Here is a 53,742-nt window from a genome sequence, read left to right on the forward strand (position 1 = left end):
CTGCTCGACGAAGGTCGTGCTGGCGAGAACTGCGGCGTTCTGCTGCGTGGTACCAAGCGTGACGACGTTGAGCGTGGTCAGGTTCTGGTTAAGCCGGGTTCGGTTAAGCCGCACACCAAGTTCACCGCAGAAGTTTACGTTCTGAGCAAGGAAGAAGGCGGTCGTCACACTCCGTTCTTCAAAGGCTACCGCCCACAGTTCTACTTCCGTACTACTGACGTGACTGGTAACTGCGAGCTGCCAGAAGGCGTTGAAATGGTAATGCCAGGTGACAACATTCAGATGACTGTTACCCTGATCAAAACCATCGCGATGGAAGATGGTCTGCGTTTCGCTATCCGTGAAGGCGGTCGTACCGTCGGCGCTGGCGTCGTAGCCAAAATCATCGAGTAATCTCTTTTATAGAGTTTGCTTGTTGACTTGAAAAAGCCCCCGCTCAGCGGGGGCTTTTTTATTGGGTTGACACCTATCTGGGGCGTCTATAGAATTGCGCCTCCTTTTAACGGGCGTATTGCGCTCGGTGGGAATAGCAGCCGGAGTCTGAAATCCAATGCAAAATCAGCAAATCCGTATCAGGTTGAAGGCTTTCGACCATCGCCTGATCGACCAATCAACCCAGGAAATCGTGGAAACCGCGAAACGTACTGGTGCTCAAGTGCGTGGTCCAATTCCACTGCCTACCCGTAAAGAGCGGTTCACCGTTCTGGTTTCCCCGCACGTCAACAAAGACGCGCGTGACCAGTACGAAATCCGCACTCATAAGCGCGTTCTGGATATCGTCCAGCCAACGGATAAAACCGTTGATGCTCTTATGAAGCTTGATCTTGCGGCCGGTGTGGAAGTGCAGATCAGCCTCGGCTAAGACTCGGTCTTAGTCGTGTAACGCTCTGAAATGGGCGGCCATAGCGGGTGAAAGCCCCGTACACTCATGAGGTTTACAACATGACTATTGGTGTAGTCGGTCGTAAATGCGGTATGACCCGTATTTTCACCGAAGAAGGTGTCTCCATTCCGGTCACGGTCATTGAGATCGAGCCGAATCGCGTCACCCAGTTCAAAACTGAAGAGACCGATGGCTATCGTGCAGTGCAAGTCACTGTCGGCGAGCGTCGCGCTTCGCGTGTAACAGCAGCTCAAGCTGGCCACTTCGCTAAAGCGAACGTTGCCGCTGGTCGCACCACCATGGAATTCCGTCTTGAAGAAGGCGAGTACCAGGCTGGCGATCTGATCAACGCTGAAATCTTCGCCGCTGGTCAACTGGTTGATGTAACCGGTCAGTCCAAAGGTAAAGGTTTCCAGGGTACGATCAAGCGTTGGAATTTCCGCGGGCAAGATAACACCCACGGTAACTCCGTATCCCACCGCGTCCCAGGCTCTATCGGCCAGTGCCAGACTCCTGGTCGTGTATTCAAGGGCAAAAAAATGTCCGGTCATATGGGCGCTGAGCGCGTGACCGTGCAGTCCCTGGAAGTAGTGCGCGTGGACGCTGAACGCAATCTGTTGTTGGTCAAGGGCGCTGTTCCTGGCGCTACTGGCGGCAACCTGGTTGTACGTCCAGCAGCCAAGGCTCGCGGTTAAGGGGAAGCTGACATGCAATTAAATGTAAATGACGCTCAAGCGATCGAAGTTTCCGAACTGACATTTGGCGGCGAATTCAACGAGACGCTGGTTCACCAAGCAGTCGTGGCCTACATGGCCGGCGGCCGTCAAGGTAGCAAGCAGCAGAAGACCCGTTCCGACGTTCGTGGTGGCGGCAAGCGCCCATGGCGTCAGAAAGGTACTGGCCGTGCTCGTGCCGGTACTATCCGTAGCCCAATCTGGCGTGGCGGCGGTACCACTTTCGCAGCTCGTCCTCAGGATCACTCCCAGAAGCTGAACAAGAAGATGTATCGCGCAGCAATGCGTTCCATCCTTGCTGAGCTGGTGCGTACTGATCGTTTGGTCGTGGTTCAGGATTTCGCTGTTGAAACTCCGAAAACCAAAGATTTGCTGGGCAAGCTGAACAACATGAGCCTGACCGATGTTCTCATCGTGTCGGACGCTGTTGATCAGAACCTGTACCTGGCTGCTCGTAACCTGCCGCACGTAGATGTACGTGACGTTCAAGGTTCCGATCCAGTTAGTCTGATCGCATACGACAAGGTGTTGATCACCGTGTCGGCCGTGAAGAAATTCGAGGAGCTGCTGGGATGAACCAGGAACGCGTATTTAAAGTTCTGCTTGGCCCGCACGTTTCCGAGAAGGCTACGGTTCTGGCAGACAAGAAAGGCCAGTTCGTTTTCAAGGTTGCTACTGACGCAACCAAGCTGGAAATCAAGAAGGCCGTCGAAAGCCTGTTCAGCGTGAAAGTAGAGCGCGTTACTACCCTGAATGTTCTGGGTAAGAGCAAGCGCACTGCTCGCGGTCTGGGCAAGCGTAATGACTGGAAGAAGGCAGTTATCTCCCTTCAGCCAGGCCAAGATCTCGATTTCAGCAGCAGTGCTGAGTAAGGAAGGGGTGCATCATGGCAATCGTTAAATGCAAACCGACTTCCCCTGGCCGCCGTTTTGTGGTCAAGGTGGTCAATCAGGAGCTGCATAAAGGCGCTCCTCACGCACCGCTGCTCGAGAAAAAATCGAAGTCTGGTGGTCGTAACAACAATGGCCGTATTACCACGCGTCACATCGGTGGTGGTCATAAGCAGCATTATCGTATGGTCGATTTCCGTCGCAACGACAAAGATGGCATCGTCGCCACTGTCGAGCGTATCGAATACGATCCGAACCGTACTGCTCACATCGCACTGCTCTGCTACGCAGACGGCGAGCGCCGCTACATCATCGCCCCTAAAGGCGTGAGTGCTGGCGACCAGTTGATCGCGGGCGCTCTGGCTCCAATCAAGCCGGGCAACGCTCTGCAACTGCGCAACATTCCAGTCGGTTCTACCGTACACGGCATCGAATTGAAGCCAGGTAAAGGTGCACAGATCGCTCGTTCTGCTGGTGCTTCGGCTCAGCTGATCGCTCGTGAAGGTGTCTACGTGACCCTGCGTCTGCGTTCCGGTGAAATGCGTAAAGTCCTGGCTGAATGCCGTGCGACCCTGGGTGAAGTCTCGAACTCCGAGCACAGCCTGCGTTCGCTGGGTAAAGCTGGTGCCAAACGCTGGCGTGGCGTTCGCCCAACCGTTCGTGGTGTTGCCATGAACCCGGTTGACCACCCACATGGTGGTGGTGAAGGTCGTACCTCTGGTGGTCGTCATCCGGTATCGCCATGGGGCTTCCCGACTAAGGGCGCGAAGACTCGTGGTAATAAGCGTACCGACAAAATGATCGTCCGTCGTCGCAAGTAAATAGAGGGATACGACAGTGCCACGTTCTCTGAAAAAAGGTCCTTTTATTGATCTTCACCTACTGAAGAAGATCGAAGTGGCGGCGGAAAAGAACGATCGCAAACCAATTAAAACCTGGTCGCGTCGTTCCATGATCCTGCCACAAATGGTCGGTCTGACCATTGCAGTACACAACGGTCGTCAGCACGTCCCGGTTCTCGTTAACGAAGACATGGTCGGCCACAAACTGGGCGAGTTCGCCGGTACCCGCAACTATCGCGGGCACGTGGCTGACAAGAAAGCCAAGCGTTAAGGGGTAAGGAAATGGAAGTAGCCGCTAAGTTGTCGGGCGCTCGAATCTCCGCCCAGAAAGCCCGCTTGGTCGCCGACCAGATCCGCGGGAAGAAGGTGGGCGAAGCGCTCAACCTGTTGGCTTTCAGCAGTAAGAAAGCCGCCGAGATCATGAAGAAAGTGCTGGAGTCGGCCGTAGCCAACGCCGAGCATAACGAAGGCGCAGACGTTGATGACCTGAAGGTCAGCACCGTTTTCGTCAACGAAGGGCGTTCGCTGAAGCGCATCATGCCACGTGCCAAAGGCCGTGCTGATCGCATCGTCAAGCGGTCTTGCCATATCACTGTCAAGGTTGCTGACAAGTAACGGAGTCGAAGAGATGGGTCAGAAAGTACATCCCATTGGCATTCGCCTGGGAATCGTCAAGGAGCACACCTCCGTCTGGTACGCAGACGGTCGGACTTATGCGGACTACTTGTTCGCAGATCTGAAAGTGCGTGAGTATCTCCAAGACAAACTAAAAAGCGCGTCCGTAAGCCGTATCGATATCCATCGTCCGGCCCAAACTGCACGCATCACCATTCACACCGCTCGTCCAGGTATCGTTATCGGGAAGAAAGGTGAAGATGTTGAGAAACTGCGTCAGGACCTGACCAAGCAAATGGGTGTGCCTGTGCACATCAATATCGAAGAGATCCGTAAGCCGGAGCTCGACGGTATGCTGGTTGCGCAGAGCGTAGCTCAGCAGCTGGAGCGTCGCGTAATGTTCCGTCGCGCTATGAAGCGCGCAGTACAGAACGCCATGCGCATTGGTGCCAAAGGCATCAAAATCCAAGTGAGCGGTCGTCTCGGCGGTGCTGAAATTGCACGTACTGAATGGTATCGCGAAGGTCGTGTGCCATTGCACACCCTGCGTGCCGACATCGACTATGCCAACTACGAAGCTCACACCACTTACGGTGTGATCGGTGTAAAGGTTTGGATCTTCAAAGGCGAAGTTATTGGTGGTCGCCAAGAAGAACTGAAACCACAAGCACCAGCGCCTCGTAAAAAAGCTGCTAAGTAAGGGGTACGCCAAATGTTGCAACCAAAGCGTACGAAGTTCCGCAAGCAGATGACCGGCCACAACCGTGGTCTGGCACTGCGCGGTAGCAAAGTCAGCTTCGGCGAGTTCGCGCTGAAGTCTGTAGCTCGTGGTCGTCTCACCGCTCGTCAGATCGAATCAGCGCGTCGTGCACTGACCCGTCACGTAAAGCGTGGCGGCAAGATCTGGATCCGTGTATTCCCGGACAAGCCGATCTCCAAGAAACCTCTCGAGGTTCGTATGGGTAAAGGTAAGGGTAACGTGGAGTACTGGGTTGCCCAGATTCAGCCAGGCAAAGTCCTGTATGAAATCGAGGGTGTTTCTGAAGAGCTGGCGCGTGAGGCTTTCGCCCTGGCTGCTGCAAAGCTGCCGCTCGCCACCTCCTTTGTTAAACGGACGGTGATGTGATGAAAGCGAATGAACTTCGTGAAAAATCCGCACAGCAGCTGAACGAGCAACTGCTCGGCTTGCTGCGCGACCAGTTCAATCTGCGCATGCAGAAAGCAACTGGCCAGTTGGGGCAGTCTCATCTGCTCTCGCAAGTTAAGCGTGACATCGCTCGCGTGAAGACTGTGCTCAACCAGCAGGCAGGTAAGTAATCATGGCTGAAGCCGAAAAAACTGTCCGTACGCTGACTGGCCGTGTTGTCAGCGACAAGATGGACAAAACCATCACCGTTCTGATCGAGCGTCGCGTAAAGCACCCGATCTACGGTAAATACGTTAAGCGTTCGACTAAGCTGCACGCGCACGACGAAACCAATCAGTGCCACATCGGCGACAAAGTCACTATTCGTGAAACTCGTCCGATGGCCAAGACCAAGTCTTGGGCACTGGTTGATGTTCTCGAACGCGCTGTGGAAGTCTAAGGGCTAGGGGTCGGAGAAATTATATGATTCAGACTCAATCCATGCTCGATGTGGCCGATAACAGCGGCGCTCGCCGCGTTATGTGCATCAAGGTGCTGGGTGGCTCCCATCGTCGTTACGCTGGTATCGGTGACATCATCAAAGTTACCGTGAAGGAAGCAATTCCTCGCGGTAAAGTGAAAAAGGGCCAAGTGATGACTGCTGTTGTAGTCCGCACTCGTCACGGCGTACGTCGTGCTGATGGCTCCATTATCCGCTTTGATGGCAACGCTGCTGTTCTTTTGAACAACAAGCAAGAGCCGATCGGCACCCGTATCTTTGGGCCAGTGACCCGTGAGCTTCGTACTGAGAAGTTCATGAAGATCGTCTCGCTCGCCCCAGAAGTGCTGTAAGGAGATCCGACATGCAAAAGATTCGTCGTGACGACGAGATCATCGTGATCGCCGGCAAAGACAAAGGTAAGCGCGGTAAGGTGCTGAAGGTTCTTGCTGACAACCGTCTGGTTGTTGGTGGTCTGAACCTGGTCAAGCGTCATACTAAGCCTAACCCGATGTCGGGCGTACAGGGCGGTATCGTCGAGAAAGAAGCGCCACTGCACGCTTCCAACGTCGCCATCTTCAACGGCGAAACCAACAAGGCTGACCGCGTTGGTTTCAAAGTAGAAGACGGTAAGAAAATTCGTGTCTTCAAGTCGACCCAAAAAGCGGTTGATGCTTGAACACTGCTAGGTAGAAGACCATGGCACGACTAAAAGAGATTTACCGGAAGGAAATCGCTCCGAAACTTAAGGAAGAACTTAAGCTTTCGAACGTGATGGAAGTTCCGCGCGTTACCAAAATCACCCTGAACATGGGTCTGGGCGAAGCGATCGGCGACAAAAAAGTCATCGAGCACGCTGTTGCTGACCTGGAAAAGATCACCGGCCAGAAAGTCGTTGTGACCTACGCTCGTAAATCCATCGCTGGCTTTAAAGTCCGCGAAGGATGGCCGATCGGCGTCAAGGTGACCCTGCGCCGTGAGCGTATGTACGAGTTCCTGGATCGTCTGCTGTCGATCTCCCTGCCTCGGGTTCGCGACTTCCGCGGCCTGAATGCCAAGTCCTTCGATGGTCGTGGTAACTACAGCATGGGTGTGAAAGAGCAGATCATTTTCCCGGAAATCGACTACGACAAGATCGATGCTCTCCGCGGTCTGGACATTACCCTGACCACCACTGCCAAGAACGATGATGAAGGCCGCGCTCTGCTGCGTGCTTTCAAATTCCCGTTCCGCAACTGATTGGAGTAGGAAAATGGCCAAGAAGAGCATGAAAAACCGTGAGCTGAAGCGTCAGCTCACCGTTGCCAAGTACGCCACCAAGCGTGCAGCGCTCAAAGCTATCATCGTTGATCTGAACGCAAGTCCAGAAGCGCGTTGGGAAGCTACCGTAGCTCTGCAGAAGCAACCACGTGACGCAAGTGCCTCGCGCATGCGTAACCGTTGCCGCCTGACTGGTCGTCCGCACGGCGTTTACCGCAAGTTCGGCCTTGGCCGTAACAAGCTGCGTGAGGCTGCAATGCGTGGTGACGTACCAGGTCTGGTCAAAGCCAGCTGGTAATTGCTGTCAAAGTCTCGATGTTCGGGTTCGAAAGAATCTGACCATCGGTGGCCTTGAATCTGAATCAAGCCCCTTTTGGGGCTTGATTCATTTCTGGGGTGTGTCTAGAATGACCGGCTCGCCTGAGCCCGTGTTTTTCATGCCCGGAAGTTCTCGGCGACAAGTAGTAGCCGCAAGGCTAATTTTTCTGTATTAGGAGCGTCTAGCCCATGAGTATGCAGGACCCGTTAGCGGACATGCTAACTCGAATCCGTAATGCCCAGATGGCTGAAAAGTCTGTCGTAAGCATGCCGTCTTCCACGTTGAAGGCTGCTGTAGCAAAAGTCCTGAAGGACGAAGGTTACATCGCGGATTTTCAGATCACCACCGACGCTAAGCCGTCGCTGTCCATCGAGCTGAAGTACTTCGAAGGCCGTCCGGTTATTGAAGAAGTGAAGCGCGTTAGTCGTCCAGGCCTGCGTCAGTACAAGTCCGTTGAAGATCTGCCGAAAGTTCGTGGCGGTCTTGGCGTGTCTATCGTCTCCACCAACAAAGGTGTGATGACGGATCGTGCTGCGCGCGCTGCCGGTGTCGGCGGCGAAGTTCTTTGCACTGTGTTCTAAGGGGGGATAAGCATGTCTCGCGTCGCTAAGAACCCCGTTAAGCTGCCAGCCGGTGTCGAAGTAAAATTCGCAGGTCAACAGCTTTCGGTGAAGGGTGCCAAGGGTACTCTTGAACTGAACATCCATTCGTCCGTTGAGATTGTTGAAGAAGCTGGTGAGCTGCGTTTCGCTGCTCGCAATGGCGATCAACAAACTCGCGCAATGGCCGGTACCACGCGTGCGTTGGTAAACAACATGGTCCAAGGCGTAAGCCAAGGCTTCGAGCGTAAGCTCCAGCTGGTCGGTGTTGGTTACAAGGCGCAAGCAAAAGGCACGGTTTTGAACCTGGCCCTTGGCTTCTCGCACCCAGTGGATTACGAACTGCCGGAAGGCATCACCGCTGAGACCCCTAGCCAGACCGATATCCTGATCAAGGGCATCGACAAGCAGCTGGTAGGTCAAGTGGCCGCTGAGATCCGCGACTTCCGTCCACCAGAGCCGTACAAAGGCAAAGGTGTGCGCTACGCGGACGAAGTCGTCCGTCGTAAAGAAGCCAAGAAGAAGTAGGGCATAGCAAATGACCGACAAAAAAGTTACTCGACTGCGTCGCGCTCGCAAAGCACGCCTGAAAATGCACGAACTCGAAGTCGTGCGTCTCTGCGTGTTCCGCTCGTCGCAGCACATCTACGCCCAGGTCATCTCGGCCGACGGCAACAAGGTCCTGGCAAGCGCCTCGACTTTGGATAAAGAACTGCGTGATGGCGCCACTGGCAACATCGACGCGGCCACAAAGGTTGGCCAGCTGGTCGCTACGCGTGCTAAGGCCGCTGGCGTCTCGCAAGTGGCTTTCGACCGCTCTGGCTTCAAGTACCATGGCCGCGTTAAAGCGCTGGCTGATGCTGCTCGTGAAGCTGGGCTGGAGTTCTAAGTTATGTCAAATAACGACCAAAAGCGCGACGAAGGCTACATTGAGAAGCTGGTTCAAGTTAACCGCGTAGCCAAAACCGTTAAAGGCGGCCGTATCTTCACTTTCACCGCGTTGACCGTGGTTGGTGATGGTAAAGGGCGTGTTGGCTTCGGCCGTGGCAAGTCGCGTGAAGTGCCTGCTGCGATCCAGAAGGCAATGGAAGCTGCTCGCCGCAACATGATTCAAGTTGACCTGAACGGCACCACTCTGCAGTACGCAATGAAGTCCGCTCACGGCGCTTCGAAGGTGTACATGCAGCCTGCTTCTGAAGGTACCGGTATCATCGCTGGTGGCGCTATGCGTGCTGTCCTCGAAGTTGCTGGCGTTCAGAACGTTCTGGCCAAGTGCTATGGCTCGACTAACCCGGTAAACGTGGTTCACGCCACTTTCAAGGGTCTGAAAGCCATGCAATCTCCTGAGTCCATCGCTGCCAAGCGCGGCCTGACTGTCAAGGAGATCTTCTGATCATGGCTACCGTTAAAGTAACGCTGATCAAAAGCATGACCGGCCGCATCCCTAACCACAAACTGTGCGTTAAGGGTCTGGGTCTGCGTCGCATCGGTCACACTGTAGAAGTCCAGGATACTCCCGAGAATCGCGGGATGATCAACAAGGCTTACTACATGCTGCGTGTCGAGGGTTAATCGATGAAACTCAATGATCTGAGTCCAGCGCCGGGTTCCCGTCGCGAAAAGCATCGTCCGGGCCGTGGTATCGGTAGCGGTTTGGGTAAGACTGGTGGTCGCGGCCACAAAGGTCAGACCTCCCGCTCCGGTGGCACTATTGCTCCAGGCTTTGAAGGCGGTCAACAGCCGCTGCATCGTCGCCTGCCGAAGTTCGGTTTCGTATCCCTGAAAGCCATGGACCGCGCAGAAGTGCGTCTGTCCGAGCTGGCTAAAGTGGAAGGCGACATCGTCACCGTGCAGTCCCTGAAAGATGCCAACGTGATCAACGTCAACGTACAGCGTGTGAAAATCATGCTGTCCGGTGAAGTGACTCGCGCTGTCACTATCGGCAAGGGAATCGGCGCCACCAAAGGTGCGCGTGCGGCTATCGAAGCAGCTGGCGGCAAGTTCGAGGAATAAATGGCTAAGCAAGGTGCTCTCTCTGCGCTCGGCAAAGGCGGTATGTCTGAACTCTGGGCTCGTCTGCGTTTTCTGTTCCTGGCGATTATCGTCTACCGAATAGGCGCACACATCCCGGTTCCAGGTATCAACCCGGACCGACTCGCAGACCTGTTTCGACAGAATGAGGGGACCATTCTTAGCTTGTTCAACATGTTCTCCGGCGGCGCGCTGGAACGGATGAGCATCTTTGCACTGGGGATCATGCCGTATATTTCGGCATCGATCATCATGCAATTGATGACCGCCGTCAGCCCGCAGCTGGAGCAGTTGAAGAAGGAAGGTGAAGCTGGCCGTCGCAAGATCAGCCAGTACACCCGCTACGGCACCGTCGTCCTTGCTCTAGTCCAGGCTATTGGCATGTCCATTGGTCTGGCTGGGCAGGGCGTTGCGTTCACTGGTGACTTTGGCTTCCATTTCGTCGCAGTATCCACGTTTGTGGCTGGTGCGATGTTCATGATGTGGCTGGGTGAGCAGATTACTGAGCGTGGTGTAGGTAACGGTATCTCGATGTTGATTTTTTCGGGTATCGTCGCCGGTCTTCCGAGAGCAATCGGGCAGTCTTTCGAGTCTGCTCGTCAAGGTGATATCAATATTTTTGCCTTGGTTGCCATCGGTTTGCTGGCAGTAGCGATTATCGGTTTCGTGGTGTTCATTGAGCGTGGTCAGCGTCGTATCGCTGTTCACTACGCCAAGCGTCAGCAGGGCCGTAAGGTTTTTGCTGCGCAGACAAGCCACTTGCCGCTGAAGGTGAACATGGCTGGTGTTATTCCGGCTATTTTCGCGAGCAGCATTTTGCTGTTCCCGGCTTCGCTGGGTGCCTGGTTTGGTCAGTCTGAAGGTATGGGCTGGTTGCAGGACATCTCGCAGTCGATCGCTCCTGGTCAGCCGTTGAATATTCTGCTGTTTAGTGCAGGGATTATTTTCTTCTGCTTCTTCTATACGGCGTTGATGTTCAATCCGAAAGACGTAGCGGAAAACCTGAAGAAGTCCGGTGCCTTTATTCCGGGCATCCGTCCAGGTGAGCAGTCTGCGCGCTACATTGATGGCGTTCTGACTCGTTTGACCATGTTCGGTGCTCTTTACATGACGGCCGTGTGCTTGCTGCCCCAGTTTCTGGTGGTTGCAGCAAACGTTCCGTTCTACCTTGGCGGGACCTCGTTGCTGATCGTGGTCGTGGTTGTGATGGACTTCATGTCCCAAGTACAATCGCACCTCGTTTCGCACCAGTACGAATCCCTGATGAAGAAAGCCAACCTGAAGGGTTACGGCAGCGGCATGTTGCGCTGAGTACCCATAAGGTTCGAGGAGTTGGTGATGAAAGTTCGTGCATCGGTGAAAAAGCTGTGCCGTAACTGCAAGATTATTCGCCGCGAAGGTGTTGTTCGAGTAATTTGCAGCGCGGAACCGCGTCACAAACAGCGCCAAGGCTGAGTGTGATTGTGCTTCAAGCCCGGTAGCTAGTGCGCTACCGGGTTGATTATTTGTTATTACAGCGATATTATCTCGCGCCCTATTTCTTGGCTTCCGGGGCGTAGGTAGCTGTCAATTGGAGTCCCACTGAATGGCCCGTATTGCAGGCGTTAACATTCCAGATAACAAGCATACTGTTATCTCGCTGACCTACATCTATGGTGTTGGTCGCACTACTGCACAGAAGATCTGTGCAGAGACTGGGGTAAACCCAGCCGCAAAGATCAAAGATCTGAGCGACGAGCAAATTGAACAGCTGCGTGGCGAAGTGGCGAAGTTCACCACTGAAGGTGACCTGCGTCGCGAAATCAACATGAAAATCAAGCGCTTGATGGACCTCGGTTGCTATCGCGGTCTGCGTCATCGTCGCGGTCTTCCAGTGCGCGGTCAGCGTACCAAGACCAACGCGCGTACCCGTAAAGGTCCGCGTAAGCCGATCCGCAAGTAATCGCCCCAGCGAATCGACAGGAATTTAATCATGGCAAAACCTGCTGCTCGTCCTCGTAAAAAAGTTAAAAAGACAGTGGTTGATGGCATCGCCCACATCCATGCATCTTTTAACAACACCATCGTGACCATTACCGACCGTCAAGGTAACGCTCTTTCCTGGGCTACCTCCGGTGGTTCGGGTTTCCGCGGTTCCCGCAAGTCCACCCCGTTCGCTGCTCAAGTAGCTGCTGAACGTGCTGGTCAAGCTGCGCTGGAATACGGCCTGAAAAACCTCGACGTTAACGTCAAGGGTCCAGGTCCAGGTCGTGAATCCGCAGTCCGCGCTTTGAACGGCTGTGGCTACAAGATCGCCAGCATCACCGACGTGACGCCAATCCCGCACAACGGGTGCCGTCCGCCGAAGAAGCGCCGCGTGTAATCCAGGAGATTGTAAAGAATGGCTCGTTACATTGGTCCAAAATGCAAACTCGCTCGTCGCGAAGGCACCGATCTCTTTCTGAAGAGCGGCGTGCGCGCGATCGAATCGAAGTGCAACATTGAAGCAGCACCTGGTATCCACGGCCAACGCCGCGGTCGCCAGTCCGACTACGGCACCCAACTGCGTGAAAAGCAGAAGGTTCGTCGTATCTACGGCGTTCTCGAGCGTCAATTCAGCGGCTACTACAAAGAAGCTGCTGGCAAGAAAGGTGCAACTGGTGAGAACCTGCTGCAACTGCTCGAATGCCGTCTGGACAACGTTGTATATCGTATGGGCTTTGGTTCGACTCGTGCCGAATCCCGTCAGCTGGTATCGCACAAGTCGATCAGCGTTAACGGTCAGACCGTAAACGTTCCGTCGTATCAGGTTCGTGCTGGTGACGTGGTTGCAGTTCGCGAGAAAGCAAAAAACCAACTTCGCATTGTCCAAGCTCTCGATCTGTGTGCCCAACGTGGCCGCGTAGAATGGGTAGAAGTAGACACTGAGAAGAAGTCGGGCGTTTTCAAGAACGTTCCTGCTCGCAGTGATCTGTCCGCCGACATCAACGAAAGCCTGATTGTCGAGCTCTACTCCAAGTAAGGGCTAGAAAATAGGTGCATCCATGCAGATTTCGGTAAATGAGTTCCTGACACCCCGCCACATTGATGTGCAGGTTGTCAGTCCAACCCGCGCCAAGATCACTCTCGAGCCTCTCGAGCGTGGTTTTGGCCACACCCTGGGCAACGCGCTGCGCCGCATCCTGTTGTCCTCAATGCCCGGCTGCGCAGTAGTCGAGGCCGAGATTGACGGTGTGCTCCACGAGTACAGCGCCATCGAAGGTGTACAGGAAGACGTAATTGAAATCCTGTTGAACCTTAAAGGTCTGGCCATCAAGCTGCACGGTCGTGACGAAGTTACGCTGACCTTGTCGAAGAAGGGTTCGGGGGTGGTTACCGCTGCCGATATTCAGCTGGATCATGATGTCGAGATCGTTAATCCCGATCACGTAATCGCTAACCTGGCGTCTAACGGCGCCCTGAACATGAAGCTCACCGTAGCTCGTGGTCGTGGTTATGAGCCAGCAGACTCGCGTCAGAGCGATGAAGACGAAAGCCGCAGCATCGGTCGCTTGCAGCTTGACTCTTCGTTCAGCCCGGTTCGCCGTATCGCATACGTGGTGGAAAACGCCCGTGTCGAGCAGCGTACCAACCTGGACAAGCTGGTTATTGATCTGGAAACCAACGGTACTCTGGACCCTGAAGAGGCTATCCGCCGCGCTGCAACCATTCTGCAACAGCAGTTGGCTGCGTTCGTCGACCTCAAAGGTGACAGTGAGCCAGTGGTTGTCGAGCAGGAAGACGAGATCGATCCGATCCTGCTTCGCCCGGTTGACGATCTGGAACTGACTGTACGTTCGGCTAACTGCCTTAAGGCGGAAAACATCTACTACATCGGCGACCTGATTCAGCGTACCGAAGTAGAGCTGTTGAAGACTCCGAACCTGGGCAAGAAATCCTTGACTGAAATCAAGGACGTTCTGGCCTCCCGCGGTCTGTCCCTCGGCATGCGCCTCGACAACTGGCCGCCTGCAAGTCTTAAGAAGGACGACAAGGCGACTGCCTGATCGTCGTAATCACCGAACGTAGTGTTTGGTAAGGAATGAACCATGCGTCATCGTAAAAGTGGTCGTCACCTGAGCCGCACCAGCTCGCACCGCAAGGCCATGTTCCAAAACATGGCGGTGTCGCTGTTCGAGCACGAGCTGATCAAAACTACTCTGCCAAAAGCCAAAGAACTGCGTCGCGTTGCTGAGCCGCTGATCACTCTGGCCAAGACAGACAGCCTGGCTAACCGCCGTCTGGCTTTCGACCGTACTCGTTCGAAAGCTATCGTTGGTAAGCTCTTCAACGACCTGGGCAAGCGTTACGCTACCCGTGAGGGTGGCTACCTGCGCATCCTCAAGTGCGGCTTCCGCGCTGGCGACAACGCGCCTATGGCGTATGTCGAGTTGGTTGATCGTGCTACTGCTGGCGAAGCTGTATCCGCCGAGTAAGACGTCAGTCTGAAACGAAGAACCGGGCCTAGTGCCCGGTTTTTTGTGTCTGCAAGAAAATGCGCTGTCCGTACAAGCGACTGACACCTTTCTGTTGTCATGATGTGCCGGGGAACATAATTAGTATTTATCTATCGTTGGTCACGAGTTAATGAATTTGTGAGTGATATATCGATGATCAATAATTCCCTCCAAGCCGTTTCGCCGGCAGCACCAAGACAGACAGAGGAAAAAGACCGTATGAGCCAGATCAAAACGCTTACGACCGCCAGTGGCGCGCCTGTCGCTGATAACCAGAATTCCCGTTCCGCTGGCCCACGCGGCCCGTTGCTGCTCGACGATTTTCACCTGATCGAGAAGCTTGCCCACTTCAACCGTGAAAACATTCCAGAGCGCCGCGTCCACGCGAAGGGCTCGGGTGCTTACGGTACCTTCACCGTGACCCGCGATATCAGCCAATACACCAGCGCCAAGCTGTTCTCTGAAGTTGGCAAGCAAACGCCGACTTTTCTGCGATTTTCCACCGTTGGCGGCGAACGTGGTTCGGCTGATACCGAGCGCGACCCGCGCGGTTTCGCCCTGAAGTTCTACACTGAAGAAGGTAACTGGGACATCGTTGGCAACAACACCCCGGTGTTCTTCATCCGTGATCCGCTGAAATTCCCGGATTTCATTCACACCCAAAAGCGCCTTCCGCAGAGCAACCTGAAAAGCGCACAAATGATGTGGGACTTCTGGTCGCACTCGCCCGAGGCGCTGCATCAGGTCACCATCCTGTTCTCTGATCGAGGTATCCCGGACGGTTACCGTCACATGCACGGCTTCGGCAGCCATACCTATAGCCTGATCAGCGCTCAAGGTGAGCGTCACTGGGTCAAGTGGCACTACAAGACCCAGCAAGGGATCAAGAACCTGGCCCCGGCCGATGCCGCACGCTTGGCGGGTACCGATCCGGATTACGCCCAGCGTGATCTGTTCGAAGCCATCGAGCGCGGTGACTTCCCAAAATGGCGTGTGTGCATGCAGATCATGACCGAAGCTCAGGCGGCGGCTCATTATGAGAATCCTTTTGACGTGACCAAAACCTGGTCGCAGAAAGAATTCCCGCTGATCGAAGTCGGAGAGCTGGAGTTGAATCGCAACCCGCTGAACTACTTCGCTGAAGTCGAGCAAGCGGCGTTCGGTCCAAGCAATATGGTGCCGGGTGTCGGTCTCTCGCCGGATCGCATGCTGCAAGGTCGAGTATTCGCTTACGCCGATGCTCATCGCTACCGTGTCGGTACCAATCATCAGCAACTGCCGGTTAACGCTCCTCGTACCCCGGTTAACACTTACCAGCGTGACGGCTCGATGGCGTTCGGCAGTAACGGTGGTGCAGCACCAAACTACGAGCCGAACAGCTACAGCGAGGCGCCGAAACAAGCTCCGCGTTACGCCGAGCCCGCGCTGGCGTTGAGCGGTGCTGCCGATCGCTACGATCACCGTGAAGACACCGATTACTACAGCCATGCCGGTGCATTGTTCCGCCTGATGAGTGACGATCAGAGGGCGTTGCTGGTCAGCAACATCGCCGGCGCAATGTCAGGTGTTTCGAGTGACGTGATTGATCGTCAGTTGCAGCATTTCTATAAGGCCGATCCGGCGTATGGAGAAGCAATCGCAACGTTGCTCAACGTACAGCTTAACGAAGTCTAAACGAGAAGCAGAACCGCCCTCATTTGGGCGGTTTTTGCGATATTTAGGCTCCTTTTCTCGGATTATCTTCGCTTTTATTGCGCTAAACGAGTGACCTTCCAGTCAGGTTGGTTCAAACTACAGCCTTTCAAGTAGGGAGATGTAGGGCGATGCAAGGCCACCCAGACGTTATCGATTACCTCAACACGTTGCTGACCGGCGAACTCGCTGCGCGTGACCAATATTTCGTTCATTCGCGGATGTATGAGGACTGGGGGTTCACCAAGCTCTACGAGCGGATCAACCACGAGATGGAAGAAGAGGCAGGTCACGCTGATGCGTTGATGCGCCGGATTCTGATGCTTGAAGGCACGCCGCGCATGCGTCCGGATGATCTCGACGTGGGCACCACGGTGCCGGAGATGCTTGAAGCGGACTTGCGCCTCGAGTACAAAGTCCGTGCCGCGCTGTGCAAAGGCATCGAACTCTGCGAGCAGCACAAAGACTACGTCAGCCGCGAAATTCTGCGCGTGCAGCTCAACGACACCGAAGAAGATCACACCTACTGGCTGGAAAAGCAGTTGGGCCTGATCAAGCTCATCGGTCTCCAGAACTACCTGCAATCCCACGCGTCCTGATTGCAGTTACAAAAAAGCCCCTGTCACTGATGAGGTGACAGGGGCTTTTTCATGTCTGGCGCTTAGGCACGATCCCGGATCAGTAGCGGCTTGAGGTAATGACCCGTGTGAGATTGTTTCATCTCGGCCACTTCCTCAGGCGTGCCTGTGGCAATGATCTGCCCGCCTTTGGAACCACCTTCCGGCCCGAGATCCACCAACCAGTCTGCGGTCTTGATCACGTCGAGGTTGTGCTCGATGACCACCACAGTATTGCCGTGGTCGCGCAGGCGATGCAGAACGTCGAGCAATTGCTGGATATCCGCGAAGTGCAGGCCGGTGGTCGGCTCGTCGAGGATGTACAGGGTCTTGCCGGTATCGCGCTTGGACAGCTCGCGAGACAGCTTGACCCGCTGCGCCTCGCCGCCAGACAACGTCGTCGCCGACTGTCCGAGCTTGATGTACGACAGGCCTACATCCATCAGCGTCTGCAGCTTGCGCGCCAGCGCCGGCACTGCGTCGAAGAACTCCCGGGCCTCCTCGATCGTCATCTCGAGGGTTTCATGGATGCTCTTGCCCTTGTATTTGATCTCAAGGGTTTCGCGGTTGTATCGCTTGCTCTTGCACACGTCGCACGGCACATAGATGTCCGGCAGGAAGTGCATTTCCACCTTGATCAGGCCATCGCCCTGACAGGCTTCGCAGCGACCACCCTTGACGTTGAACGAGAAACGCCCTGGGCCATAACCCCGTGAGCGCGACTCTGGTACGCCGGCAAACAGCTCGCGGATCGGCGTAAACAGCCCGGTATAGGTCGCCGGGTTGGAGCGTGGTGTACGACCAATCGGGCTCTGGTCGATATCGACGACCTTGTCGAGATGTTCCAGGCCTTTGATGCTGTCGTGCGCAGCAGCTTCCAGCGTGGTCGCACCATTGAGTGCCGTGGCGCTCAGCGGAAACAGCGTGTTGTTGATCAGCGTCGATTTGCCCGAGCCGGACACGCCCGTCACGCAGGTCAGGAGGCCAATAGGGATCTCCAGATCAACATTGCGCAGGTTGTTGCCGCGCGCGCCCTTCAGCGACAGGCTCAGCTTCTTGTTGCGCGGTGTGCGTTTGGCCGGTACTTGGATCTTCACCCGGCCCGACAGGTACTTGCCGGTCAGGGAATCCGGGTGTGCCATGACTTCGGCCGGAGTGCCTTCAGCAACGATCTTGCCGCCGTGCACGCCTGCGCCGGGGCCGATGTCCACGACATAGTCGGCCAAGCGAATCGCATCTTCGTCGTGCTCGACCACAATCACCGTATTGCCGATATCGCGCAGATGTTTCAGCGTACCGAGCAGGCGATCATTATCCCGTTGGTGCAGGCCGATGGACGGCTCATCGAGGATATAAAGGACGCCGACGAGACCGGCGCCGATCTGGCTGGCCAAACGAATCCGCTGCGCTTCGCCACCAGACAACGTGTCGGCACTGCGATCCAGCGACAGATAATCAAGACCGACGTTGACCAGAAATTGCAGGCGTTCGCGAATTTCCTTGAGGATCTTGTCGGCGATTTCGCCGCGACGGCCCGTCATCTTCAGCGCGGCGAAATACTCACAGGCGTCGCCGATTGGCAGGTTGGTCACCGCCGGCAACGTCTTCTCGCCAACCCACACGTGTCGCGCTTCGCGACGCAGACGCGTGCCACGGCAATCGGGGCAGGACTGGGTGCTGAGGAACTTGGCCAGCTCTTCGCGCACGCTGGCCGATTCGGTTTCGCGATAGCGACGTTCAAGATTCGGCACGATGCCTTCGAACGGGTGCGAGCGTTTGACGATGTCGCCCCGGTCATTAAGGTATTTGAAGTCGACGTTGTGCGAACCGCTGCCGTGCAGAATGGATTTCTGCTGATCGGCCGGCAGTTCGTTGAACGGTACTTCCAGGCTGAAGCCGTAGTGCGTGGCCAATGAGCCGAGCATCTGGAAGTAATACACGTTGCGCCGGTCCCAGCCGCGTATTGCGCCTTCGGCCAGGGTCAGGTCGCCGTTGACCAGTCGCTTGATGTCGAAGAACTGCTTCACGCCAAGACCATCGCAAGTGGGGCAGGCGCCGGCCGGGTTGTTGAAGGAGAACAGCTTGGGTTCCAGTTCGCTGATTGCGTGGCCGCAGATCGGGCAGGCGAAGCGCGCGGAGAAGATCATCTCTTCACCCGGCTCGTCATCCATCGGCGCGACCAGCGCGATACCGTCCGCCAGTTTCAGCGCGGTCTCGAACGACTCGGCCAGACGTTGCTGCAGATCGGCGCGAACCTTGAAGCGGTCGACGATGACGTCAATCGAGTGCTTCTTCTGTTTATCCAGTTTTGGCAGTTCATCGAGCTCGCAAATCCGCCCGTTGACTCGCGCGCGCACGAAACCCTGAGCGCGCAGCTCTTCGAAGACCGACAGGTGCTCGCCTTTGCGCTCGCGGATCACCGGCGCCAGCAGCATCAGTTTGCTGCCTTCGGGCTGCGCCAGCACCAGGTCAACCATCTGGCTGACGGTTTGCGCCTCCAGCGGAATATCGTGATCCGGACAGCGCGGTGTACCGACGCGCGCATACAGCAGCCGCAGGTAGTCATAGATTTCAGTGATGGTGCCGACCGTGGAGCGCGGGTTGTGCGAGGTCGATTTCTGTTCGATGGAAATGGCCGGCGATAAACCTTCAATGGTATCGACGTCGGGTTTTTCCATCATCGACAGGAACTGCCGGGCGTAGGCCGACAGGGATTCGACATAGCGGCGCTGACCTTCGGCGTACAGCGTATCGAAGGCCAGGGACGACTTGCCGGAGCCGGACAGGCCGGTGATGACGATCAGCTTGTCCCGTGGCAGGGTCAGGTCTATGTTCTTCAGGTTGTGGGTACGGGCCCCACGTATCAGGATCTTGTCCAAAGTGGCCTCGCTCGGCGGGCGTCGAAAACATAGGAGTATACGGGCAAATACTGGATGGATGCACACTATCAAGCGAAGGGTTTTGACCTTACATGAAGAGAGTTTCATCTATACGCGTCATAGCGTCGCGATATACCCCGTCTACCGATGGGACTGGTAGAATCGCCGCCGGTTCACACGAGGTTTTTCCATGCACGATCCCCACAGCGAACGCATGAGTGGCAGCGAGACCCGCGCGGCGAGCGGTCTGGCCCTGGTGTTCGCCTTCCGTATGCTTGGCATGTTCATGGTGTTGCCGGTACTGGCGACCTATGGCATGGATCTGGCGGGAGCGACCCCGGCCCTGATCGGGTTGGCAATTGGCGCCTACGGCTTGACCCAGGCAATGTTTCAGATTCCGTTCGGGATCATTTCCGACCGAATCGGCCGTCGCCCCGTCATTTATCTGGGGCTGATCGTGTTCGCCCTCGGCAGTGTGCTGGCCTCTCAGGCCGATTCGATCTGGGGCGTGATTGCCGGGCGAATCCTGCAGGGCGCCGGTGCGATTTCCGCTGCGGTGATGGCGCTGTTATCCGACCTCACCCGCGAACAGCACCGCACCAAGGCAATGGCGATGATCGGCATGACCATCGGTTTGTCGTTCGCCGTGGCCATGGTCGTCGGTCCGTTGCTGACCCGGGCCTTTGGTTTGTCCGGCCTGTTCCTCGCCACCGGCGCCATGGCACTGGTCGGTATCGCCATCATCATGTTCATGGTGCCGCACTCGACCGGGCCGTTGCAGCACCGGGAATCCGGCGTTGCGCGTCAGGCCTTGATGCCGACGCTCAAGCATCCAGACTTGCTGCGTCTCGATTTAGGTATCTTCGTGTTGCACGCGATGCTGATGTCGAGCTTCGTTGCGTTGCCCCTGGCGCTGGTGGAAAAGGCCGGTTTGCCCAAGGAACAGCACTGGTGGGTCTACCTCACCGCGCTGCTGATTTCGTTCTTCGCCATGATCCCGTTCATCATCTACGGCGAGAAGAAACGCAAAATGAAACGAGTTTTGCTCGGCGCGGTCATGACGTTGATGCTCACTGAGCTATTCTTCTGGCAGTTCGGCGACAGCCTGCGGGCTCTGGTGATCGGCACGGTGGTGTTCTTCACCGCGTTCAATCTGCTGGAGGCTTCATTGCCGTCGCTGATCAGCAAGGTTTCACCGGCAGGCGGGAAGGGCACGGCGATGGGCGTGTATTCCACCAGCCAGTTCCTCGGTTCGGCACTCGGCGGGATACTCGGCGGCTGGCTGTTTCAGCATGGCGGTCTGTCGGTTGTGTTCCTCGGATGCGCCGGTCTGGCTGCCATCTGGCTGGCCTTTGCTGTTACCATGCGCGAACCTCCCTACGTGACGAGCCTGCGCTTGCCGTTGTCGCCCGAGGCGATCCGCGAAGCGGGTCTGGTCGAGCGTCTCAAGGCCCTCGTAGGGGTAACCGATGCAGTGATAGTTGCTGATGAAGCGGCTGTTTACATCAAACTGGACAAAGAATTAGTGGATCGCGACACCCTCGAACGCCTGGTGAACAACCCGGCCGGGGCTGCGTGCGAAGCCTAGGAGAACGTTATGGCCCGTGGGGTTAACAAAGTCATATTGGTCGGCACTTGCGGCCAGGATCCCGAAGTTCGCTACCTGCCTAACGGTAACGCCGTGACCAACCTGAGTCTGGCAACCAGCGAACAGTGGACCGACAAGCAGACCGGTCAAAAGGTCGAGAAGACCGAGTGGCACCGTGTTTCGATGTTCGGCAAAGTGGCCGAAATCGCCGGCGAATACCTGCGCAAGGGTTCGCAGGTGTACATCGAAGGCAAGCTGCAGACCCGCGAGTGGGAAAAAGACGGTATCAAGCGTTACACCACCGAAATCGTGGTCGACATGCAAGGCACCATGCAACTGCTCGGCGGCCGTCCACAGCAGGGCGATCAGCAAGGCGGTGGTAACAACTACCAGCAGCAGGCGCCACGTCAGCAGGCGCCACGCCCGCAGCAATCGGCTCCGCAACAGCGCTCGGCTCCGGCTCCACAGCAGGCCGCACCGCAACCGGCTCCGGATTTCGACAGCTTTGATGACGATATCCCGTTCTGATTCGCTGTTGTAAACCGCTGCAAATAAAAAGGCCCGTCGCTTGAACGACGGGCCTTTTTTGTTGGTAAAACTTATGGTCATCCCCGATCAACTGTAGGAGGGAGCCTGCTCGCGAAGGCGTCAGATCAGATAAAGCAGTCGTTGAATGACAATCCGCTTTGGCGAGCAGGCTCCGCTCCCACAAGGTTCTGTGTTTCAGTCGAGGATCAGATGCGGCAAGAAACGGCTCGAATCCTTGGTGATCAGGCTGTTGTCTTCCCGTACACCAATCCCCGCCGCCTGATCGCCAATCACCCAGGAACCGATCAGCGTGTAGCTGTCGCCAAATTTCGGTAGAGGTGCAAATTCCTGCAGGATAAACGGCGCATCAGTGTAAGGCCCGTCCTCTTTGACGATCAGACCGTCAGCCGTTTGCAGTTCGATATTGGCGCCTTCCCGGGAAAAGTACGGCTTGCGCACCCAGCCCTTTGGCACGGCGTTGGCGGGATTGGGGTCGAGATGCGCCGCCAGCAGATTCGGATGCCCTTTGTGCAGTTCCCACAGCAACGGCAGTACACCCTTGTTCGACAGGATCGCCTTCCAGGCCGGTTCGAAAAACTGCGTGTCACACTCGGCAATCGCCGCACCGAAGGGCTCGTGGAAGATGAATTCCCAGGCGTGCAGCTTGAACAGGTGCGGTATCCAGCGATCTTCCAGATCGACGAAGCGCCCCGCAGCCGTCAGACCGATGTCTTCGATATCGATATGGCGCGATTCGATGCCGACTTTTTCTGCGATCAGGCGCAGGTAATCCGTAGTGCCCTTGTCCTCGACCGAGTCTTTCATCGAGGCAAAGTAGAATGGGCGCTTGAGTTGCAGCTCGGCAAATGCCTGGTGCAGCCTGGTATCGATGCTGTTGAACTGGTCTGCGCGGGGTGGCAGCGTGCCGCGTTCGATGCATTGCTCCAGCCAGCCCCACTGGAACGCCGCCGCTTCATAAAGACTGGTCGGCGTGTCGTAGTTGAGTTCCAGCAGTTTCGCCGGCCCGTTGCCGCTGTAGGAAAAATCCATGCGCCCGTAAAGATGCGGATGACCTTCCAGCCAGGACGTTCGGATCATGTCGTAGTACGCCGCCGGAATGCTGAGACGATCCAGCAACGCTTCGCTGCGCACGACGCGGTCGACCAGGTCCATGCACATCTCGTGCAGTTCAGTGGTCGGGTCTTCCAGGTCGTTTTCGATCTGCGCGAGAGTGAACTGGTAGTACGCGCTTTCGTCCCAGTAGGGTTCACCGTCGATGGTGTGAAACATGAAGCCGAGGCTTTCGGCCGTCTGTTTCCAGTCCGGTCGCTCGGCGCAGGCAATCTTTTTCATCGTCAGCTGCTCGAGCGCCCGGAACTGCTGCCCCAGCCACCCCAACCGCTGCGGGCGCTGGACTGGCTACCGAAGCCGCCACGGGAAGTCGATGAGGCGACGTTGACCGGTTTGCTCTTGCTGCTCTCGTAGTCCGGTTGGCTGCGCGGCGCCGATTCGATCTTGCGGTACTGTTTCGAAGTGTCGTAGGTCTGGCGTGTATCGCGGTCGCGGTAAACCGTGCGATTGGCGTTGTTGCTCATGGCGTTGCCGATCAGCCAGCCGCTTAACCAGCCGCTGCCGCCGCCACTGGATGTGTGCGAGGTGTTTTGCACATTCTGCGCCGCCGCTGCGTCACCGGCAGGCATCTGCGCGTCGGCGATGGCGTCGAGGTTCTGCGCGACTTCAGCCTTCTGTATCACCTTGAAACCGCCGAGTTTCGGCACGAAGCGGCCATCGGAATTTTTCTGGCACCAGCCGTCGGCGAAGTCGGCGTCGCAATTGGCTTTGTCGTCGTACACCGGGGCGATACGCCGGTGCTCGGTCAGCGCGGCGACGTAGGCGTTGGAGCAGGCATCGGCGGCTACTTCGGCATCGACGCATTGTTCCACGCTCTGGAAGTTGCGAGTCTGATCGGCCGCCGCCGCTTCGCCGGAAATGGCCATCGCCACCGAGGCGGCGAGGGACAACTGAACGTATTTGCTTCGTTTCATCTGGGCGTCCTGCCGATCAGTTGGACGGTGTCATGCATGCGGCATTGAGCATGCCGACGCTGATCGCGACCGCCGCAACATAAATGCCCGACGCCACTTCACCGTTGGCAATGCGCTCGGAAGTGCCTTTGAGTACCAGGCCGGTGGCTACAAACGCCAGCAGTTGCACAACAGCGGCAATCACCGCCCACAGTACGAAGTCGAGGACATTGACCGAAAAGGCGATCACGTTGCTGGCCGGAATCGCGAAACCGATGATCGCGCCAGACAGCGCAATGGCTGCAGCGCTATTGCCATTGCGGATCAGCTCGAACTCCTTGTGCGGGGTAATGCGGGTGTAGACGAATTGAAACAGCATGAACAGCAGCACGGCGCCGATCAGGTAGACGACGAATCCGACCAGCGCGGTCTTGTTCAGGGAAACGGCCAGCACTTCCAGCATGAAAAATTTCCTTGTTTAAATGGTGCCCACATCGGTCGTGTACAGCGAAATGCCCAGCGAAGTGCTGAGGCTGACGGTGCCTTCTTCGTCCTGTTCGACGGAAAACAGCAGGAGCTCACGGCGATCAGTCAGGCCGGTGTCGCGGGCGTAGAGCATCGAGTGGTGTTCGATGGTGTAGCTCTCGTCCGGATTGACCACTTGCTCGGTCATCGGTACGAGTTCGGTCTGGCCTTGTTCGGTGCCCCACTCGCGACTGTACTGGATGCCTTCGTGGGTGTAGGTCGGCAAACCGATGGGGCTGCTGGGGCCCGCCAGGCGCTGCAGCTCGGCGTCACTGTTGACGGTCACGTAGCTGACATAGTTGAACAGCGTGACGGATTCGACCTGATCGTCACCGGTGACGTGGATCTGTACCCAGAAATCCTCGTCATTCATGTAGTAGCGATGCAGTTTATTGGACTGGCCGAGGTCGACCCAGCCGGCGCTCCAGATCGCTTGATCGAAAGGCACGCGGACCGAGGTGGAACCGTCGAGCAGCAGTGCCAGGGTCGAATCAAACCTGATCGCTTTGCCCTGAGCCATCCCGAGCGGGCCAGTCACGATTGGCGTGGGTGCTGCGGCTTGCCAGTTACTGGTGCCCAGCAAATCTTTAAACCATCCCATGGGTACGTTCCTTGAAACGGGTGGAGGTGTCCGTCGGCGAAAAAGCGCGGTTAGTGTACCGGGCTGAGCGGTGAACGACACGCATGCAAACCATGTGGGAGCGAGCTTGCTCGCGAAGAGGGCGCGTCAGTCAATATTGATGTCGACTGATACGGCACTTTCGCGAGCAGGCTCGCTCCCACAGGTTTTTTTTCCGGTGATTACTGAGCGGACTTTTGCTTCAGGCGCTCAAGGATCGCATTGGCACTGCCTTCGTTCGGCGTGATGCCGGCGTCGCGCAGTTTGCGTTCCAGGTCGTTGCCGGTCGATGCATCAGCCAGTTCATCCGCTGCGCTCAGCTCGGCGGCGCGCTGCTGTTGTTTGGCTTGCAGGCGGTTCAGAGTACCGACAGCCGTTTCCAGTTTGCCGTTGGCGCCGCCGCTGGCAATCGATGCGCTGACCTGAGCCTTTTGCACGCTCTCACGAGCCTTGGCCATGTCCACTTGCTGGCGCAGGCTCTTGATACGCGACTCGGCTTTGCTGATGTCCTTGCGCATGTTGTCGGCGTAGGTGCCAAACTCGTCGCTCAGTTTTTTCTCGGCGCTCAGGTCATTGCTAAGGGTCGAGATTGCTTCGGCCACTTCCATGGCAAGGTCTTCGCGACCGGCATTCAGCGCGGAAACCGCCTTGGCTTCCAGATCCTTGATCTTGGCGTCGTACTCACTCACGCGGTCAGCGGACAGTTTGTGCTTGGCCATGATGGTGACCAGTTCGCGGCGCGCGTTGGACAGCGCGGTGTCGGCATCGCGGATTTCCTGGTCGAGGATGCGCAGGGCCTGTTGGTCGACGATGGCTTCGCCGACTTCATTGGCGCCGCCGCGCAATGCGGTGAACAACTTGCTCCAGATGGACTGAGTCATTGGATATTCCCTGTTGATTACTTGAAGAAGTGTTCGAAGGCTTCACTCGCGCGCTGCACGTTGTCGACCAGGGTTTTCACCTCGGTGACGACGTTGGTCAGGCTCGAGTCGGCGCTGAGGGCGCCAAACATGTTGTAAACGGTCTGCCCGTTCGGCATCGACTCGATACCGATTGACGACAGCGGGAACATCTCCCGGCTGCGCAGTACGGCATCGTTGAAGGCACGCACGTCAGTGATCGACTCGCTGTCCACCAGCACGGTGTCGACGATGATCTGCTGGCCGGCCAAGGCGATGTGAATCGGCAGACCACCGAATTCGTTCATTTCCAGCTTGATGCTGGGTTCGGAGCTCTGGATCAGGGACAGCGTGATCTCTTGCGAAGCCACCTCGTCCAGGGCCTTAAGGGCGTTGAAGAGGCTATCGATGGTCCAGTTGTTGCCTGCGCTCATGTAATTCTCCGACATGAATGAGCCAGCCAGAATCGGTTGGCGTAGCTGTTGCTCCATTTGCTTGAGCAAGCTTCGGTTTTCGGGAAGCACCCAAGTTTCGTGTTTGACATAACCGGCTGCTGCCAGGCCCGCTCGCATCTGCTTCATGTAGAAGCTCGACGGTTTTTTCGCGGACGGTTTTGCGCGCTCTCCCTTGGCGCTTTCTGACTTCGAGGTGGGGGAGCGGCTGTTCATGGCATTGACTCGGTTATGAATGTCTCACGCGTGAGCCACACTACAACCATTTCAAAGTGCCATCAATGGCTCACGCGTGAGATTTTCATGACAGGTACAAAAAGGCCCGCTGCAAGGCGGGCCTGGTGTTTTTGCCGAATATTTCTCAGCGGTTAGCGGCGAGGAACTCGTCAGTCGATACCACGCTGGCGTAGGCGAACCCCAGCGCCGACATGAAGGCGGCGTGGACCTGGGCGGCCGGTACAGTGAGGCCGTTGAACTCAAGGTCGCGACTGGCGCAGGCATCGTGAATCACCGTAACGGCGTAGCCCAGATCCGCTGCCGCGCGAGTGATGCCGTCGACGCACATGTGGCTCATGCTGCCGACCACCACCAGTTCCTTGATGTCTCGTTCATCGAGGATGGCTTGCAGTTCGGTTTCGCGGAACGAGTTGACGAAGTGTTTGAGCACTACTGGTTCATCGGCGCGGTTAAGCACTTTCGGGTGCAGCTTGGCACCGTCGGAGCCCGGGGTGAAAAACGGCGCATCCGGGGAGGTGAATTCGTGGCGGATATGGATCACCGAATCGCCGGCCTCGCGAAACGCCGCGATCAGTTTCGCAGCGTTGTCGGCGGCGGCGTCGGCACCGGTCAGCGGCCATTTGCCTTGGGGGAAGTAGTCGTTCTGGATATCGACTACGATGAGCGCTTGCTTGGCCATGGGGATGTCCTCGATGGATTGGCTGGAAGTGGCTTCAGTATTGACGCTGGCGAGCGCTTCGAGGATTGGCGGCACCGACAATAGGCAGGGGAAAACTGACAATGGGCGCAGAAAGGGCCGCCATCGCTGAACTGGGCGTTCTGATTTATCCCGGCGCGCAGATGGCTGCAGTGCATGGCTTGACCGACCTGTTCGCCGTGGCGAACCGGATTGCTGCCGAGCATCAAGCTGTGCAGTTGCCACTGCTGCGGGTCAGTCATTGGCAGGTCGAAGCTGATCAGGTGCCGACGCGGGTTTACACCAGTCATCCGGGCAGCGCAGGTGGCTTGCTGGCCGTACTGATTCCGCCCTCGATTGGCGGGTTCTGCGCTGCACAAATGCCAGTCAGTCTGGCGCCGTGGTTGCGCGAGCAGCATGCGCGCGGGGCGACGCTTGGCGGAGTTTGCGTAGGTTCGTGGCTCCTCGCCGAAAGCGGCCTGCTCGATGGCCGCAGTGCGACCACCCACTGGACGTCCACCCAGGCTTTCGCCGAGTGTTACCCGAAGATCAAACTCAAGGCCGATACACCGATCGTCGACGACGGTGACCTGATTACTACAGCCGGGCTGATGGCTTGGTCAGAGTTGGGATTGCGCATGGTCGACCGTTTGCTCGGGCCAAGTATCGCCAGCAGCACCGCACGCTTTCTGGTGGTGGAACACAGCGACAGCGCCAGCGAGTGCGGCAGCAACTTCGCACCGATTCTCGGACATGGCGACGCGGCGATTCTCAAGGTTCAACACTGGCTGCAAAGTACCGGCGCGACCGAGGTTTCACTGACGGCGATGGCGGAGCGCGCGGGGCTTGAGGAGCGCACCTTCCTGCGCCGCTTTCGCGCAGCGACCGGGTTGAAGCCGACCGAGTACTGTCAGCATCTGCGGGTGGGCAAGGCGCGTGAGATGCTTGAATTCAGCAATGGCACCATTGATCACATTGCGTGGACGGTGGGGTATCAGGACCCGGGCGCGTTTCGCGCGATATTCAGGAAGATAACCGGGCTGGCGCCGAGTGATTATCGGGCACGGTTTGGTGTGACCCCGGTCCCCAAAGCAACGAATCTCTGATGTGGGAGCGGGCTTGCTCGCGAAGGCGGCGTGTCAGCCAACACATCCGCCAACTGCCGCACCGCCTTCGCGAGCAAGCCCGCTCCCACAGGGGATTTCAATAGCTTTTGGATCGTGCAATTTGCCGGGGGTTTACGGGCAGTCGTGCAGATTGAAACGACCGTGGTGCCATTACGATTTCTACAAGTTTTTGATTTACCGAGGGTTTCACGAGGGAGGCCGTTGGCCTGATCTCTGCACCTGTCATCGTTACAATCTTCGAACCGATGAAAGGGGGACGCATGACCCCGACACCCCGCAGGAGAATCGTTGTCGCCCACTCGGTGCGCGCCGACGCGCCACAACATGAAGTGCAGACCAACATAGCCTTGGCGCGATGGCTGGCGCAGATTCTCGGGTGCAAGTTCGGCGGCAGCTACGACCCGGAAAAACACCGCGGCCGTGACCTGTATCTGCTGCCGACGCAAACCATTGTCGGCACTGCCAGCGCTCATCAACTCGGCATCAAAGGCCCAGACGATCTGTGGGGCGGCTTTGTCGAACATGACTTCATCTGCACCAAAGCCATCAGCCACGGTCTGCGCAGTCATCTGGCCACCGCGCCACAAGGCTGGTCGCCGTTGTTCAGCGAACGCACGCGCAACGTTGTGCTCGACGGTCTCAGCGTATTTTCGCTGGACGATGCACGGCCCGCTGCCGAGCATTTGTTGTACAGCGGTCCGATCCGCCTGAAGCCGATCCACGCCTGTGCCGGTCGCGGTCAGGAAGTGATCAAGAGCCTGGATGCCTTCGACGAAGTTCTCGCCCGCCCCGACATCGAAAAACAGTTCAGTGACGGCGTGGTACTGGAGCAGGATTTGAGCGATGTCGTCACGCACAGCGTCGGTCAGTCATTCATCGGTGACACAGTGTTGAGCTACTGCGGTGATCAATACCTGACCAAGGATGCTCACGGCGAAGAGGTCTACGGCGGCTCGAACCTGCTGGTGGTGCAGGGCGGTTACGAAGAGCTGCTGGCGCTGGAATTGCCGGACGACGTTCGACTGGCCGTCGAACAGGCGCAGGTCTTCGATGCCGCCGCAGATGAAGCCTATCCACGTTTCTATGCCTCGCGGCGCAACTACGACATCGCCCAGGGTCTGGACAGCAGCGCAAAGACCCGCAGCGGGGTACTCGAACAATCCTGGCGCATGGGTGGCGCCAGCAGCGCTGAAGTCGCCGCGCTGCAAAGCTTCGTCAACGATCCGGGGATGCGTGCGATCCGCGTCTCTTCGGTGGAAACCTACATCAATCAGCCTTTGCCGGCGGACGCCATCGAGGTTTACCGCGGGCCGGCCGAGAACAGCGAATTTCTCCTTAAATACGTAACGGTCAAATCTTATGACGGCTAGAAGCGAAAGCATTCAAATCGACATTGATGATGAACAGATGAGCGGGACTTTTCTCAGTCCCAAATCGAAAGTCCCGGGGGTGTTGTTTGTCCACGGTTGGGGCGGCAGCCAGGAACGCGACCTGGAACGGGCCAAAGGCATCGCCGGTCTCGGTTGCGTGTGCCTGACCTTCGACTTGCGCGGACACACCGGCGGCACCGGGATTCCACTGACCCGCGTGACCCGTGAGGACAACCTGCGCGATCTGCTCGCGGCCTATGATCGGCTGCTCGCGCATCCCGCGCTCGATACCTCGGCCATCGCCGTGGTGGGCACCAGCTACGGCGGTTATCTGGCCGCGATTCTCACCTCATTGCGCCCGGTGCGCTGGCTGGCGCTGCGCGTGCCGGCGCTGTACCGCGATGAGCAGTGGCACACACCCAAGCGAGAGCTGGACAAAGCCGATCTGCGCGATTATCGAAGCTCGCTGGTGCGCGCGGACACCAATCGTGCGCTGCATGCCTGCTCACAGTTCACCGGGGACGTGTTGCTGGTGGAATCGGAAACCGACGACTACGTGCCCCACGCGGCGATCATGAGTTACCGCGCGGCGTGCCAGCAGACGCATTCGCTGACGCACCGGATTATCGATGGTGCCGATCATGCCCTGAGCGAACCGGTCTCGCAGCAGGCGTACACCTCGATCCTGGTGGACTGGATTACCGAAATGGTTGTGGGTGAGCGGTTGAGCATTATTCAATCCGCATGATCTGTGTTGTTCTGCCGGGGCCTTTGCGAGCAAGCCCGCTTCCACATCAGGAATGCATTCAGCCTGTGGGAGCGTGCTTGCTCGCGAAGAGGCGATCAACTTCAAGACATTTTCTTTTCTATTCGCAGCGCTTTCGCCTTCGCTTCCACCACCAGATACATCACCACCGTAATCAACAACGGCAACAGAAAATAAATCGCCCGATACGCCAGCAGTCCCGCCACCAGACTGCCGCGCGAAGCCTCATGTTGCAGCAGCGCCACAAACACCGCTTCGAGCACCCCAAGCCCTGCCGGGATATGCGTGATGACCCCGGCAATCGCGCTGATCAACAACACGCCGAGCACCAACGGATAGTCCAGTTTGCTCGGCAGCAAAGTGAAAATGACCGCTGCCATCAGCGACCAGTTCAGGGCTCCGAGCAACAGTTGCAGCACGGCCATGCGCAGCGAAGGCAGGTTGATTTCCACGCCACGAATCGACCACTCGCGGCGCTTGGAAAACTGACACGCCGCGAGATACCCGGCGCTGACCAGCAGCAACAACACACCGATGCCTTGCAGCGCGCCACTGCTGACTTTCCATCCCGGCGGCATGCTCACCAGTCCGCTGCTGAACACCGCGCCGGCAATGGTCATGTAGCCAAACCAATTGGTCGCCAGGCTTAAACCGAGAATCTTGGCGATGTTGCTTTTGCTCACACCCAGCCGCGAATACAAGCGATAGCGCATGGCGATGCCACCGACCCAGGCGCTGAGATTCAGGTTGAATGCATAGCTGATGACCCCCACCGGCAGGATCTGTTTCCAGGTCAGGTCCTGACGAATGTAGGTGCGGCCGATCAGGTCGAAGCTCGCGTACACAAGAAAACTCACCAGCGTCAGGCTGGCGGCAATGATCAGGGTGCGCACCTTGAAGTCGGCGAGAGTTTGCAGCACCTCGGCCCATTCAATACGGGTGGCAAACATCGTCAGCAAGACGATCAGCGCAAGAAAAAACAGCACGGTCAGCGGACGCTTCCAGCGGCTCCATTTCGAGTGCGCGGCGGGCGCCGAATGCGCTGGGGAATGCACCTCGGAATGGCTCATGAGCGGTCACCTCGAAACGGCTTCAGTCGCGGTTTGTGTGCGGGCAGCCAGCCGGCCATCGCCGGGAAATGCCGCAGAAAGTGGAACACCAGAAAACCCACGGTCATGTGCCAGATGCGCCCGCGCGGCGACTTGCCGGGGTCCATGGCTTTACAGTGGTTCTGGCTGAGGTCTTCGAGGCGCTCGAACAAGTGCTGATTGAACGCACGGTCACGGATCAGCACGTTGGCTTCCAGATTCAGCGACAGGCTCAACGGGTCGAGATTGCTCGACCCGACAGTGCTCCATTCCTCATCGACCAGCGCAACTTTGCCGTGCAGCGGACGCTCGCAATATTCGTGGATCTGCACCCCGGCCTTGAGCAGGTAGTCGTAGGTCATCCGCGCAGCAATCTTGGCTACCAGCATGTCCGGCTGGCCTTGCAGGATCAGCCGTACTTCAACGCCCCGGCGCGCCGCATTGCGGATCTCACGCAGCAGCCGATAGCCGGGAAAAAAGTAGGCATTGGCAATGACCACACGGCGTTTGGCCTTGCGCAATTCCTGCAAGTAAACATCTTCGATATCGGTGTGGTGCTGATCGTTGTCGCGAAACACCAGGCGCACCTGACCGTCGTGATCGTCGAAAGCCATTTGCGCGCGACGCTGACGCCGGCGTTGCCACCAGAAGCGCGCGCGTCCGGGGCGACCGCTTTGCAGCAGGGCGAAGTGATGGATGTCGGCGACAACCGGACCCTGCACTTCGACGGCGTAATCCTGCTTGGCTTCCGGGCCGAAATCGGCAAGGTGATCGCCCGAAAAATTGATCCCGCCAATGAACGCCAGCGTGCCGTCGACCACCACGATCTTGCGGTGCAGACGGCGGAACCAGTTGGTGCGAATACCGAGGTGTTTGGGGGCCGGGTCGAATATCTGCAAGTGCACACCGGCATCGCTCAGAGCGTTGAGATAGGCGGTGGTCAATTCGCCACAACCGAAGCCATCGAAGTTGACGGTGGTGCGCACGCCGCGCCGGGCGGCGTCGATCAGAATCTCCTGCAACTCTTCGCCGACCTTGTCTTCGAAAACGATGAACGTCTCCAGCAGGATTTCGCTTTTCGCCGCGCGCATGGCTGCAAATACCCGGGGGAAATATTCCTCACCGTTTTCCAGCAATTCGACACGGTTGTTGCCCTGCCAGCCGTACTCGACATCGACGTGGCCGGGCACACGTATCGGCGGTTTGATAGACACGGGTTCCACGGCGGATTTCTCCAACGGCGCGCTGTTCATAGTTCGATCTCTACCGATAAGGGAACGTGGTCGGAAAGGTGCGACCACGGCCGGTTGGCCAGCACTTTCGGCTGGCAGGCCTTGAGGTTGCGTACATAAATGCGGTCCAGCCGCAGCGCCGGCAATCGCGCGGGGAAACTGCGCGCCGGTTTGCCGTAATGCTCGGCAAACACCTCGCGCAATCCGTAGGGCAAGAGCAGCGCATCGGCGCGCTGGCGCCAGTCGTTGAAGTCGCCGGCGATAATCACCGGCGCGTCTTCCGGCAGCTCGGCAAGGCGTTGGCCCAGCAAATTCAACTGCGCATGGCGATGGCTTTCGCGCAGGCCCAGGTGCACGCAGATCGCATGCAACTCGGTGCCGTCACCGGGCAAGCGCAGCACGCAATGCAGCAAGCCGCGGTTCTCGTGGCCGCTGATCGATACGTCGAGGTTGTCGTGGCGGATGATCTGGAATTTCGACAACAGCGCGTTGCCGTGATCACCCTCCGGGTACACCGCGTTACGGCCGTAGGCGAACTGCGGCCAGAGGCTGTCGGCGAGGAACTCGTACTGCGGCATCGACGGCCAATTGCTGTAGGTCTTGGGGTGGTGTTCGTGGGTGCCATGGACTTCCTGCAAAAACACCACGTCGGCGGCAACGCTGCGCACCGCTTCGCGCAACTCCGGCAGGATGAAACGCCGGTTCAGCGCGGTGAAACCCTTGTGCGTGTTGACCGTCAACACGGTGAAGGTGCGCACTGAAGGCTCAACCACCGAGCCTTCATCGGTGAAGCCCACCGGTTCCGAGATGCTCATGACAGCACTCCTTCGGCAGCAGGCTCACCGGGCGCGCTGGTAATGTCTTCGCGATAGGGCCACTTATCACCGGTGTCGGCGATGACCAGAGCGGTGTTGTGGCGTTTCAGCAAACACACGAAATCGGGGTCGATGAAGCTGTCGTTGCGAGTTTCCACGGCGTGGCGCAGCGGTTTCTTGCCATAGGCTTTCATGCTCGCGTGACCGTGCAAGTGCGCGTCATGCTGATGGGCGAGGGTCGCAGCGGCTTCGGTGTCGTGGGGCAATTGTCCGAAAAAGTGTTCGAAACGTTCCGGCTCGAAGGTGAAGTTCGGCGGGAATTGCCACAGGATCGGGCCGAGTTTTCCCTTGAGTTCCAGCACCCCGGAGGCGAAGAAGTTTGCCAGCGGTGTTTCGATTTCACGCAAGCGGCGAATGTGGGTGATGAAGCGCGGTGCCTTGACGCTGAAGATGAAACCTTTGGGGTTTTCGGCGTACCACTGCGCATAGCGTTCGGGACGTTGCAGGGCGTAGAGCGATCCATTGATTTCGATGCTGTTGACCGCCCTCGACGCGAATTGCAGCTCGCGCTTTTGTGCCAGTCCTTTCGGATAGAAATCCCCGCGCCACGGTGCGTAGCGCCAGCCGGAAATACCGATGTGAATCCTCGCCATGCCGCCCTCCCGTTGTCAGCCCTCGTACAGCCTGTGCCTTCTGATGACTGTGGGCGGTTCGGGAAAGTTTCGGCGGCGTTACGGACGGTCACGTCCAAGGCGCAGATCAAAAGGCGCTCCCCCTCACCCCAGCACCCTCTCTAGGAGAGGGCCGGGGGGAGGCGGCTCTTGAACTTGCTGTGCAATTGCCGATCAGTTCCTTACAGGTTCAGCCACGGGAGATCGGAGTTTTGGTCAAGTTCAGGATCGCCATTGTGCTGGGAGCACTGCTGTTTTCAGGCGCCAGTGAAATCGACGCCGCGGCAGTGCCGGGTGTCCCGGCCGCTGCCGAAGAACCCGCCAAGCCCGAGCTGTTGGTGGAGGGCGGGCTGCTCGGCGCGATCAGTTCGAGCATCGACGACGTGCAGGACAAACTCGACCTCAACGAACATCTGGTCGATGCCTGGCGCCTGCGTGCGGACCGTGCGGCGAACGAGGTCGACAGGCTGGTCAATCAACCGTCGAACCGCTCGGGCTGGAGCCTTGCCGCAGATTTCCTCACGCTGTCCGGCACCTGGCTGGGCAGTTTCGCTCTACTGACCGTGCTTGGCAGTCTGTTGGTTAAACGTCTGCGCGAAGGTCGCGGGCTGCGCACCCGCCAGCGCAGTCAGGATCTGGTCGGGTACTGGCTGCCCTACACGCTGCCGGCGCTCATCTGCCTGCCGCTGACCCTTTACGTCAGTCACTTTCTGCAAGCCTCGGTCGGGCGTGCGCTGGCGCTGTGTTTTGCCTATGCGACGAGCAGCGGGATTTTCTCCACGTCGATGCTGCTCTGTGTGGTGGTGATGTTCAATGTCGGGCACAAGCGGCCCGCCGCGCGGATCATCCGCAATTACTGCCCGCGACCGCTGTTCCTGATCGGTTTCCTCGCGGCCCTCAGTGACGCACTGACCAGTCCGCAGATCGCCCGCCAGTTCGGCGGCAACATCACCAGCAGTGTGGCGGTGTTTACCGGTCTGATTGCCTCGGTGATTTTCGGTCTGCTGGTGATTCGCCTGCGCCGCCCGGTGGCGCATCTGATCCGCAATCGCTCGTTGAGCCAACGCTTGAAACAACCGTCGCTGCAGGAATCCCTGCGTATTTTTTCCGGGCTTTGGTATTGGCCGATTGTGCTGATGGTGCTGGTCTCGGCGGTCAATCTGATCGGCATCGGCGAGGACAATCAAAAAGCCCTGCGCTGTGCGTTGTTCACCATGGTGTTGCTGATCGGCACGGTGTTCCTGAGCACGATCCTCCAGCACCTGTTCAAGTCGCGCAAAGCCGAAACACTGCAACGCAGCAGCGCTTACAAGGAGCGTTTTCTCAGCCTGCTGCACGCGCTGATGCGCATCGTCATCGCTGTTGCCTTCATCGATATTCTCGGGCGGATCTGGGGCGTGTCGCTGATTGATTTCGCCCAAAGCAGTGCGGTCGGAAGGGCGATCAGTGATGCGCTGAGCAGCATCGGCCTGATCTTCCTGGTGACGTGGCTGCTCTGGGTGGTGCTCGACACGGCGATTCAGGAAGCGCTGAAACCACCGGTCAGCAAACGCGCGGCACGTCAGCCCAGCACGCGGGTGAAAACCATCCTGCCGCTGCTGCGCAACGCGATCAAAATCATCCTCGTGGTGATCTGCGCGATCACCACCATGGCCAATCTGGGGATCAATGTGGCGCCGCTGCTGGCCGGTGCCGGTGTGGTCGGTCTGGCCATCGGTTTCGGTTCGCAGCAATTGGTGCAGGACGTGATCACCGGACTGTTCATCATCATCGAAGACACGCTATCGATTGGCGATTGGGTGGTGCTTGATTCCGGCCATGCCGGCACCGTCGAAGGCCTGACCATTCGCACCCTGCGCCTGCGTGATGGCAAGGGCTTTGTGCACTCGGTGCCGTTCGGTCAGATCAAAGCGGTGACTAACCAGTCGCGGCAGTTTGCCTACGCGTTTTTCTCGGTGCAGTTCACCTACGACACTGACGTGGACAAAGCCATTGAGCTGATCCGCGAGACTGGCGATTCGATTCGCGAAGACCCGTTCCTCAAGTACAACCTGCAAGGGCCGCTGGATGTTTTTGGCGTGGACAGGATGGATCTGAATGGCGTGGTGCTGACAGCGCAGTTCAGAACGGTGTCGGGCGGACAGTATGCGGTGAGTCGGGCGTTCAACCAGCGCTTGAAGAAGCTTGTGGATAACAGCCCGGTGGTGCATTTCGCGCAGACTTATCCACAGCAGGTCTTGTTGCCTAAGCGACAGACGGAGAGAGAGGTGATAGCGACCGAGGTGCCGCAGGAGTCGCGGACCTAGCCCGCTCCCACAGTCTGACCGCGTTCCCCTTGTGGGAGCGGGCTTGCTCGCGAAGAGGCCGGTGAGGGCAGTCTCAATGCCGGATCAGTTTGCCGCGCACCTGCTCCATCGCGATCTGGTCCAGCTCCAGCCAAAACTGCTGCTTACCCGCAATTTCCGCCGCCGCCGGCAAACCATCGCGATACACCAGCCGGTTGCTCGCTAACGCCGGCACCTTCACTCCCGGCAACAATGTCCCGGCCAGGTTCAGCGGGTCCACCCCGCACACCGCAATCAGAGTGCCGTCATGCGGTCGCCGTCGCACCTCGCGCAACAGTGGAATCGCTTCCGGCAAGGCAAACTGTTCCCCCGCCAGACCACTGACGAACCGCCCGCCGCGAATCTCGCCCCGCGCCTCCAGCCGATGAAACGTGCGCAGTAATTCACGCCAGCTCGGCAACCACTCCGCCTCGCGTTCCAGCAAGCGCCAGAACACCACGCCATAGCGGCGCAGCAAGGTCATGGCGACGTGTTCCAGGGTTTCGCTGTCATCCACCACAGCCGCACCGCGCCGCAGTAATGCCCAACGCCCGGCATCGTCCATGCCGCCGATAAACGCGCCGCGTCCACGCCGACTGCTGCGCTGCTGGCGTTTACTCGCCGGGGTGATCAGCGCGCGCAGTCCTGCAAAGCTGTCGGCGTTCACCAGCCCGGCGCCGACCAGTTCCTGCAAGGCGATTTCCAGCTCGGTGCGCAGCAGGTGCGCTTCATGAATCAGCTCGTCGAAAAACAGCGCACCGTGCGCGCTCAGCGCGTCGAATACTTTCCTGGTTTTCGCTGACAGTTCATCCACCGCAGTCTGTTCGGTCAATGCGCTCCACAGGCCGACCTGCGCGCGCGGCAACAGCACAATCGGCGTGCTGCGCAATGCCGTGCCACTGGATTTCTGCGAAGCACTGAGTCGCACCCATACCCGTTTGCCGCTGCGGCACATATCGTCCAGCCAGCTCGACGAGTAATCCTTTAGGCGCGCCGGGAGAAGGTCGCTGTCCCACGCCGAGGCAGCAGCGGGGTAGCCTTCGAACTGATCGACAATCGCTGGCAACACAGCGCTGCCCTGACCCTGGGTGGCGGGCGACAGGTGCTGCCAGTCGAACAGGAATCGCATGAAATCCTGCAAGGCCACCGGCTCGATTTCCCGGCGCAGGCGCTTGACCGTGTAGCGATGAATGCGCGCGAGCAGATGCCGTTCGCACCATTGCTCGACGTTGACCTTGGGCGTGAACCGGCCACGCAGCACGTAGCCTTCGCGCTCCAGGCGGGCGAGGGCTTGATTGACTTGATCTGTCGGCAGCGCCAGCGGCTCGGCGATAGCGGGTAGTGGCAACGGGCCGAACGCGCCAAGGCGTGCGCGGATCACTTCGACCAAGGCCTCGTCGAACGTCCAGGCTTCATCGAATCCCGGCAGAGCCTGCCGTTCGGGGTGTAATTTGCCCTGTGGATAAAGCGCTAGCAGGCAGGTAAGACGTTCGCGAGCCAGCCACACGCCATGCTGCGGATCAACCTGCAAACGACAGGCGCGACCGCTGCTTGCAAGGGTTTCCAGCCATTCCCGCCAGCCTTCGTTCGCCTGCACTTCAGCCTCGCTGATACACGCCAGGCTCATCAGCGCCTCATGCATTTCATCCACAGCATTCGGCGACGGCCAGGCTTCTTCGCGCACAGCGTTAATGGCGTCTGCATCCAGGGCGCCAAGGTCATCGGTCGATTGCGGATCGTTCCAGCGTCGGTTGATGACCGCTTGGGTGCGACGTTCTTCCAGCGGCGCATCGTCGAGAAAGCTGTAAGGCCGGGCGCTGAGGATTTCTGCCGCAAGCGGTGAGGGCGCCGGCAGATCGCGGCTGATCAAACGCACCTCGCCACGCTCCATGCGCCGCAGCAGATTCAGCCAGCCTTCGCTGTCCATCGCTTCATGCAGGCAATCGTCGAGGGTTTGCTCGATCAATGGATGCTGAGGGATCTCCCGTTCGCCGGCGAGGTTTTCCAGGCAGGCGATCTGGTCGGGAAACACGCTGGCAATCAGGTCTTCGCTTTTCATCCGCTGTAACTGCGGCGCGACTTTGCGTCCGCCGGTAAATCGCGGCAATGCCAGCGCCACGCCGGCGTTCCAGCGCCAGCGCACGCCGAACAGCGGCGCATCGAGCACCGCTTGAATCAGAATGTGCTCGGCGCTGTTGCTGTGCAGATAGCGCCAGACTTCATCGAGTTCAAAGCTGTGGCTGGTGGACAGCGACAGGACGATGGCATCTTCGCTGGCGGCGGCCTGCAGTTCGAAGTTGAACGTGCGGCAGAAGCGCTTGCGCAGGGCCAGGCCCCAGGCGCGGTTGATACGGCTGCCGAACGGCGAATGAATGATCAGTTGGGTGCCGCCAGACTCGTCGAAAAAGCGCTCCATCAGCAGCGTGTCTTGTGAGGGCAGGGCGCCGAGAGTCTGCCGGGCGCGGGCAAGGTATTCGACCAGTTGCTCGGCGCTGGCAAGGTTGAGGCCAAGGGTTTGCGTCAGCCAGTCGAGGGCCGGTTGCAGATCGCCGGGGCTGGCGCCGAGCAACGCGTCGAGCTGTGCTTGCAGGCGCGCCACGGCGCACGACAGTTCATCGCTGCGCCCCGGCGCTTCGCCGAGCCAGAACGGGATGCTGGGCGGCTGGCCCTGCGCATCTTCAACTCGTACCTTGCCCGCTTCCACGCGCAGGATGCGGTAAGAGGTGTTGCCGAGCTGGAACACATCGCCGGCAATGCTTTCCACGGCGAAGTCTTCGTTGACGCTGCCAATGTTCAGGCCTTGCGGCTCGAGCATCACGCTGTAATCAGCGTTGTCGGGAATGGTGCCGCCGCTGGTCACGGCGGTCAGTCGTGAACCCCGGCGGCCACGCAAGGTGCGGTTGACGGCGTCGCGATGCAGGTAGGCGCTGCGGATGCCCTGGCGACCGTTGTAGCCTTCGGCGAGCATGCCCAGCAGCGCCTGATAGTGGTTTTCATCGAGATCGCGGTAGGGCCAGGCGTGGCGGAACAGCGCGAGCAAGGCGTCTTCCGGCCATTCCTGGCAACTGACTTCGGCAATGATCTGCTGCGCCAGCACGTCCAGCGGCGCGACGGGAATGTGCAGGGTGTCGAGTTCGCCACGGCGGACGCAGTCGAGCAACGCGGTGCATTCGATCAGGTCATCGCGGCTGGTGGCGAACAGACGACCCTTGGGGGTACCGCCGACCTGGTGGCCGGAGCGGCCGACCCGTTGCAGAAATCCGGCAATCGAACGCGGCGAGGCAATCTGACAGACCAGATCGACTTCGCCGATATCGATGCCCAACTCCAGTGAGGCGGTGGCAATCAACACCTGCAGATCGCCCCGTTTGAGCCGTTGTTCGGCGTCGAGGCGAAACTCTTTGGAGAGACTGCCGTGGTGCGCCGCCACCGCGTGCTTGCCGAGGCGCTCGCTGAGGTGGCGGCTGAGGCGTTCGGCGAGACGTCGAGTGTTGACGAAAATCAGCGTGGTGCGGTGCTCTCGGGCCAACTCAGCGAGGCGGTCGTAAACCAGTTCCCAGACATCATTGGCCATGACGGCCGACAACGGCACGGGCGGGACTTCGATACCGAGATCCCGTGGCCGCGCGTGGCCAATGTCGATGATTTCGCAGGGGCGGTCATGGCCGACGAGAAACCGCGCCACGGCCTCCACCGGTTTTTGCGTGGCTGACAGACCGACGCGGGTCAGCGGTTCGGCGCACAGCGCCTGCAGGCGCTCAAGGCTCAGGGCCAGGTGACTGCCGCGTTTGCCGGCGGCCATCGCGTGGATTTCGTCGACGATCACCGTGCGCGTGGTGCCGAGCATTTTTCGCCCGGACTCCGAGCCGAGCAGAACGTAGAGCGATTCCGGCGTGGTCACCAGAATGTGCGGTGCGGTCTTGCGCATGGCCGCCCGGTCTTTTTGCGGGGTGTCGCCGGTGCGCACAGCGGAGCTGATTTGCAGCTCGGGCAGGCCCATCTGGCGCAGTTGCCCGGTGATGCCGGCGAGCGGGTTTTGCAGGTTGATACGGATGTCATTGGACAGCGCTTTGAGCGGCGAGACGTAGACGACCAGCGTTTCGTCGGGCAGGCCGTCGGGGTTTTCCAGGCCACGGCGGACGAGGTCATCGAGCACGGCGAGAAACGCGGTCAGGGTTTTGCCGGAGCCGGTGGGCGCGGCGATCAAAGTCGAGCGGCGCTGGCGAATCAACGGCCATGCGCGTGCCTGGGCGGCGGTGACCGTCGGGAAGGTCTTGCTGAACCAGGCGCTGACGGCGGGGTGGAAGCCTGCCAGGGCGCTGTTGGCGGGGAGGGGCAGATTCATGGCTCAAGTTATGCGGGCGCGGGTGGGAAGATGCAAGTACCGCTGGGATCTTCAGCGTCTGGCCGGCCCTCATCGCTGGCAAGCCAGCGAAGAGGCCAGTGGCCACAGCACAAATCCTTGGGATGTACACTTTACGAGTGACGGTTGCGCACTAAACCCGCAAAATGCAACGATTCCGGCAATGATCGGCGACGCTTCCAAAAGATCCGTCGTTCAAGCCATCGTTCCAATCAGACTGGGCCTGCTGACTCTATGCGAATGCGCCTTATGTTACTGGGCGGCGGAAATGCCCTTGGGCAGGCGCTGATTCGCCTCGGTGCAGAGGAAGACATCGGTTTCCTCGCCCCCCGCCCGCCCGAAAACGGCTGGGATGCCGCGAGCCTGACCCAACTGCTCGACGACACCCGTCCCGATGCGTTGATCAACCTCGCCTACTATTTCGACTGGTTTCAGGCCGAGGCCGTCAGCGAAAGCCGCATGGCCGGGCAGGAGCGCGCCATCGAGCGGCTGGCCGAACTGTGCCAGCACCACAACATCGTCCTCGTCCAGCCCTCCAGTTATCGGGTGTTCGACGGTTCGCGCGCGACGGCCTACAGCGAAAAAGACGAGCCAGTGCCGCTGGGTCTGCGCGGGCAAGCCTTGTGGCGCATCGAACAAAGCGTTCGCGCGACCTGTCCGCAACATGTGTTGTTGCGATTCGGCTGGCTGCTCGATGACAGCGCCGACGGCACCCTCGGACGTTTCCTCGCCCGCGCCGAGCAACCGGAAGAATTGCTGCTGGCCGATGATCGCCGGGGCAATCCGACCCCGGTTGACGACGCGGCTCGTGTCATCATCTCGGTGCTCAAGCAACTCGATTGCGCCGCGCCGCTGTGGGGCACGTATCACTACGCCGGCCATGAGGCGACCACACCGCTGGCGCTGGGCCAGGCGATTCTGACCGAAGCGCGCAGCCTGCACGCTCTGGCCATCGAAGCACCGACCGCACAGGCTCACGCCGCGCGCCCGGACGCTGGCGAAGAACCGCAACACGCGGTACTGGCCTGCAAGAAAATTCTGCACACTTTCGGGATCAAGCCGCGCGCCTGGCGTGCCGCGCTCCCGGCTTTACTGGATAGGTTTTATCGCCATGGCTGAAGGCCCTGTTTTAATCACCGGCGGCGCCGGTTTCATCGGTTCGCACCTGACCGACGCCTTGCTCGCCAAGGGCCACTCGGTGCGCATCCTCGATGACATGTCGACCGGCAAACGCGCCAATCTGCCGCTGGATAATCCCAAGGTCGAGTTGATCGTCGGCGACATCGCCGATGCCGCGCTGGTGGCTCAAGCCATGCAAGGTTGCAGCGCCGTGGCCCACCTGGCCGCCGTCGCCTCGGTGCAGGCTTCGGTGGATGATCCGGTGAAGACTCACCAGAGCAATTTCATCGGTACGCTGAATGTCTGCGAGGCCATGCGTCAGGCCGGGGTCAAGCGCGTGCTGTTCGCTTCGAGCGCGGCGGTCTACGGCAACAACGGCGAAGGCGAATCGATTGATGAAGACACGCCCAAGGCACCGCTGACGCCCTATGCGTCGGACAAACTGGCGAGCGAGCATTACTTCGATTTCTACCGCCGTCAGCATGATCTGCAACCGGCGATCTTCCGCTTCTTCAACATCTTCGGCCCACGCCAGGACCCGTCCTCGCCGTACTCCGGGGTGATCAGCATTTTCAGCGAGCGCGCGCAGAAAGGCCTGCCGATCACTGTGTTCGGTGACGGTGAACAGACGCGGGATTTCCTCTACGTCGAGGATCTGGTCGAGGTGCTGGTGCAGGCGCTGGAAAAGCCTGAAGTGCAAGCGGGTGCGGTGAATGTCGGCTGGAACCAGTCGATGAACCTCAAGCAAATGCTTGAGGCCCTGCAATCGGTGCTGGGTGAGTTGCCACCGGTCAGCTACGGCCCGGCGCGCTCCGGTGATATTCGCCATTCGCGGGCGAACAACACGCGGCTGCTGCAACGCTTCAAGCTGCCAGCGCAGACGCCGATGAGCGTCGGTCTGGCGCGATTGCTCGGCAAGTAAGCGTTTCGCGGACATGAAAAAGGCGCCCTTTGACAGGCGCCTTTTTCACGGCCGGAATTTATCGCGATCCCTGTGGTGAGGGGATTTATCCCCGATCAACTGCGTAGCAATCGCCTCAGTATCAAGTCTGCCCACCACCAAGCCTCATTCACCACCACGTGAACGTCCGGTAAAAATCAGCTTAGAACTTATAGCCCAGACCGACCATGTAGATGAACGGATCGACATCCACGTTCACCCGTGCGCGGGTGCCGGGTGCGACGGCGTTGTTCTCGACAGTGGCGCGGGTATCGATGTCGATGTAGCGCACTTGGGCGTTCAGCATGATGTTGTCGGTCAGCATGTAGTCCGCACCGACCTGCCAGGCCAGGCCCCAGGAATTCTTCGCCTTGAAGTTGCTGAAGCCATTGGATTGCGCTTCGCTGCCGACGTGCTCGTCGTAGATCCAGGTGTAGTTGATACCGCCGCCGACATAGGGCTGGAACGCCGACTTCGAATCCAGCGGGTAGTACACGACGCTGAGGGTCGGCGGCAGGTGTTTGAGGGTGCCGAGCTTGCCATTGGCCGCGGGCAGGGCGGTGCCCTTGAGCTTCACGTCGTGTTCGAACGGCGAGGCCGCCAGCAACTCGATACCGATGTTGTTGGTGACCATGTAGGCGAAGTTCAGGCCCAGTTGAGTGTCGCTGCTCATGGTCGCCTTGCCACCCAGATTGGTGCCGCTCAACGGCCCCTGATCGACCTTGACGCTGGAGCTGTCGGCCTTCGGGTTAACGGTGATCGCACCGGCGCGAACGATGATGTCGCCGGCTGTGTGGGCATGGGCGAGCGGGGCTGCGAGCGCGAAGGCAAACAGCGAAGCGCTGAGCAAGGACTTGTTCATGGGGGCTCCGAAAGGACGTTAAAAGTTTCTGATGTCCTATGGTACGAAGCCAGCTGATACGGTCTTTTGATTCAGCTCAATGAAACAGTGAAGTCGCCGGTTTTTGTGGAACCTTTGACGGCCCCTTCGCGAGCAAGCCCGCTCCCACAGGGGAGCGCATTTCAAATGTGGGAGCGGGCTTGCTCGCGAAGGGGCCCTTACAAACAGCACAGAACTACCGGGATCTACTCCGGCAACTCATACACATAAATCTTGTCCGCCGCCATCTGATACCCCGCATCCGCCAACTCGCTGCTCGACGCCTTGACCTGCAACGGCCCTTCGACCCAGTACGGCTGATACAACTCATCGAGCTTCACGCCCAACTCGCTTTTCACATGCACGATCTGGTTCGACGGTGGTGGGGGCACGTGGATGCACGCGCCGAAATACGGCACCAGCAGGAAGTCGGTGGTGCGCCCTTCTTCGTTCACTTCCAGCGGCACGATGTAGCCCGGCAGGCGAATGTTCTGACCGTCGAGGCTCTGCACCACCGGCGCATTTGGCATGTCCTGCTTTGCCGCCGGTGCAGACTCGGCAGACAGCGCATCGCCTATCTTCGACAAGTCGTGCAGCGGGGTCATGTTCGGCACTTCCGGCGCGGCGTCCGGCGGAATCATCTCCGACCACGTGAGGTCTTTCGGCGCCGCGGCCCACACAGGCAGGGCGACCAGCAAGAGCAGCGCGAGTACGGCGCGGGGCATGGTGAACATCCTCATAAACGGATCGACAGGCCATCGGCCAAAGATTGGCGATAAGCGCGCCAGGCCGGCACGCTGCCCATCAGCAGCGCGGCCGCCAGAATGCCACCGAGCAGCGTCCATTCATACTCGCTCGGCCACGCCAGCGGCAGATACAAACCGTAATTGGCCTGCACGTACCCCTGCGCGGCGGCAATGCCGATGTAGAGCAGTGCCAGACCGGCGATCACGCCGGTCAGCGCCAGGGCAAAAGCTTCCAGCACCAGCAGGCTCGCGATGTGCCATGGCCGCGCACCCACCGAACGCAGAATCGCCATCTCGCGGCGACGTTCGTTGAGGCTGGTGAGAATCGCCGTGAGCATGCCGATCAACCCGGTCAGCACCACGAACAATGACACCACGAACAACGCTTTTTCGGCGGTGCTCATCAGGCTCCACAACTCCTGCAACGCCACGCCCGGCAGAATCGCCAGCATCGGTTCGCCACGGAATTCGTTGATCTCGCGTTGCAGTGCAAAGGTGGAAATCTTGCTGTTGAGCCCGAGCATGAACGCAGTGATCGCTTGCGGCGTCAGGTCCATGTTGCGTGCCTGATCCGCCGTAATCCGCCCGTTGCCCCGCGCCGGCACGCCGTTGTGCCAGTCGATGTGTATCGCTTCCATGCCGCCGAGGCTGATGTGCAGCGTGCGATCAACCGGGGTGCCGGTGCGCTTGAGGATGCCGACCACGGTGAACGGTTTGTCGTCGTGTTTGACCAGACTGATCGCCGCCACACCGTGGGCCAGCACCAGTTTGTCACCGAGTTTGTAGTGCAGCGCGTCGGCCACTTCCGCGCCGAGTACCACTTCAAACGGATCGGTAGCAAATGCGCGACCGTCGGCCAGTGCCAGGTGTTGCTGGCGACCGTATTGATAGTGCTCGAAATAGGCTTCGGTGGTGCCCATCACGCGATAACCGCGATGGGAGTCGCCGAGGGACATCGGGATCGCCCACTTCACTTTCGGGTTGTTGGCGAAGTGTTCGAAGCTGTCCCAGCGGATGTTGTTGGTGGCGTTGCCGATGCGGAACACCGAGTACAGCAGCAGGTTTACCGAGCCCGAGCGGGCGCCGACGATCAGGTCGGTGCCGCTGATGGTGCTGGCGAAACTGGCTTTGGCTTCGGTGCGCACCCGTTCAACGGCGAGCAGCAGGCACACCGACAAGGCGATGGCGAACGCGGTGAGCAGGGCGGTGAAGCGGCGGTTGGCCAGGCTGGCCATGGCCAGACGAAACAGATACATCTCAGACCTCGGCAGACGTGACGGCGCGATTGAGTTCGGCCAGGGACAGGTGACGGTCGAACAGTGGCGCCAGACTCTGGTCATGGCTGACGAACAACAGACTGGAACCGGCTTCGCGGCATTCGGCGAACAGCAGGCGAATGAAGTTTTCCCGGGCATCGTAGTCGAGGGCCGAGGTCGGTTCGTCGGCAATCACCAGCTCTGGCTGGCCGATCAGGGCGCGCGCGGCGGCGACCCGTTGCTGCTGACCAATCGACAGCGAGTCGGCGCGACGGCTCAGGATGCTTTCGTCCTTCAATCCCAAGTGGGCGAGCAGGGTGGCAGCGGCTTGATCGACGCTGCCGTGGCGCTGTTTCGCCCGTTGCGCACGCAGTTTGGAAAAGTGACACGGCAGCTCAACGTTCTCGCGCACCGAGAGAAACGGCAGCAGGTTGAACTGCTGGAAGATGTAGCCGGTGTGATCGACGCGGAAGGTGTCGCGGGCGCCGGCGGAGAGTTCGGTGAGTTCCTGGCCAAGCAGGCGAATGCTGCCGCGACCGGGTTTCTGCACACCGCCGAGCAAACCGAGCAGGGTGGTCTTGCCGCTGCCGCTGGGACCTTTGAGGAACAGGGTTTCACCGGCTTCCAGGCGAAACGCCGGGATGTCCAGCAGCGGTGGGTGACCGGGCCAGTTGAAGCCCAGGTCGGACAGTTCGATGAGTGCTTGGGTCATGGCACCAGTTTCATGGTTGGACACTGATCCCTTGTGGGAGCGGGCTTGCTCGCGAATGCAATCGAACAGTCGACATTCATGTCGACTGATCCACCACTTTCGCGAGCAAGCCCCCTCCCACAGGGGTATTTCGGTGAATCTAGAATTTCAGCGCGGCAGTCTTGGCCGTTACTTCAGTGCCTTGCTGGCCGCTGGCGCTGATCAGTTGTACCTGAATTTTCTGCGTAGCCGGGAAGGTCTTGAAGACGTTTGCCAGATCCAGTGTCTTCAGTGCGCCCGGCGTTGCGCAGCTGAACTGATAGTGGGCGTGGATTTCGCTGTGGTCGTGGTGATGCTCGTGACCATCCTTGTCCGCTTCATCGTCGTCATGATCGTCGGCATCCGGCTTGTCGCCGAACAGCGGGCTTTCCAGTTCCTGGCTGGCGACCTTGCAACCTGCCGCCGCCGGGAGGCTGAACAGAACGAGCGGGTTTTCCAGTTGCGCGCGGGCAGCGGCGACCTTGGCCTTGTCGGCATCCGTGGTAGCCACGTGTTCGAAACCGACCAGGTTCATCGCCGGGCTTTCCAGCTCAAGCTCCAGGGTCTGGCCATCCAGCGCTGCGTTCAGACGACCGACGCCGTGTTCATGTGCGCCGAGGCTGCCGTGTTCATGGACGTGATCGTGGTCATGCTCATCGGCGGCATGGGCGATGGCCAGCGGCAACAGGGCAAACGGCAAAGCGAGCAGCAGACAACGCATGGTGGTCTCCGGGAAGTAAAGTGAAGAGTTTGTTATGTAATCTTATAACGAAAGTCCGCAGAGTTTGCCCGTGCGCTTGGCGTTGCACAAGTCCCGTGGGAGCATGCAGGTCAGAAATGTGCGGGAGCAAACTCAATGTTGCGGATACGCGGAACCGTCGGCGACGTGCCGGTGGACTTGACGGTGGAACTGGATGACAGCGACTGGACGAAGCTCGGTTCGGCGCTGAATGCGCAGGCACCGATTGCCCAGCCCGAGGCGACCGCGTCGGCGCCAGCGGCGAAACCGCTGAATCAGGACGATGCGTTGTGGCAGATGGCGAAAGATCTGTTGCGCAAGGTCGGGCAACTCAGCGGGCCGGATCTGCTTGATCAGCTTGAAGCGCTGACCGGCAGCGCGGTGGCAGGCAAGCGCTTGCTGGTGCGCCTGCGCCATAGTCCGGACGTGAAAGTGTTGAGCGGCGGGGATACGCCGCTCTACAGTTGGGTCGAATGAGGGCTTAGTACAGCGCCGCAAACATCTTGCGGCGGTACACCGTCACCAGCGGGTGTTCATTGCCCAGCAGCTCGAACACCTGTAGCAAGGTCTTGTGCGGCAACCCCTCGCCATAGCTGCGATTGCGGATGAACAGCTTGAGCATTGCCTCCAGCGCCGCTTCGTACTGCTGACGCGCCAGTTGCTGGATCGCCAGTTGATACACCGCTTCGTCGTCCTGCGGATCTTTCGCCAGACGCGCTTTCAGGTCGGCGGCATCCGGCAGGTCACGAGCAAGTCCGAGGAACTGGATCTGCGCCTTGGCACCGGCCAACGCGGCCTTGTGCTCATCGCTCTTGACCGCGTCGAGCACGGCTTGCGCCTCGCCCAGTTCGCCGCGTTCGGTCAGGCAGCGCGCATAAAGAATCAGCGCCCTGGCGTTGGTGTTGTCTTCATTGAGCATCACCGCCAGTACTGCTTCGGCATCGGCGTAACGACCGTCATCGAACAACGCCTGAGCCTGCTCGAACGGATCGGCAGCCGCGGGCGGTGGCATCTGTACATGCGGCTCAAGCAAGGCGCGCACCGCGGATTCCGGCTGCGCACCGGCAAAACCGTCGACCGGTTGACCGTCCTTGAACAGCACGACGGTCGGCAGGCTGCGAATGCCGAAACGGGCGATGATGTCCTGCTCGATGTCGCAGTTGACCTTGGCCAGCAGCAATTCGCCCTGATAGCTCTCGGCGATGCCTTGCAGCATCGGCATCAACGCCTTGCACGGCGCACACCATTCGGCCCAGAAATCCACCAGCACCGGTTTGTTGAAAGAAGCCTCGATCACCGACTGGTCGAAATCGGCCGTCGTGGCGTCGAAGATGTACGGCGTTTGCTCACTCATGGGGGATCTCGTCAAAGCGTGGATGGGGCAACTATACGGCTTGGCGGGGTGTGGCCGGAAGGCAGAGATGTGTTGTCTGGCAGGACGCCTTCGCGAGCAGGCTCGCTCCCACATTTGGAATGCGTTCCCCTGTGGGAGCGAGCCTGCTCGCGAAGCTTTTAGCTAGCGCCGCGCATGGTAAAGGCTGACATGCCGAAATTCCTCCGGCTCCGCCAGATCCGGCAAGGTCATCGCCTCAAGCATTTCAATGCGCTGATACAACGGATGCCGAAAATCCCGAACCCGCGAATCCGCCACCAACGCCTCACGGCCACGACTTAAAAACGCATCGAGCAACGGCAGATTCGCCCGGTCGTACAACACGTCCGCCACCAGAATCAGATCAAACCGGTCGGCCTCGGCAAAGAAATCTGTCGAATAGCCCATCTCGACATTATTCAGCGCGGCATTCGCCCGGCACGCGGAAATCGCCAGCGGATCGAGATCGCAGGCTACCACCTCAAGCGCCCCGGCCTTGACCGCTGCGATCCCGGCAATCCCGGAACCGGCGCCGAAATCCAGCACGCGCTTGCCGCGCACCCACTCGGGAAACTCCCCCAGATAACGCGCCACTGCCAGACCGCTGGCCCAGCAGAAACCCCAATAGGGTGGCTCGTGCAGAATTCGCTGGATTTCTTCCTGACTGAATTCGCGATCCATGTTGTCGCCGTCGATCAGCCACAACTGCAAATCGGTGTCCGGCAACGCACAGACCTTGAGTCTGGCGTCGCCGAGCAATTCACCTAACGCCTGTTGCAGGTCGAGCGGTGCATTCATGGTGCTTTGACAAATTGCAACTGGCCCAGCGCCTGAGAAGCCGGCTGGGTGATGGTTTGCGACGGCAGATGCAAAATCAACTGGCCGGACTGGCTGGCGCGGCCACGCAGTTCAACCCGCGCACCGGCGGGGAAGGCGTCCGGGTTGAAGCGCAGGCGAAACGGCAGGATCTGGTTGTTGCCGATCAGGCTGGAACTGGCGAGCAGTTGTTGCGGGCGATCCTTTGCATCGATCACCAGCAGCGCCAGCTCGACTTCGGCGCCGGCCGGAATGCCCTGAAGGGTGCCGCTCAGTTCCCGTTGATAGGCCGGCAGCGGGCCGAGGTCAGCGGCTTCCTTGGCTTTTTTCTGTGCCTGTTGTGGCGCAGGACCTGGTGTCGGCGGCTGAGGCTTGGGTGCATCGCTGCCACAGGCCACCAGCAGGCTGAAAAGACTGAGCAAAACGAGCGGACGTAACGGCATTGGAGGCTCCAGCAAAATGAAATCCATGGATCAAACGATCATGCCGTTCTGTATACCGCAAAGCCTATGGCTTGTCTTGCCACCGGGATGCGCTACCATGGCCCTCCCTTTTTTTGTTGCCAGCCACCATGCACTGTCCCTTCTGCGGTGCCAACGACACCAAGGTCATCGACTCGCGTCTGGTCGCCGAGGGCGAGCAGGTGCGCCGCCGGCGTGAATGCCTGGCCTGCGGCGAACGTTTCACGACGTTCGAGACGGCCGAACTGGTGTTGCCGCGCCTGATCAAAACCGACGGCAGCCGCCAACCGTTCGACGAAGAAAAACTCCGCGCCGGCATGCAACGCGCCCTGGAGAAACGTCCGGTGAGCGTCGAGCGCCTCGAATCCTCTCTGGTTCACATCAAGCACAAGCTGCGGGCCACCGGCGAGCGCGAGGTCAAATCCCTCGTGGTCGGCGAACTGGTGATGGCCGAATTGCAAAAGCTTGATGAAGTCGCCTACATCCGTTTCGCTTCGGTGTACAAGCGCTTCCAGGATCTCAACGAATTCCGCGAAGAAATCGACCGCCTCGCCCGCGAACCGGTGAAAGAATGACCGCCGCCGAGCAGGCCATCCTCGACGCCCGCTTCATGGCCCGCGCGCTGGAACTGGCGCGCAAAGGTCACTACACCACGCACCCCAATCCTCGGGTTGGCTGCGTGGTCGTGCGTGACGGGCAGATTGTCGGCGAAGGCTGGCATGAACGCGCCGGCGAACCTCACGCCGAAGTACACGCCCTGTGCGCCGCCGGTGAGCTGGCCCGTGGCGCTACGGCTTACGTGACGCTCGAACCGTGCAGCCATCACGGCCGCACGCCGCCGTGTGCCGATGCTCTGGTGAATGCCGGGGTCGCTCGTGTGGTGGCAGCGATGCGTGATCCGAATCCGCAAGTGGCGGGGCGTGGTTTGCAGCGTCTGGCCGATGCCGGCATCGCGACTGGAAGCGGTGTGCTGGAAGCCGAGGCGCGCCAGCTCAATCAAGGTTTCCTGAAGCGCATGGAACACGGCTTGCCGTTCGTGCGGGTCAAGTTGGCGATGAGCCTCGACGGGCGCACGGCAATGGAAAACGGCGAGAGCCAATGGATCACCGGTCCGGCCGCACGTTCGGCGGTGCAGCGTCTGCGCGCTCAGGCCGCCGTGGTGCTGACCGGCGCCGACACGGTACTGGCCGACGGCGCGCGCTTGACTGTTCGCGCTGACGAACTGGGTCTGGACAGCGAGCAAACCGCACTGGCCATGAGTCGCCCGCCGCTGCGCGTGTTGATCGACGGACGCCTGCGCGTGCCGCTGGATGCGCCGTTCTTCAGGGCCGGACCGGCATTGGTCGCCACCTGTGTCGCGATCGAAGAGCAATACGCTCACGGCCCTGAGTGCCTGATCGTGCCGGGTGATGACGGACAGGTCGATCTGCCTCAATTGCTCATCGAGCTGGCCGGCCGAGGCACCAACGAAGTGCTGGTCGAGGCGGGGCCACGCTTGGCCGGCGCCTTCGCCCAGCTCGGCCTGGTCGACGAATTCGTGATCTTCATCGCCGGCAAGTTCCTCGGCTCCACGGCGCGTCCATTGCTGGACTGGCCGCTGGCCCATATGAAGGATGCGCCGGAACTGAAAATCACTGAAATTCGAGCGGTGGGCGATGACTGGCGAGTCACTGCAATCCCTGCTCGACCGGCGAGCGTATAATTCCCGGCCATCGCGTTAGCGCTGGCCCAGTTCTCAAGGAGAACCTCATGTTTACCGGCATCATCGAATCCATCGGCAGTATCCGCGCACTGACCCCAAAGGGCGGCGATGTGCGGGTACACGTCGCCACCGGCAAGCTCGACCTGAGCGACGTCAAACTCGGCGACAGCATCGCGGTCAACGGCGTCTGCCTGACCGCAGTTGAGCTGTCGGGCGACGGCTTCGCTGCCGACGTCAGCCGCGAAACCCTCGATTGCACCGCCATGAATGACCTGAAAAGCGGCAGCCCGGTCAATCTGGAGAAAGCCCTGACCCCCACCACCCGTCTCGGCGGGCATCTGGTCAGCGGCCACGTCGACGGTGTCGGCGAAATCGTCTCGCGCAGCGACAATGCCCGCGCTGTGGAATTTCGCATCCGCGCGCCGAAGGAGCTGGCCAGGTACATCGCCCACAAAGGCTCGATCACCGTCGACGGCACCAGCCTGACCGTGAACGCAGTCGATGGCGCCGAATTCATGCTGACGATCATTCCGCACACCCTGAGCGAAACCATCATGGCCTCGTACAAGCCGGGGCGCCGGGTGAATCTGGAAGTCGACTTGCTGGCGCGTTATCTGGAGCGTCTGCTCCTGGGCGACAAGGCCGCAGAGTCGAGCGCTGGTGGCACGATCACTGAAAGCTTTCTGGCCCAAAACGGCTACCTCAAATCCTGAAGCTCTAAATTTCGAAAGAAGGGGGGTGCCTTGTGGCGCTCAATAGCATCGAAGAACTGGTTGAAGACATCCGCCAAGGCAAAATGGTCATCCTCATGGATGACGAAGACCGCGAGAACGAAGGCGACCTGATCATGGCCGCCGAATGCTGCCAGGCCGAGCACATCAACTTCATGGCCAAGCACGCCCGTGGCCTGATCTGCATGCCGATGAGCCGCGAGCGCTGCGAACTGTTGAAGCTGCCGCTGATGGCGCCGCGCAACGGTTCCGGTTTCGGCACCAAGTTCACCGTGTCCATCGAAGCCGCCGAAGGCGTGACCACCGGCATCTCCGCTGCCGACCGCGCGCGCACCGTGCAAGCGGCTGCCGCCAAGGATGCCAAGGCTGAAGACATCGTCAGCCCGGGCCACATCTTCCCGCTGATGGCCCAGGCCGGCGGCACCCTCGCTCGCGCCGGCCACACCGAAGCCGCCTGCGACCTCGCGCGCATGGCCGGTTTCGAGCCGAGCGGGGTGATCTGCGAAGTGATGAACGACGACGGCACCATGTCCCGTCGCGCGGAGCTCGAAGCCTTCGCGGCCGAGCACAACATCAAGATCGGCACCATCGCCGACCTGATTCATTACCGGATGATCCACGAACGTACCGTTCAGCGGATTGCCGAGCAGCCACTGGACAGCGAACTGGGCCAATTCAACCTGGTGACCTATCGTGATTCCGTGGAAGGCGACGTGCACATGGCACTGACCCTGGGCACTGTTTGCGCCGAAGAACCGACCCTGGTTCGGGTGCACAACATGGACCCGCTGCGCGACTTGCTGATGGTCAAGCAACCAGGCCGCTGGAGCCTGCGCGCCGCCATGGCTGCGGTCGCCGAGGCGGGTAGCGGCGTGGTGCTGCTGCTCGGTCATCCGCTCGATGGCGACGTGTTGCTGGCGCACATCCGCGAAACCGGTGAGCAGGCAGCGCCGAAAAAACCGACCACCTACAGCATCGTCGGTGCCGGTTCGCAGATCCTGCGTGACCTCGGTGTACGCAAAATGCGCCTGATGTCTGCGCCAATGAAATTTAATGCGATATCCGGTTTCGATCTGGAAGTTGTAGAATACGTGCCCTCCGAATAATGACCGGTTGTTTCCGGACTCCGATTCGCGGCAAATAAATCACTGAGGGACGCGTAGCAGACGCGTCCCGGCTCTTTAAGAGAACTGACGAATGACCCTGAAGACCATCGAAGGTACCTTCATCGCCCCTAAAGGCCGCTACGCTCTGGTAGTGGGCCGTTTCAACAGCTTTGTTGTTGAAAGCCTGGTCAGCGGTGCAGTTGATGCCCTGGTTCGCCACGGCGTGAGCGAAAGCGACATCACCATCATCCGCGCACCTGGCGCCTTCGAAATCCCGCTGGTTGCGCAGAAAGTCGCCCAGAAAGGCGAGTTCGCAGCCATCATCGCCCTCGGCGCGGTCATTCGTGGCGGTACTCCGCACTTCGAATACGTGGCAGGC

65 protein-coding genes and 1 pseudogene (1 of these 66 only partly in view) are annotated in these 53,742 nt (G+C 59.2%); 45 read left to right on the forward strand and 21 right to left on the reverse strand.

Features of this window, described 5'->3' with window-relative positions; all coding sequences use genetic code 11:
- The 31 genes from AACY19_RS14890 to bfr all read left to right on the forward strand — a co-directional run.
- Positions 1-393 (forward strand): EF-Tu C-terminal domain-related protein (locus AACY19_RS14890; RefSeq protein ID WP_116029914.1); only part of this gene is annotated, 393 nt, incomplete at its 5' end.
- A gap of 157 nt (positions 394-550) precedes the next feature.
- Positions 551-862: a 30S ribosomal protein S10 gene (gene rpsJ / locus AACY19_RS14895; RefSeq protein ID WP_003186070.1), complete on the forward strand. Its 312-nt coding sequence runs from the start codon at positions 551-553 to the stop codon at positions 860-862.
- Positions 863-942: 80 nt separating this feature from the next.
- Complete coding sequence (gene rplC / locus AACY19_RS14900; RefSeq protein ID WP_003228738.1) at positions 943-1,578, forward strand: 50S ribosomal protein L3; 636 nt, start codon at positions 943-945, stop codon at positions 1,576-1,578.
- A 12-nt stretch (positions 1,579-1,590) separates the two neighbouring features.
- Positions 1,591-2,193, forward strand: coding sequence for a 50S ribosomal protein L4 (gene rplD, locus AACY19_RS14905; protein ID WP_003228735.1), 603 nt, complete (start codon positions 1,591-1,593; stop codon positions 2,191-2,193).
- A complete protein-coding gene (gene rplW, locus AACY19_RS14910; protein WP_002555488.1) occupies positions 2,190-2,489 on the forward strand; it encodes a 50S ribosomal protein L23 in 300 nt (99 codons plus the stop codon). The genes rplD and rplW overlap by 4 nt, the downstream gene beginning before the upstream one ends.
- A gap of 14 nt (positions 2,490-2,503) precedes the next feature.
- The gene (rplB, locus tag AACY19_RS14915) at positions 2,504-3,328 is read left to right on the forward strand and encodes a 50S ribosomal protein L2 (RefSeq protein WP_016772943.1); all 825 of its coding nucleotides are present in this window, start codon (positions 2,504-2,506) and stop codon (positions 3,326-3,328) included.
- Between the two features lie 16 nt (positions 3,329-3,344).
- Positions 3,345-3,620, forward strand: coding sequence for a 30S ribosomal protein S19 (gene rpsS, locus AACY19_RS14920; protein WP_011336172.1), 276 nt, complete (start codon positions 3,345-3,347; stop codon positions 3,618-3,620).
- An 11-nt stretch (positions 3,621-3,631) separates the two neighbouring features.
- Positions 3,632-3,964, forward strand: coding sequence for a 50S ribosomal protein L22 (rplV, locus tag AACY19_RS14925; protein ID WP_003103908.1), 333 nt, complete (start codon positions 3,632-3,634; stop codon positions 3,962-3,964).
- Positions 3,965-3,977: 13 nt separating this feature from the next.
- Positions 3,978-4,664, forward strand: coding sequence for a 30S ribosomal protein S3 (rpsC, locus tag AACY19_RS14930; RefSeq protein WP_003176422.1), 687 nt, complete (start codon positions 3,978-3,980; stop codon positions 4,662-4,664).
- 12 nt (positions 4,665-4,676) lie between these two features.
- The gene (rplP, locus tag AACY19_RS14935; RefSeq protein WP_003228729.1) at positions 4,677-5,090 is read left to right on the forward strand and encodes a 50S ribosomal protein L16; all 414 of its coding nucleotides are present in this window, start codon (positions 4,677-4,679) and stop codon (positions 5,088-5,090) included.
- Positions 5,090-5,281, forward strand: a complete 192-nt coding sequence (gene rpmC, locus AACY19_RS14940; protein WP_002555481.1) for a 50S ribosomal protein L29 — start codon at positions 5,090-5,092, stop codon at positions 5,279-5,281. The genes rplP and rpmC overlap by 1 nt, the downstream gene beginning before the upstream one ends.
- Positions 5,282-5,283: 2 nt before the next feature.
- On the forward strand, positions 5,284-5,550 hold the full coding sequence (gene rpsQ, locus AACY19_RS14945; protein WP_003194644.1) for a 30S ribosomal protein S17: 267 nt from the start codon (positions 5,284-5,286) through the stop codon (positions 5,548-5,550).
- Between the two features lie 23 nt (positions 5,551-5,573).
- On the forward strand, positions 5,574-5,942 hold the full coding sequence (rplN, locus tag AACY19_RS14950) for a 50S ribosomal protein L14 (protein WP_002555479.1): 369 nt from the start codon (positions 5,574-5,576) through the stop codon (positions 5,940-5,942).
- An 11-nt stretch (positions 5,943-5,953) separates the two neighbouring features.
- The gene (gene rplX / locus AACY19_RS14955) at positions 5,954-6,268 is read left to right on the forward strand and encodes a 50S ribosomal protein L24 (protein WP_003186046.1); all 315 of its coding nucleotides are present in this window, start codon (positions 5,954-5,956) and stop codon (positions 6,266-6,268) included.
- 20 nt (positions 6,269-6,288) lie between these two features.
- Positions 6,289-6,828, forward strand: coding sequence for a 50S ribosomal protein L5 (gene rplE, locus AACY19_RS14960; protein WP_003210069.1), 540 nt, complete (start codon positions 6,289-6,291; stop codon positions 6,826-6,828).
- A 13-nt stretch (positions 6,829-6,841) separates the two neighbouring features.
- Positions 6,842-7,147: a 30S ribosomal protein S14 gene (rpsN, locus tag AACY19_RS14965; RefSeq protein WP_003228726.1), complete on the forward strand. Its 306-nt coding sequence runs from the start codon at positions 6,842-6,844 to the stop codon at positions 7,145-7,147.
- 209 nt (positions 7,148-7,356) lie between these two features.
- Positions 7,357-7,749, forward strand: a complete 393-nt coding sequence (rpsH, locus tag AACY19_RS14970; RefSeq protein ID WP_077574736.1) for a 30S ribosomal protein S8 — start codon at positions 7,357-7,359, stop codon at positions 7,747-7,749.
- Positions 7,750-7,761: 12 nt separating this feature from the next.
- Positions 7,762-8,295, forward strand: a complete 534-nt coding sequence (gene rplF, locus AACY19_RS14975; protein WP_003176412.1) for a 50S ribosomal protein L6 — start codon at positions 7,762-7,764, stop codon at positions 8,293-8,295.
- 10 nt (positions 8,296-8,305) lie between these two features.
- Positions 8,306-8,656 carry a 50S ribosomal protein L18 gene (gene rplR, locus AACY19_RS14980; protein WP_003186037.1) on the forward strand — a complete coding sequence of 117 codons (351 nt, stop codon included), beginning with the start codon at positions 8,306-8,308 and terminating at the stop codon, positions 8,654-8,656.
- A 3-nt stretch (positions 8,657-8,659) separates the two neighbouring features.
- Positions 8,660-9,160: a 30S ribosomal protein S5 gene (gene rpsE, locus AACY19_RS14985; protein WP_003176409.1), complete on the forward strand. Its 501-nt coding sequence runs from the start codon at positions 8,660-8,662 to the stop codon at positions 9,158-9,160.
- 2 nt (positions 9,161-9,162) lie between these two features.
- On the forward strand, positions 9,163-9,339 hold the full coding sequence (gene rpmD / locus AACY19_RS14990) for a 50S ribosomal protein L30 (RefSeq protein WP_003176408.1): 177 nt from the start codon (positions 9,163-9,165) through the stop codon (positions 9,337-9,339).
- A gap of 3 nt (positions 9,340-9,342) precedes the next feature.
- Positions 9,343-9,780, forward strand: a complete 438-nt coding sequence (gene rplO / locus AACY19_RS14995; RefSeq protein WP_003228720.1) for a 50S ribosomal protein L15 — start codon at positions 9,343-9,345, stop codon at positions 9,778-9,780.
- Positions 9,781-11,109 (forward strand): preprotein translocase subunit SecY, encoded by a 1,329-nt coding sequence (gene secY, locus AACY19_RS15000; RefSeq protein ID WP_003228718.1) that lies wholly within the window; start codon positions 9,781-9,783, stop codon positions 11,107-11,109.
- A 27-nt stretch (positions 11,110-11,136) separates the two neighbouring features.
- Positions 11,137-11,253: a 50S ribosomal protein L36 gene (gene rpmJ / locus AACY19_RS15005; protein WP_002555468.1), complete on the forward strand. Its 117-nt coding sequence runs from the start codon at positions 11,137-11,139 to the stop codon at positions 11,251-11,253.
- Between the two features lie 130 nt (positions 11,254-11,383).
- On the forward strand, positions 11,384-11,740 hold the full coding sequence (rpsM, locus tag AACY19_RS15010; RefSeq protein WP_009045849.1) for a 30S ribosomal protein S13: 357 nt from the start codon (positions 11,384-11,386) through the stop codon (positions 11,738-11,740).
- Between the two features lie 30 nt (positions 11,741-11,770).
- Positions 11,771-12,160, forward strand: a complete 390-nt coding sequence (gene rpsK / locus AACY19_RS15015; protein WP_002555466.1) for a 30S ribosomal protein S11 — start codon at positions 11,771-11,773, stop codon at positions 12,158-12,160.
- 18 nt (positions 12,161-12,178) lie between these two features.
- On the forward strand, positions 12,179-12,799 hold the full coding sequence (gene rpsD, locus AACY19_RS15020; RefSeq protein WP_003176404.1) for a 30S ribosomal protein S4: 621 nt from the start codon (positions 12,179-12,181) through the stop codon (positions 12,797-12,799).
- A 22-nt stretch (positions 12,800-12,821) separates the two neighbouring features.
- Complete coding sequence (locus tag AACY19_RS15025) at positions 12,822-13,823, forward strand: DNA-directed RNA polymerase subunit alpha (RefSeq protein WP_003186012.1); 1,002 nt, start codon at positions 12,822-12,824, stop codon at positions 13,821-13,823.
- Between the two features lie 42 nt (positions 13,824-13,865).
- Entirely contained in the window at positions 13,866-14,252 is a 387-nt protein-coding gene (rplQ, locus tag AACY19_RS15030) for a 50S ribosomal protein L17 (RefSeq protein ID WP_003176402.1), read from the forward strand.
- Between the two features lie 240 nt (positions 14,253-14,492).
- Positions 14,493-15,947 (forward strand): catalase, encoded by a 1,455-nt coding sequence (locus AACY19_RS15035; RefSeq protein WP_339451400.1) that lies wholly within the window; start codon positions 14,493-14,495, stop codon positions 15,945-15,947.
- Between the two features lie 149 nt (positions 15,948-16,096).
- A complete protein-coding gene (gene bfr, locus AACY19_RS15040) occupies positions 16,097-16,564 on the forward strand; it encodes a bacterioferritin (RefSeq protein WP_339451402.1) in 468 nt (155 codons plus the stop codon).
- A 62-nt stretch (positions 16,565-16,626) separates the two neighbouring features.
- Here bfr and uvrA read toward each other — a convergent pair whose 3' ends face one another.
- Positions 16,627-19,461 carry an excinuclease ABC subunit UvrA gene (uvrA, locus tag AACY19_RS15045; RefSeq protein ID WP_339451404.1) on the reverse strand — a complete coding sequence of 945 codons (2,835 nt, stop codon included), beginning with the start codon at positions 19,459-19,461 and terminating at the stop codon, positions 16,627-16,629.
- A 190-nt stretch (positions 19,462-19,651) separates the two neighbouring features.
- On the opposite strand from uvrA, the gene AACY19_RS15050 reads away from it, so the two are divergent.
- Together AACY19_RS15050 and AACY19_RS15055 are read left to right on the forward strand one after the other, a co-directional pair.
- Entirely contained in the window at positions 19,652-21,049 is a 1,398-nt protein-coding gene (locus AACY19_RS15050) for an MFS transporter (RefSeq protein WP_339451406.1), read from the forward strand.
- Between the two features lie 9 nt (positions 21,050-21,058).
- Complete coding sequence (locus tag AACY19_RS15055) at positions 21,059-21,577, forward strand: single-stranded DNA-binding protein (RefSeq protein ID WP_003228709.1); 519 nt, start codon at positions 21,059-21,061, stop codon at positions 21,575-21,577.
- Between the two features lie 195 nt (positions 21,578-21,772).
- Here the strand turns inward: AACY19_RS15055 and AACY19_RS15060 are convergent, their stop codons facing one another.
- The 7 genes from AACY19_RS15060 to AACY19_RS15090 all read right to left on the reverse strand — a co-directional run bounded on the left by AACY19_RS15060 (position 21,773) and on the right by AACY19_RS15090 (position 27,012).
- The gene (locus AACY19_RS15060) at positions 21,773-22,930 is read right to left on the reverse strand and encodes a glutathionylspermidine synthase family protein (protein WP_339451408.1); all 1,158 of its coding nucleotides are present in this window, start codon (positions 22,928-22,930) and stop codon (positions 21,773-21,775) included.
- 2 nt (positions 22,931-22,932) lie between these two features.
- Positions 22,933-23,622 (reverse strand): DUF1190 domain-containing protein, encoded by a 690-nt coding sequence (locus AACY19_RS15065; protein ID WP_339451410.1) that lies wholly within the window; start codon positions 23,620-23,622, stop codon positions 22,933-22,935.
- 16 nt (positions 23,623-23,638) lie between these two features.
- On the reverse strand, positions 23,639-24,064 hold the full coding sequence (locus tag AACY19_RS15070; RefSeq protein ID WP_339451412.1) for a DUF350 domain-containing protein: 426 nt from the start codon (positions 24,062-24,064) through the stop codon (positions 23,639-23,641).
- 15 nt (positions 24,065-24,079) lie between these two features.
- On the reverse strand, positions 24,080-24,727 hold the full coding sequence (locus AACY19_RS15075; protein ID WP_339451414.1) for a DUF2491 family protein: 648 nt from the start codon (positions 24,725-24,727) through the stop codon (positions 24,080-24,082).
- Positions 24,728-24,927: 200 nt separating this feature from the next.
- Positions 24,928-25,626 carry a PspA/IM30 family protein gene (locus AACY19_RS15080; RefSeq protein WP_339451416.1) on the reverse strand — a complete coding sequence of 233 codons (699 nt, stop codon included), beginning with the start codon at positions 25,624-25,626 and terminating at the stop codon, positions 24,928-24,930.
- 17 nt (positions 25,627-25,643) lie between these two features.
- Complete coding sequence (locus AACY19_RS15085; protein WP_339451418.1) at positions 25,644-26,312, reverse strand: YjfI family protein; 669 nt, start codon at positions 26,310-26,312, stop codon at positions 25,644-25,646.
- A 145-nt stretch (positions 26,313-26,457) separates the two neighbouring features.
- Entirely contained in the window at positions 26,458-27,012 is a 555-nt protein-coding gene (locus AACY19_RS15090; RefSeq protein WP_339451420.1) for a cysteine hydrolase family protein, read from the reverse strand.
- Between the two features lie 101 nt (positions 27,013-27,113).
- Between AACY19_RS15090 and AACY19_RS15095 the strand changes: the two genes are divergently transcribed.
- From AACY19_RS15095 to AACY19_RS15105, 3 genes are all read left to right on the forward strand, one after another.
- On the forward strand, positions 27,114-28,115 hold the full coding sequence (locus tag AACY19_RS15095; protein ID WP_339451422.1) for a GlxA family transcriptional regulator: 1,002 nt from the start codon (positions 27,114-27,116) through the stop codon (positions 28,113-28,115).
- A 281-nt stretch (positions 28,116-28,396) separates the two neighbouring features.
- A complete protein-coding gene (locus AACY19_RS15100; protein WP_339451424.1) occupies positions 28,397-29,506 on the forward strand; it encodes a DUF3182 family protein in 1,110 nt (369 codons plus the stop codon).
- The gene (locus AACY19_RS15105) at positions 29,496-30,254 is read left to right on the forward strand and encodes an alpha/beta hydrolase family protein (RefSeq protein ID WP_339451426.1); all 759 of its coding nucleotides are present in this window, start codon (positions 29,496-29,498) and stop codon (positions 30,252-30,254) included. The genes AACY19_RS15100 and AACY19_RS15105 overlap by 11 nt, the downstream gene beginning before the upstream one ends.
- Positions 30,255-30,355: 101 nt before the next feature.
- Here AACY19_RS15105 and AACY19_RS15110 read toward each other — a convergent pair whose 3' ends face one another.
- The 4 genes and pseudogenes from AACY19_RS15110 to AACY19_RS15125 all read right to left on the reverse strand — a co-directional run.
- Entirely contained in the window at positions 30,356-31,342 is a 987-nt protein-coding gene (locus AACY19_RS15110) for a lysylphosphatidylglycerol synthase domain-containing protein (protein ID WP_339451428.1), read from the reverse strand.
- On the reverse strand, positions 31,339-32,613 hold the full coding sequence (gene clsB, locus AACY19_RS15115) for a cardiolipin synthase ClsB (protein ID WP_339451431.1): 1,275 nt from the start codon (positions 32,611-32,613) through the stop codon (positions 31,339-31,341). The genes AACY19_RS15110 and clsB overlap by 4 nt, the downstream gene beginning before the upstream one ends.
- On the reverse strand, positions 32,610-33,407 hold the full coding sequence (locus AACY19_RS15120; RefSeq protein WP_339451433.1) for an endonuclease/exonuclease/phosphatase family protein: 798 nt from the start codon (positions 33,405-33,407) through the stop codon (positions 32,610-32,612). The genes clsB and AACY19_RS15120 overlap by 4 nt, the downstream gene beginning before the upstream one ends.
- 35 nt (positions 33,408-33,442) lie before the next feature.
- A pseudogene (locus AACY19_RS15125) lies at positions 33,443-34,060 on the reverse strand (DUF72 domain-containing protein); the annotation flags it as partial.
- 230 nt (positions 34,061-34,290) lie between these two features.
- Between AACY19_RS15125 and AACY19_RS15130 the strand changes: the two are divergent.
- Entirely contained in the window at positions 34,291-36,384 is a 2,094-nt protein-coding gene (locus AACY19_RS15130; RefSeq protein ID WP_339451435.1) for a mechanosensitive ion channel family protein, read from the forward strand.
- A 73-nt stretch (positions 36,385-36,457) separates the two neighbouring features.
- Here the strand turns inward: AACY19_RS15130 and AACY19_RS15135 are convergent, their stop codons facing one another.
- Positions 36,458-40,747 carry an Lhr family helicase gene (locus tag AACY19_RS15135; protein WP_339451437.1) on the reverse strand — a complete coding sequence of 1,430 codons (4,290 nt, stop codon included), beginning with the start codon at positions 40,745-40,747 and terminating at the stop codon, positions 36,458-36,460.
- A gap of 252 nt (positions 40,748-40,999) precedes the next feature.
- On the opposite strand from AACY19_RS15135, the gene AACY19_RS15140 reads away from it, so the two are divergent.
- Together AACY19_RS15140 and AACY19_RS15145 are read left to right on the forward strand one after the other, a co-directional pair.
- Complete coding sequence (locus AACY19_RS15140) at positions 41,000-41,884, forward strand: sugar nucleotide-binding protein (protein ID WP_339451439.1); 885 nt, start codon at positions 41,000-41,002, stop codon at positions 41,882-41,884.
- The gene (locus AACY19_RS15145) at positions 41,877-42,806 is read left to right on the forward strand and encodes an NAD-dependent epimerase/dehydratase family protein (RefSeq protein WP_339451441.1); all 930 of its coding nucleotides are present in this window, start codon (positions 41,877-41,879) and stop codon (positions 42,804-42,806) included. The genes AACY19_RS15140 and AACY19_RS15145 overlap by 8 nt, the downstream gene beginning before the upstream one ends.
- Positions 42,807-42,987: 181 nt before the next feature.
- Here the strand turns inward: AACY19_RS15145 and AACY19_RS15150 are convergent, their stop codons facing one another.
- From AACY19_RS15150 to AACY19_RS15170, 5 genes are all read right to left on the reverse strand, one after another.
- Positions 42,988-43,686 carry an OmpW/AlkL family protein gene (locus AACY19_RS15150; protein ID WP_339451443.1) on the reverse strand — a complete coding sequence of 233 codons (699 nt, stop codon included), beginning with the start codon at positions 43,684-43,686 and terminating at the stop codon, positions 42,988-42,990.
- Between the two features lie 224 nt (positions 43,687-43,910).
- The gene (locus tag AACY19_RS15155; RefSeq protein ID WP_339451444.1) at positions 43,911-44,429 is read right to left on the reverse strand and encodes a DUF3299 domain-containing protein; all 519 of its coding nucleotides are present in this window, start codon (positions 44,427-44,429) and stop codon (positions 43,911-43,913) included.
- A gap of 11 nt (positions 44,430-44,440) precedes the next feature.
- Positions 44,441-45,706, reverse strand: coding sequence for an ABC transporter permease (locus AACY19_RS15160; protein WP_158959674.1), 1,266 nt, complete (start codon positions 45,704-45,706; stop codon positions 44,441-44,443).
- Position 45,707: 1 nt separating this feature from the next.
- A complete protein-coding gene (locus tag AACY19_RS15165; protein ID WP_339451447.1) occupies positions 45,708-46,418 on the reverse strand; it encodes an ABC transporter ATP-binding protein in 711 nt (236 codons plus the stop codon).
- A 139-nt stretch (positions 46,419-46,557) separates the two neighbouring features.
- Positions 46,558-47,157, reverse strand: coding sequence for a DUF2796 domain-containing protein (locus tag AACY19_RS15170; protein WP_339451449.1), 600 nt, complete (start codon positions 47,155-47,157; stop codon positions 46,558-46,560).
- 135 nt (positions 47,158-47,292) lie between these two features.
- Here AACY19_RS15170 and AACY19_RS15175 point away from each other — a divergent pair, with 135 nt between their 5' ends.
- A complete protein-coding gene (locus AACY19_RS15175) occupies positions 47,293-47,652 on the forward strand; it encodes a hypothetical protein (protein ID WP_339451451.1) in 360 nt (119 codons plus the stop codon).
- Between the two features lie 4 nt (positions 47,653-47,656).
- Here the strand turns inward: AACY19_RS15175 and trxA are convergent, their stop codons facing one another.
- From trxA to AACY19_RS15190, 3 genes are all read right to left on the reverse strand, one after another.
- Positions 47,657-48,529 (reverse strand): thioredoxin, encoded by an 873-nt coding sequence (gene trxA, locus AACY19_RS15180; protein ID WP_339451453.1) that lies wholly within the window; start codon positions 48,527-48,529, stop codon positions 47,657-47,659.
- A gap of 162 nt (positions 48,530-48,691) precedes the next feature.
- On the reverse strand, positions 48,692-49,345 hold the full coding sequence (locus tag AACY19_RS15185) for a class I SAM-dependent methyltransferase (RefSeq protein ID WP_339451455.1): 654 nt from the start codon (positions 49,343-49,345) through the stop codon (positions 48,692-48,694).
- A complete protein-coding gene (locus AACY19_RS15190; protein WP_339451457.1) occupies positions 49,342-49,806 on the reverse strand; it encodes a YbaY family lipoprotein in 465 nt (154 codons plus the stop codon). Before AACY19_RS15190 ends, AACY19_RS15185 begins: the two co-directional genes overlap by 4 nt.
- Before the next feature lie 128 nt (positions 49,807-49,934).
- On the opposite strand from AACY19_RS15190, the gene nrdR reads away from it, so the two are divergent.
- The 5 genes from nrdR to ribH all read left to right on the forward strand — a co-directional run.
- A complete protein-coding gene (gene nrdR, locus AACY19_RS15195; protein ID WP_007910946.1) occupies positions 49,935-50,399 on the forward strand; it encodes a transcriptional regulator NrdR in 465 nt (154 codons plus the stop codon).
- Positions 50,396-51,526 carry a bifunctional diaminohydroxyphosphoribosylaminopyrimidine deaminase/5-amino-6-(5-phosphoribosylamino)uracil reductase RibD gene (gene ribD / locus AACY19_RS15200; protein WP_339451459.1) on the forward strand — a complete coding sequence of 377 codons (1,131 nt, stop codon included), beginning with the start codon at positions 50,396-50,398 and terminating at the stop codon, positions 51,524-51,526. Before nrdR ends, ribD begins: the two co-directional genes overlap by 4 nt.
- A 47-nt stretch (positions 51,527-51,573) precedes the next feature.
- Entirely contained in the window at positions 51,574-52,239 is a 666-nt protein-coding gene (locus AACY19_RS15205; RefSeq protein WP_339451461.1) for a riboflavin synthase, read from the forward strand.
- Positions 52,240-52,271: 32 nt separating this feature from the next.
- A complete protein-coding gene (ribBA, locus tag AACY19_RS15210) occupies positions 52,272-53,363 on the forward strand; it encodes a bifunctional 3,4-dihydroxy-2-butanone-4-phosphate synthase/GTP cyclohydrolase II (protein ID WP_039761895.1) in 1,092 nt (363 codons plus the stop codon).
- 91 nt (positions 53,364-53,454) lie between these two features.
- Positions 53,455-53,742, forward strand: the 5' portion of a protein-coding gene (ribH, locus tag AACY19_RS15215) for a 6,7-dimethyl-8-ribityllumazine synthase (RefSeq protein WP_003228649.1). 189 nt of this gene lie beyond the right edge of the window; only the first 288 of its 477 coding nucleotides appear in the window; the start codon lies at positions 53,455-53,457; its stop codon lies off the right edge, out of view.

The organism is Pseudomonas sp. EA_5y_Pfl2_R50 (genome assembly GCF_963970475.1).
GTDB lineage: Bacteria > Pseudomonadota > Gammaproteobacteria > Pseudomonadales > Pseudomonadaceae > Aquipseudomonas.

Coding starts and splice junctions, on each gene's coding strand:
- rpsJ (WP_003186070.1), top strand. CDS start 551: ATGCAAAATCAGCAAATCCGTATCAGGTTGAAGGCTTTCGACCATCGC.
- rplC (WP_003228738.1), top strand. CDS start 943: ATGACTATTGGTGTAGTCGGTCGTAAATGCGGTATGACCCGTATTTTC.
- rplD (WP_003228735.1), top strand. CDS start 1,591: ATGCAATTAAATGTAAATGACGCTCAAGCGATCGAAGTTTCCGAACTG.
- rplW (WP_002555488.1), top strand. CDS start 2,190: ATGAACCAGGAACGCGTATTTAAAGTTCTGCTTGGCCCGCACGTTTCC.
- rplB (WP_016772943.1), top strand. CDS start 2,504: ATGGCAATCGTTAAATGCAAACCGACTTCCCCTGGCCGCCGTTTTGTG.
- rplV (WP_003103908.1), top strand. CDS start 3,632: ATGGAAGTAGCCGCTAAGTTGTCGGGCGCTCGAATCTCCGCCCAGAAA.
- rpsC (WP_003176422.1), top strand. CDS start 3,978: ATGGGTCAGAAAGTACATCCCATTGGCATTCGCCTGGGAATCGTCAAG.
- rplP (WP_003228729.1), top strand. CDS start 4,677: ATGTTGCAACCAAAGCGTACGAAGTTCCGCAAGCAGATGACCGGCCAC.
- rpmC (WP_002555481.1), top strand. CDS start 5,090: ATGAAAGCGAATGAACTTCGTGAAAAATCCGCACAGCAGCTGAACGAG.
- rpsQ (WP_003194644.1), top strand. CDS start 5,284: ATGGCTGAAGCCGAAAAAACTGTCCGTACGCTGACTGGCCGTGTTGTC.
- rplN (WP_002555479.1), top strand. CDS start 5,574: ATGATTCAGACTCAATCCATGCTCGATGTGGCCGATAACAGCGGCGCT.
- rplX (WP_003186046.1), top strand. CDS start 5,954: ATGCAAAAGATTCGTCGTGACGACGAGATCATCGTGATCGCCGGCAAA.
- rplE (WP_003210069.1), top strand. CDS start 6,289: ATGGCACGACTAAAAGAGATTTACCGGAAGGAAATCGCTCCGAAACTT.
- rpsN (WP_003228726.1), top strand. CDS start 6,842: ATGGCCAAGAAGAGCATGAAAAACCGTGAGCTGAAGCGTCAGCTCACC.
- rpsH (WP_077574736.1), top strand. CDS start 7,357: ATGAGTATGCAGGACCCGTTAGCGGACATGCTAACTCGAATCCGTAAT.
- rplF (WP_003176412.1), top strand. CDS start 7,762: ATGTCTCGCGTCGCTAAGAACCCCGTTAAGCTGCCAGCCGGTGTCGAA.
- rplR (WP_003186037.1), top strand. CDS start 8,306: ATGACCGACAAAAAAGTTACTCGACTGCGTCGCGCTCGCAAAGCACGC.
- rpsE (WP_003176409.1), top strand. CDS start 8,660: ATGTCAAATAACGACCAAAAGCGCGACGAAGGCTACATTGAGAAGCTG.
- rpmD (WP_003176408.1), top strand. CDS start 9,163: ATGGCTACCGTTAAAGTAACGCTGATCAAAAGCATGACCGGCCGCATC.
- rplO (WP_003228720.1), top strand. CDS start 9,343: ATGAAACTCAATGATCTGAGTCCAGCGCCGGGTTCCCGTCGCGAAAAG.
- secY (WP_003228718.1), top strand. CDS start 9,781: ATGGCTAAGCAAGGTGCTCTCTCTGCGCTCGGCAAAGGCGGTATGTCT.
- rpmJ (WP_002555468.1), top strand. CDS start 11,137: ATGAAAGTTCGTGCATCGGTGAAAAAGCTGTGCCGTAACTGCAAGATT.
- rpsM (WP_009045849.1), top strand. CDS start 11,384: ATGGCCCGTATTGCAGGCGTTAACATTCCAGATAACAAGCATACTGTT.
- rpsK (WP_002555466.1), top strand. CDS start 11,771: ATGGCAAAACCTGCTGCTCGTCCTCGTAAAAAAGTTAAAAAGACAGTG.
- rpsD (WP_003176404.1), top strand. CDS start 12,179: ATGGCTCGTTACATTGGTCCAAAATGCAAACTCGCTCGTCGCGAAGGC.
- AACY19_RS15025 (WP_003186012.1), top strand. CDS start 12,822: ATGCAGATTTCGGTAAATGAGTTCCTGACACCCCGCCACATTGATGTG.
- rplQ (WP_003176402.1), top strand. CDS start 13,866: ATGCGTCATCGTAAAAGTGGTCGTCACCTGAGCCGCACCAGCTCGCAC.
- AACY19_RS15035 (WP_339451400.1), top strand. CDS start 14,493: ATGAGCCAGATCAAAACGCTTACGACCGCCAGTGGCGCGCCTGTCGCT.
- bfr (WP_339451402.1), top strand. CDS start 16,097: ATGCAAGGCCACCCAGACGTTATCGATTACCTCAACACGTTGCTGACC.
- AACY19_RS15050 (WP_339451406.1), top strand. CDS start 19,652: ATGCACGATCCCCACAGCGAACGCATGAGTGGCAGCGAGACCCGCGCG.
- AACY19_RS15055 (WP_003228709.1), top strand. CDS start 21,059: ATGGCCCGTGGGGTTAACAAAGTCATATTGGTCGGCACTTGCGGCCAG.
- AACY19_RS15060 (WP_339451408.1), bottom strand. CDS start 22,930: ATGAAAAAGATTGCCTGCGCCGAGCGACCGGACTGGAAACAGACGGCC.
- AACY19_RS15065 (WP_339451410.1), bottom strand. CDS start 23,622: ATGAAACGAAGCAAATACGTTCAGTTGTCCCTCGCCGCCTCGGTGGCG.
- AACY19_RS15070 (WP_339451412.1), bottom strand. CDS start 24,064: ATGCTGGAAGTGCTGGCCGTTTCCCTGAACAAGACCGCGCTGGTCGGA.
- AACY19_RS15075 (WP_339451414.1), bottom strand. CDS start 24,727: ATGGGATGGTTTAAAGATTTGCTGGGCACCAGTAACTGGCAAGCCGCA.
- AACY19_RS15080 (WP_339451416.1), bottom strand. CDS start 25,626: ATGACTCAGTCCATCTGGAGCAAGTTGTTCACCGCATTGCGCGGCGGC.
- AACY19_RS15085 (WP_339451418.1), bottom strand. CDS start 26,312: ATGAACAGCCGCTCCCCCACCTCGAAGTCAGAAAGCGCCAAGGGAGAG.
- AACY19_RS15090 (WP_339451420.1), bottom strand. CDS start 27,012: ATGGCCAAGCAAGCGCTCATCGTAGTCGATATCCAGAACGACTACTTC.
- AACY19_RS15095 (WP_339451422.1), top strand. CDS start 27,114: ATGGGCGCAGAAAGGGCCGCCATCGCTGAACTGGGCGTTCTGATTTAT.
- AACY19_RS15100 (WP_339451424.1), top strand. CDS start 28,397: ATGACCCCGACACCCCGCAGGAGAATCGTTGTCGCCCACTCGGTGCGC.
- AACY19_RS15105 (WP_339451426.1), top strand. CDS start 29,496: ATGACGGCTAGAAGCGAAAGCATTCAAATCGACATTGATGATGAACAG.
- AACY19_RS15110 (WP_339451428.1), bottom strand. CDS start 31,342: ATGAGCCATTCCGAGGTGCATTCCCCAGCGCATTCGGCGCCCGCCGCG.
- clsB (WP_339451431.1), bottom strand. CDS start 32,613: ATGAACAGCGCGCCGTTGGAGAAATCCGCCGTGGAACCCGTGTCTATC.
- AACY19_RS15120 (WP_339451433.1), bottom strand. CDS start 33,407: ATGAGCATCTCGGAACCGGTGGGCTTCACCGATGAAGGCTCGGTGGTT.
- AACY19_RS15135 (WP_339451437.1), bottom strand. CDS start 40,747: ATGAATCTGCCCCTCCCCGCCAACAGCGCCCTGGCAGGCTTCCACCCC.
- AACY19_RS15140 (WP_339451439.1), top strand. CDS start 41,000: ATGCGAATGCGCCTTATGTTACTGGGCGGCGGAAATGCCCTTGGGCAG.
- AACY19_RS15145 (WP_339451441.1), top strand. CDS start 41,877: ATGGCTGAAGGCCCTGTTTTAATCACCGGCGGCGCCGGTTTCATCGGT.
- AACY19_RS15150 (WP_339451443.1), bottom strand. CDS start 43,686: ATGAACAAGTCCTTGCTCAGCGCTTCGCTGTTTGCCTTCGCGCTCGCA.
- AACY19_RS15155 (WP_339451444.1), bottom strand. CDS start 44,429: ATGCCCCGCGCCGTACTCGCGCTGCTCTTGCTGGTCGCCCTGCCTGTG.
- AACY19_RS15160 (WP_158959674.1), bottom strand. CDS start 45,706: ATGTATCTGTTTCGTCTGGCCATGGCCAGCCTGGCCAACCGCCGCTTC.
- AACY19_RS15165 (WP_339451447.1), bottom strand. CDS start 46,418: ATGACCCAAGCACTCATCGAACTGTCCGACCTGGGCTTCAACTGGCCC.
- AACY19_RS15170 (WP_339451449.1), bottom strand. CDS start 47,157: ATGCGTTGTCTGCTGCTCGCTTTGCCGTTTGCCCTGTTGCCGCTGGCC.
- AACY19_RS15175 (WP_339451451.1), top strand. CDS start 47,293: ATGTTGCGGATACGCGGAACCGTCGGCGACGTGCCGGTGGACTTGACG.
- trxA (WP_339451453.1), bottom strand. CDS start 48,529: ATGAGTGAGCAAACGCCGTACATCTTCGACGCCACGACGGCCGATTTC.
- AACY19_RS15185 (WP_339451455.1), bottom strand. CDS start 49,345: ATGAATGCACCGCTCGACCTGCAACAGGCGTTAGGTGAATTGCTCGGC.
- AACY19_RS15190 (WP_339451457.1), bottom strand. CDS start 49,806: ATGCCGTTACGTCCGCTCGTTTTGCTCAGTCTTTTCAGCCTGCTGGTG.
- nrdR (WP_007910946.1), top strand. CDS start 49,935: ATGCACTGTCCCTTCTGCGGTGCCAACGACACCAAGGTCATCGACTCG.
- ribD (WP_339451459.1), top strand. CDS start 50,396: ATGACCGCCGCCGAGCAGGCCATCCTCGACGCCCGCTTCATGGCCCGC.
- AACY19_RS15205 (WP_339451461.1), top strand. CDS start 51,574: ATGTTTACCGGCATCATCGAATCCATCGGCAGTATCCGCGCACTGACC.